The sequence below is a fragment of the Stutzerimonas stutzeri genome (assembly GCF_013522825.1).
Classification (GTDB): domain Bacteria; phylum Pseudomonadota; class Gammaproteobacteria; order Pseudomonadales; family Pseudomonadaceae; genus Stutzerimonas; species Stutzerimonas stutzeri_AK.
Map to the genome: position 1 here is coordinate 1 of NZ_JAAMQZ010000003.1, position 57671 is coordinate 57671.

Genomic DNA, 57671 nt, shown 5'->3' on the forward strand with positions numbered 1-57671 from the left:
GGATCGCATTCAGGACATCCAGGTTCGACAAGCTGACATTGCCGCGCTGGCGCGGGAAGCAATGTTCAATGGCGGAGAATTGTTCGGGTGTGATCATCATGCGCGAAGTATCCCGCATTACTCGCCGTCAAGCCAGTAGCGTTAACAGGCCCTAGCCGCAGACGTAATCCGACGAGTAAAGCATCGGCCTGTCTCGCCGGGCCGATAAAGCGTGACCGCCCTACGGCCAGGTTTCTGCAGGCACAAAAAAGGCGCTGCCGGGCAAACCTGCAGCGCCTTTCTCATTTCGACGATATCAAGCCAGGATCGAACCCTTGAGCTTGTTCATCGCATTCTTTTCCAGCTGGCGAATGCGCTCGGCAGAGACGCTGTACTTGGCCGCCAGGTCATGCAGGGTGGCCTTCTCTTCGCTCAGCCAGCGCTGTTGCAGGATATCGCGGCTGCGCTCGTCCAGCGTTTCCAGCGCCTCGTGCAGACTGGAATTGGAACTGTCGCTCCAGTCGGCATCCTCCAGTTGGCGAGCCGGATCGTAGCGGTGATCCTCGAGATAATGCGCTGGCGACTGGTAGGCGCTGTCGTCGTCGGCATCGGCCGCCGGATCGAACGCCATGTCATGACCGGTGAGCCGGCTTTCCATCTCGCGCACTTCGCGCGCCTCGACACCAAGGCTGTCGGCTACGCGCTCGACTTCCTCGTTATTCAGCCAGGCCAGGCGCTTCTTCTGGCTGCGCAGGTTGAAGAACAGCTTGCGCTGCGCCTTGGTGGTGGCGACCTTGACGATGCGCCAGTTGCGCAGGATGAACTCGTGAATCTCGGCCTTGATCCAGTGCACCGCGAAGGACACCAGGCGCACACCCATTTCCGGGTTGAAGCGCTTGACCGCCTTCATCAGGCCGACGTTGCCTTCCTGGATCAGGTCGGCCTGGGCCAGACCGTAGCCCGAATAGCTGCGAGCGATATGGACGACGAATCGCAGGTGGGCAAGAACCATCTGGCGAGCGGCTTCGAGATCCTGCTGATAGAACAGGCGTCCGGCCAGATCGCGTTCCTGCTCGACCGTCAGCAGCGGAATGCTGTTGACCGTCTGCACATAGGCTTCGAGATTGCCTCCCGGAACCAGCGCCTGAACAGGTTGCAGAGTAGATGTCATGCAGATCCTCCGATAGTGAAGCTGCAGCAGTTTAACATTGCCCGATAAGACTGCAAGCCCGTGTAAAAGTTCACTTACAGGGCAGCAAAGTCTTTATATAACAGTCACTTATCAGCGCGGAGCCAGTTCATTCAGATGCCGTGCCACCGCCAGCCAGGCACCGATATAGCCCAGCAGCAGCGCACCAAGCACCAGTGACAGAGCATCCTCGGTGGGCACGCCGGCCAGCCCGAAATCACTGCCGTAGAGCCCCGCCAGATCCATCACCGCCTCGTTCAGCCAGCCCAGCCCATAGGCCAGCAGCAGCCAGGCGATCAATCCCGCGCCCAGGCCATAGAGTGCCCCCATGTAGAGAAACGGACGACGCACGTAGCCATCGGTGCCACCGACCAGCTTGACCACCTCGATTTCGGTGCGCCGATTCTCGATGTGCAGGCGGATGGTGTTGCCGATCACCAGCAGCAGGGTGGCGATCAGCAGCAGCGTCAGGCCGAAGACGAAGCGGTCGCCCAGCTTGAGAATCGCCGCCAGCCGTTCGACCCAGAGCAGATCGAGCTGGGCCTGCTCGACGCCGGGCAGTTCGGCCAGGCGCTGGCGCAGCGTTTCCAGCTTGGCCTTGTCGACTTCATTGGGCGTGACCACGACGACACCGGGCAGCGGGTTGTCCGGCAGCTCGCGCAACGCCTCGCCCAGGCCCGACAGCTGCTGGAATTCCTCCAGCGCCTGCTCGCGACTGATCCATTCGGCATCGGCGACATCCGGCATTTGCAGAATCTGCTCGCGCAGCGCCTGGCCGGCGGCGGCATCGGTCTCCAGCTGCATGTACAGGGAAATCTGCGCCGCGCGCTGCCAGGAACCGCCCAGGCGCTCGACGTTATCCAACAGCAGCGCCAGACCCATGGGCAGACTCAGCGCGACGGCCATCACCAGGCAGGTGAAGAAGCTGCCGATCGGCTGCTTGACCAGCCGCCCGACGCTGTCTACCAGACTCGCGCGATGGCTTTCCAGCCAGGCATGGAACAGGGTCTTGAAGTCCGGCTCGTCGGGATTGTGCTGCGGCGCTTTCTTTACCGTGCCGCCCACGCGCTCGGCGGTACTCGGGTTGGATTTGCGTTCGGCGCTCATCGGGCGGCCTCCCCGTCGCCGATCAGGCGGCCACGCTGCAGGGTGAGCATGCGATGGCGCATGCGGGCGATCAGCGCCAGGTCGTGACTGGCGATCAGCACCGTGGTGCCGAGGCGGTTGATGTCCTCGAACACGCCCATGATCTCCGCGGCCAGGCGCGGGTCGAGGTTGCCGGTGGGTTCGTCGGCCAGCAGCAGCGCCGGACGATGCACCACGGCGCGGGCGATGCCGACACGCTGTTGCTGTCCGGTGGACAGGTCCGAGGGATATTGCAGCGCCTTGTCCTTGAGGCTGACGCGCTCCAGCGCGGTCATCACCCGCTGGCCGATCTCGCGCTTGTTCAGGCCGAGGATCTGCAGTGGCAAGGCGGCATTGTCGAACACCGTACGGTCGAACAGCAGCTGGTGGTTCTGGAACACCACGCCGATCTGCCGACGCAGGAAGGGAATCTGCGCATTGCTGATGCGCGACAGGTCCTGCCCGGCCAACAGCAGCTTGCCGCTGGTGGGTCGCTCCATCGCCAGCAGCAGACGCAAAAGTGTGCTCTTGCCAGCGCCGGAATGGCCGGTGACGAACAGGAACTCGCCACGCTGCACCTGGAAGGACAGTTCATGCAGTCCGACATGACCGTTGGAGTAGCGCTTGCCGACCTGGTCGAAACGAATCATGACGGGGGATTACCTGCACTCGTCCCTTTCTCGGCGAACAGCGCACTGACGAAGGCGTCAGCCTCGAAGGCGCGCAGGTCATCGATGCCCTCGCCCACGCCGATATAGCGGATCGGCGTGCCGAACTGCTTGGCCAGGGCGAAGATCACCCCACCCTTGGCGGTGCCGTCGAGCTTGGTCAGCACCAGCCCGGAGAGTTCCACCGCCTGGTTGAACTGCCTGGTCTGGTTGATGGCGTTCTGGCCGGTGCCGGCGTCGAGCACCAGCAGCACTTCGTGCGGGGCCGTCTCGTCCAGCTTGCCCATGACCCGGCGGACCTTCTTCAGCTCCTCCATCAGGTTGTCCTTGGTGTGCAGGCGGCCGGCGGTATCGGCGATCAGCACGTCGATGCCACGCGCCTTGGCGGCCTGCACGGCATCGAAGATCACCGAGGCGGAATCGGCGCCGGTGTGCTGGGCGATCACCGCGATGTTGTTGCGCTCGCCCCAGACCTGCAGCTGCTCCACGGCAGCGGCACGGAAGGTGTCGCCAGCGGCGAGCATGACCTTCTTGCCTTCGAGTTGCAGCTTCTTGGCCAGCTTGCCGATGGTGGTGGTCTTGCCGACGCCATTGACGCCGACCACCAGGATCACGAACGGCTGCTTGCCGGAGTCGATCCGCAGCGGCTGCTCGACCGGTTTGAGCAGGCTGGCCAGTTCTTCCTGCAGCGCCTTGTACAGCGCACCGCTGTCAGCCAGTTCCTTGCGGGACACACGGCGAGTCAGGCTCTGCATGATCGCCGTGGTGGCCTCGACGCCAACGTCGGCGGTCAGCAGGCGCGTCTCCAGCTCGTCCAGCAGGTCATCGTCGATGGCTTTCTTGCCCATGAACAGGCTGGCCATGCCCTCGCCGATGCTGGCGCTGGTTTTCGACAGGCCCTGCTTGAGGCGAGCGAAAAAACCCAGCTTGGTCGGTGCTTCTGCTGCGGCGGGAGGGGGCGTCGGTTCGACGACTTCCGCGAGTACCGGGGCTTGCGGCACATCCTCAGGCTCGTCGATTGGTGCTACCGGCTCAGGGTCCGGCTGAGGCACTACTTCCGGTTCAATTTCCGGCTCAGCGGTGGGCTCGGGCTGCTCAAGCTCGGCCTCGGCCAGTTGCTCCCTGGCCTGCTCATCGGGCTCATCTGCAAACGGCTGGCTGTCTTCCAGCGGCTCGGATGGCGGCGGCTCAGCTGCGGGTGCCTGCGGCTTCTTGCGCAGCCAGCCGAACAGGCCTTTCTTCTCGCCAGCCTCGGCTGGCGTCTTCTTATCGTCGTTGGAACCAAACATGGAGAAGATTTTCTCAAGAGGGCGAAACGCCAGCAGCCACGCCGCCAGCCAGACGGGGCTATCCTAGCACCGCGCAACCGACTGCGCTAAGTGCGGCTGTAGGACCGAACCTGTTCGGCCACGGACGTAAAGGCCGAAGAAATTCGGCCCTACGGTCGTCATGGCCACGACGATGCGCGAACACCTGGGGCTTGCGCTCCCGTCACATATCGATTCACGCGCCACTTTGCCCCGATCACGACGCCCCAGTACCATGCCTCGCGTGTTCCCGCCTGCCAACGCCTCTCGGTGGGATTCATTTCAGAACGAGCCTTTCACTATGCCCCCGATGCTACGTCACGCCGCCGCTCTGCTCTTCGCCGCACTCTATCTGCCGCTGGTAACCGCCGCCGACGCCCAGCCAACCCATGAGTTCTTTCTGGACAACGGTCTCAAGGTGATCGTCCGCGAAGATCATCGCGCTCCCGTGGTCGTCTCCCAGCTCTGGTACAAGGTCGGTTCCAGCTACGAAACGCCCGGCCAGACCGGCCTTTCCCATGCGCTCGAACACATGATGTTCAAGGGCAGCCGCACGCTCGGCGCCGGTGAGGCCTCGCGCATCCTGCGTGAACTCGGCGCCGAGGAAAATGCCTTCACCAGCGACGACTACACCGCCTATTACCAGGTGCTGGCGCGTGATCGCCTGGCAGTCGCCTTCGAGCTGGAAGCCGACCGTCTGGCCAGCCTCAAGCTGCCCGCCGACGAATTCGCCCGTGAAATCGAGGTGATCAAGGAAGAGCGCCGCCTGCGTACCGATGACAGGCCCAGCTCGCTGGCCTACGAACGCTTCAAGGCAATGGCCTACCCCGCCAGCGGCTATCACACCCCGACCATTGGCTGGATGGACGATCTCGACCGCATGACCATCGAGGAACTGCGCGCCTGGTACGAAGCCTGGTACGCGCCCAACAACGCCACCCTGGTGGTGGTCGGCGACGTGAAACTTGATGAGGTGCGCACGCTGGCCGAGCGCTATTTCGGCCCGATCGAGAAGCGTCCGATTCCCAGCGCCAAACGCCCGCTGGAGCTGGACGAACCTGGCGAACGCCGTCTGACCCTGCACCTCAACACCCAGGTGCCAAGCCTGATGATGGCCTTCAACACGGCCAGTCTGGCGACCGAGATCGACAATCCGCGACAGATCCATGCACTGCGCCTGATCACCGCACTGCTCGACGGCGGCTACAGCGCGCGCCTGCCGCAGCAACTGGAGCGCGGCGAGGAACTGGTGAGCAGTGCCTCGGTCTGGTACAACGCCCACGCGCGCGGCGACAGCCTGTTCGTCCTCAGCGCCGCGCCCAACACGCAGGAGGGCCGCACCCTCGAAGAAGTCGAGGCGGGCCTCTGGAGGCAACTGGAACAGCTCAAGCAGACGCCGCCTTCGCCCGAGGAACTCGAGCGCGTCCGTGCCCAAGTCATCGCCGGCCTGGTCTACGAGCGCGACTCCATCACCCAGCAGGCCACCACCATCGGCATGCTGGAAACCGTGGGCCTGTCCTGGCGCCTGATGGACGAGGAACTCGCCGCGCTGGAAGCCGTGACGCCGGAAGACATCCAGCAGGCCGCCCGCACCTATTTCACCCGCTCGCGCCTGAGCGTTGCCCATGTTCTGCCCGAGGAGTCCGGTGATGAGTGATCGCACCTTTATGCGCAGCGGCCTGTTCGGCCTGCTCCTGCTCGCACCCCTCGCCCTGACCGCCTGCGACAACAAAGCCGGCGATACGGCTGCCATCATCCCGCCGGCGCAGAACATTGCGACACCGGGCGAATCCGGCCAGGCCATAGCCCGTGTCAAGCAGGATCAGCCGCGCCTGCAATCGCTGGCCGAACTGGACGACCAGCCCCTGCCACGCCGCAAGCTGGATATCCACAGCTGGCAGACCGAAGGCGGCGCCAGGGTGCTGTTCGTCGAAGCCCACGAATTGCCGATGTTCGACCTGCGCCTGACCTTCGCCGCCGGCAGCAGCCAGGACGGCGACAGGCCCGGCCTGGCGATGCTGACCAACGCCATGCTCAACGAAGGCATCGAAGGCCGGGACGTCACCGCCATCGCCGAAGGCTTCGAGGGCCTGGGCGCCGACTTCGGCAATGGCTCCTACCGCGACATGGCCATCGCCAGCCTGCGCAGCCTGAGCGCAGCGGACAAGCGCGAGCCGGCGCTGCAGCTGTTCAGCCAGGTAGTCGGCCAGCCGAGCTTTCCCGAGGACTCGCTGCAACGCATCAAGAACCAGGTGCTCACCGGTTTCGAGTTCCAGAAACAGAACCCCGGCAAGCTGGCCAGCCTGAAGCTGTTCGAGCAGCTGTACCAGGACCACCCCTATGCGCGCCCCAGCGAGGGCACGCCCACCTCCATCCCGGCCATCGATATCGAGCAACTGCGCGACTTCCATTCCAGAGCCTATACCGCCGGCAACGTGGTGATCGCCCTGGTCGGTGATCTCAGCCGTGCCGAGGCCGAGGCGATTGCCGATCAGGTGTCCGCCGCCCTGCCGCAGGGTTCTGCGATGCCTGCACCGGCAGCCCCGACCAAGCCGCCAGCCACTCACGAACACCTCGACTATCCGTCCAACCAGACCCACCTGCTGCTGGCGCAGCTCGGCATCCCCCGAGGCCATCCGGACTACGCCGCACTCTACCTGGGCAACCAGATCCTCGGCGGCGGCGGTTTCGGCACCCGGCTGATGGAAGAGGTACGGGAAAAGCGCGGGCTGACCTACGGCGTCTATTCCGGTTTCAGCCCCATGCAGACCAACGGCCCCTTCATGATCAACCTGCAGACCCGAGCCGACATGAGCGACGCCACCCTGCAACTGGTACAGCAACTGGTGGGGAATTTCCTCGAAGAAGGTCCGACCCAGGCCGAGCTGGAGCGCAGCAAGCGCCAGACCGCCGGCAGCTTCCCGCTGTCCACTGCAAGCAATGCCGACATTGTCGGTCAGCTTGGCAGCATCGGTTTCTACAATTTGCCACTGAGCTATCTGGAAGACTTCATGCAACAGGTCCAGGCGCTGTCGGTCGAAGACGTCAGAGCGGCGATGAGCAGGCACCTGAAGGCGGACGATTTCGTCATCGTCACTGCCGGCCCGCAAGTCGAGCAGAAACCATTGCCGCCACCGAGCGACAAACCCCTCGAACAACCCAGCAGTGTCCCGGAGCATTGATGGCCAACCCACCCATTCGCCCCTCCGCCCACGGCGGCCAGGGTCAATTGCGCATCATCGGTGGCGAGTGGCGCAGCCGGCGCTTCGCCTTTCCCGACGCCGAAGGCCTGCGCCCGACGCCGGATCGCGTGCGCGAAACGCTGTTCAACTGGCTCGCACCCTATATGTCCGGGGCGCGCGTGCTGGACGCCTTCACCGGCAGCGGCGCGCTCTATCTGGAAGCGCTGTCGCGTGGCGCCAGCATGGCGCTGGCGCTGGACCTAAACGCCAATGCCATCGCCAGCCTGCGCAAGCATCTGGACACGCTCAAGTGCGGCCAGGGCCAGTTGCTGCAAAGCGACGCCCTGCGCTACCTGGATACCCAGACACCGACGCCCTTCGACCTGGTGTTTCTCGACCCGCCGTTCAACAAGAACCTGCTGCAACCGGCCTGCGAGCTGCTGGAAAGCAAGGGCTGGCTGGCCGACAACGCCTGGATCTATACCGAAAGCGAAGCCGTGCCATCGAGCCTCGGCCTGCCCGGCAACTGGCGGCTGCACCGGGAAAAGAAGGCCGGCAACGTCCACTATGCGCTGTGGGAGCGCAGCGCCTGACCGCTGCGCGCGCTCTTGCAAGCTAGTTGTAGGTCGGATTAGCCGAAGGCGTAATCCGACGATGCAGTGCGACCATCCATGCCTGAGCGCTCAGCATTTAACGCGCCTGACCGCTCGCTTGTCGGGTCGGTGAAGCGTGACCCGATCTACCCGATGCGACGAACCGCCTGTGGGAGCGGCCTTGGCCGCGAATGGAACCACGCCGATGTACGGGAAGCGCTTCGCGGACAAGTCCGCCCCCACAAAAGCAGGATTGACCCAACAACACGTACCGGGAACATCGGCTAATCACAAGGCTATTCGGTCAGACAATACGCCCGGCACGGCGATGACCTTGGCAGAGGCACCAGTGAGCGCGAACAATGCCGATCACGCCTTCACCGGAATGTCGCCATGCCCGCCCCTGTCGCACAGCTGGACCAGACCAACCCCGAGATCGAACGCCTGCAGTCGCTGCTCGCTCGGCAGCGCCGCGCCTTCCAGATCGCTCCCTATCCGGACGCGGCGGCTCGCCTGCAATGGCTCGACGCCCTGCATCACCTGCTCGCCAGTAATCAACAGGCGATCAGCGACGCCATCAGCACGGATTTCGGCAATCGCTCGGCGGACGAAACCCGGCTGGCGGAACTCATGCCCAGCCTGCACGGCATCCACTACGCCAGGCGCCGCCTGCGCAAATGGATGAAGCCCTCGCGGCGCAGCGTCGGGCTGGCCTTCCAGCCGGCCAGCGCGCGCGTGCTGTACCAGCCGCTGGGCGTGGTCGGGATCATCGTGCCCTGGAACTACCCGCTCTATCTCGCCATCGGCCCGCTGATCGGCGCGCTGGCGGCGGGCAACCGGGTGATGCTGAAGATGAGCGAATCGACGCCTGCCACCGGACAGTTGCTGAAGGATCTGCTGGCACAGGTATTCGCCGAGGACCAGGTGGCCGTGGTGCTGGGCGAGGCGGACGTGGGCATCGCCTTCTCGCGGCTGCCCTTCGATCACCTGTTGTTCACCGGTAGCATCAGCATCGGCCGCCAGGTGATGCGCGCCGCGGCGGACAACCTGACGCCGGTGACCCTGGAGCTGGGCGGCAAGTCGCCGGCCATCGTCTCGGCCAGCGTGCCGCTCGCTGATGCCGCCGAACGCATCGCCTTCGGCAAGACGCTCAACGCCGGGCAGACCTGCGTGGCGCCCGACTACGTGCTGGTGCCGAAGGATCGTCTGGAAAGTTTCGTCGAGGCCTATCGCCAGGTCATCCAGCGTTTTTATCCGCGACTGGCCGACAACCCGGACTACACCTCGATCATCAACCCGCGCCAGCAGGCCCGCCTGCAGGACTATCTGGACGATGCCCAGGCCAGAGGCGCGCGCCTGCTGCCGCTGTTCGAGCAGGGCCAGGGCCGGCGCATGCCGCACCACCTGCTGCTGGATGTGAGCGACGAGATGCGGGTGATGCAGGACGAGATCTTCGGCCCGCTGCTGCCCGTCGTGCCCTATGACGACCTGGAACAGGCGCTGGCCTACGTCAACGCCCGTCCGCGACCGCTGGCGCTCTACTATTTCGGCTACGACAAGGCCGAGCAGCAGGCCGTGCTGGAGCGCACCCATTCCGGTGGCGTCTGCCTCAACGACACCCTGCTGCACGTCGCCCAGGACGACCTGCCCTTCGGCGGCGTCGGCCCCTCCGGCATGGGGCATTACCACGGCCACGAGGGTTTCCTGACCTTCAGCAAGGCCAAGGGCGTGTTCGTCAAGCAGCGTTTCAACGCCTCACGACTGGTCTACCCGCCCTATGGCAAGACGCTGCAGAAGCTGGTCTACAGGCTTTTCGTACGCTGAGGGCAAGCCCTGGCCCTGCTCAGGTTCGACCCGTTCGGCAATGCGGCGTGGCACACCGTCCGGCTTTCCCGTCAACTGGCCGGGCGGATGAACCGAGCAGGCCATGCTTTGATACTTTACGCTGCCAACACCGAGCCGCTACCATCCACCCCCCACGCATGCGTCAGGACGCCGCGATGAACCGAGTGCTGTATCCGGGAACCTTCGATCCGATCACCATGGGTCACACCGACCTGATCGAACGCGCTTCGCGCCTGTTCGACGAAGTGATCATCGCGATTGCTGCCAGCCCGCACAAAAATCCCCTGCTTCCGCTTGAACAGCGTGTCGCACTGGCGGAGGAAGTGACGGCGCATTTGCCCAACGTCAAGGTGCTGGGCTTTTCCACACTGCTGGCGCATTTCGTCGCTGAGCAGAAGGCCAATGTCCTGCTGCGCGGGTTGCGCGCGGTGTCGGACTTCGAGTACGAATTTCAGCTGGCCAACATGAACCGTCAGCTGGCGCCGGACGTGGAAAGCCTTTTCCTCACCCCGTCGGAGAAGTTCTCCTACATTTCCTCGACCCTGGTGCGCGAAATCGCCCGGCTCGATGGTGATGTCTCCAAGTTCGTTCACCCTTCGGTCGTGAAGGCGCTGGCGGAGCGTTACGCCGACAAGTGAACCGTGCCGACATCAACCGCAGCGTGCGCCGAGCGGGCCGATGCGGCAAAATTGGCGCGTCGTTCTTAGAGTGCTGCGGTCCGCGCCGCCGCTGGAGTTAACCGATGTCCCTGATAATCACCGATGACTGCATCAACTGCGACGTGTGCGAGCCCGAGTGCCCGAACAGCGCCATTTCCCAGGGCGAGGAAATCTACGTCATCGACCCCAATCTCTGTACCGAATGCGTCGGTCACTATGACGAGCCCCAGTGCCAGCAGGTCTGCCCGGTGGATTGCATTCCGCTCGATGTGACCAATGTCGAGAGCAAGGATGAGCTGATGCAGAAGTACCTGATCATCACCGGCAAGGCCTGAGTCGCTCCCGCCGTTTCGGCCTGGAGCGCCTGACAGGGCATTCCAGGTCGCGTCAGATCCCCAGAATCAGCGACTCCTCCTGTTCGTCTTCATTTCTCAGCAAACGTGCCAGTTCCGCTCCTTCGCCCAGCAGCAACGCATTGCGCAGGCTCTGGATGATGCGGCTGGCATAACCCAGGTCGTTCATCAGTGAGCTGGTCTGCAGGCCGTCGAGCTGCTTGTTGCGCACCGCCATGAAGAGGCGCTTGCGGAATTCACCATCGAAATCGGCGGCGCAGTCATCCAGCCATTGCAGGCGTTCGCGCCATAGGGTTTCGGGCAGTTCAGCGCGATGCAGGGCGCGCAACTCACGCAAGGTTTCCAGCAGGTGGCGACGCAACTCGACGTAGCTCTTGCGCACCACCGATTCGTCCTGGCGCAGGTAGTGGCCGAGGTTCTTCTGCAGGTGCTTGGCGTCCTTGACCGCATCCACCAACTGCAGCGAAACGACCTGGCAATTCATCCAGAACGTCTGGTGCGCCTCGTCCTGCGGCAGGTGCATGCGCCCCATGAAGCTCAACAGGTCGCTGTACACACCCTTGATGTGATGCTGGTAGAGCACGTCGGCATCCAGCGCATGGGCATCCGGCGGGGCCTGCAGCAAGTGCTCGTCAACAGGCACCTGCCCCAGCTGTTCCACCGGCAGATAGAGTGCATGACAGATCACCTCCATGCTCAGGCGCCCCATGTGCCGCAACTCACGCGTCACCGCACTGGCGGCGGCATCCACCGAGTCCAGCGCCTCTTCTTCGAGGTAACGGGCACGCGTCGTCGACAGCTCCTGCCGCTCCTGGGGGACAACCAGCTCGGCGATCAGGACCTGCGGCTCCTCCGCTTCGGGCAGCCAACGCACCAGGAGATCGGCCAGACGATCCTGCCAGAACCAGAACAGCAACACGCCAAGCACGTTGAACAGAGTATGGAACAGAGCCAGTTGCAGCAGACTGTTGTCGCCCAGCCCCACCAGGCCACTCACCCACAGCACCAGCCAGCTCAGCGGCTGTAGCAGAATGAAGGTCACCAGGGCGGTACCCAGGTTGAACAGCACATGCACCAGCGCCAGGCGCTGACCACTGCGATTGCCGCCCAGCGCACCCACCAGGCCGGTAGTCACGGCGCTGCCGATGTTGGCGCCGATAGCGATGGCCAGGCTCTGCGCCAGATCCACCTGACCACTGGCCAGGGCCGCCAGCGTCAGCATCAGGGTGGCGTGGCTGGACTGCAGCACCATGGTCAGCACAGTGCCCACGGCCAGGAACAGCAATTGTCCGCTCAGCCCATCGGCCCGGTATTCGGTCAGATCCATGCCCGCGCCGAAGGCGTCAAAGCCCTCCTTGATCCCGTCGATACCCAGGAAGATAAAGGCGATGCCCAGCACGATGCGTCCGGCGGCCTTGCTCTTGGGTCCGTTGAAGCCAGCCAGCACGCCGAACACCAGCAGCGGCAGGGCCAATGGACTGAGGCTGATGTTCTGTCCGGCCAGGGCCAGCAGCCAGATACCGAAGCTGGCCCCCAGATTGGCGCCGAACAGAATGGCAATGCCGCCCGCCAGCTGGATCAGCCCGGTACTGATAAAGGCAATGGTCAGCAGCGAAACCAGCGTGGTGGACTGCAGCAACATGGTGCCGCCGATACCGAACAGCAGCGCCTTGCCCGCTGTCGAGGTGCTACGCCCCAGCAGTTCCTCCAGCTTGCCGCCGGCGAGCTCGCGCAAACCCTCTTCCAGGCACTGCATGCCGAACAGGAACAGCGCCAGACCGGCACAGAGCTGCAACCAGCCCTCGCTGGACCAGAATGACCAGGAAAGGACCAGCAGCCCAAGAATGGGTAATGAGAGTTTGAGAAATCGACTGGACACGGCTTTCCGGCTTCGCTCGCAGAATAAGGCGACGAAGCCTACGCCAAGCGCACAAGAGCCGGAAGCCCCTGCGCCTCCGACCTTTGTGGGGCGCTCGGATCAGTCCTGGCGGTTGTAGCCGACGCGGGTGCAGCCCAGGCAGCGGGCGAAGGCAGCGGCGCCAGGCTCGACCACCAGAGCCTGGCCGGTTTCCTTGATGCCGCCGCCCATGGCGGAAAACGGCAGACTGACGACGAACACCCCGGCACCGATGGCGGTTGCAGCAATCAGCAAGGGCCGCGCGATCAGCAGGTCAGCGACGATGGAAAAAGCCTTGGGCGCCTCGACGGTATACATGGGGTCGCCGCTGGCATTCTGTTGCGTCGACTGAGCATGAGCCGGCATCGCCAGCAGGCCAGTGGTCAGGGCCAGGACAACGGCAGTGGAGCGAAACAGTTTCATGGTGTGATCCTTCAGCTGGGCGAAACAGGGCGGTGTTGCTCGCCGGTCACTATAGCAGTGCCTGTCGTACGCTGATCGTGAACGCCGTCAATGCCTGTGGTTGTTGATCCAGGTCGCACTCAGCGCTGACAGCGAAGGCAGTGGACGCTGGCACGCTGACCCAGGCGGATTTCGCGCAGGGTCGAACCACAGGTCTTGCAGAACTCACCGCCGCGCCCGTAGACGAACAGCTCCTGCTGGAAGTAGCCCGGTTTGCCGTCGCCGCCGACGAAATCGCGCAGCGTGGTGCCGCCTCGCTCGATGGCACACGCGAGGATACGTCGGATTTCCTGCGCCAGTTTCAGATAGCGCGCCCGCGACACCGTACCGGCGGCGCGACGCGGGTCGATACCGGCGGCGAACAGCGCCTCGCTGGCGTAGATATTGCCGACCCCGACCACCACGGCGTTGTCCATGATGAACGGCTTGATCGCCATGCTGCGCCCGCGCGACATGCGGAACAGTCGATCGCCATCGAACTCGTCACCGAGCGGCTCCGGCCCGAGGCTGGCGAGCAGCGCATGGCTGAGTGGATCGGCGCTCCACAGCAGCGCGCCGAAACGCCGCGGATCGGTATAGCGCAGCGCCATGCCCGACTCCAGCACGATATCGACATGCTCGTGCTTGAGCGGCGGCAGTTCGGCATCCACCAGACGCAGACTGCCGGACATGCCCAGATGGGCGATCAGCGTACCCGCCTCGGCCCTGATCAGCAGGTACTTGGCACGCCGCTCCACCGCCTCGATACGCTGGCCGGACAGGCGCACGTCGAGATCCTCCGGGATCGGCCAGCGCAGGCGCCGCTCGCGCACGATCACACGGCTAACGCGCTGGCCGACAAGATGCGGTTCGATACCGCGACGAGTGGTTTCGACTTCGGGAAGTTCGGGCATGGCAAAACGGGACAGGGCGAAATTGGCGAATCCTAGCATGGGCGCAAGCATCGAGCTGCCGTGTCCTGTTCTACCCGACGCTCTGCTGCCTGCATGGATGGGCGAACTTTCCCCGCAGCGCGGGTCCCATTTTCAGATGGCCCGCATTCAGTGGGTCCCAACCAACGGAGGCATGCTATGACTCAAGCTCTCACTGGCAAGCGTGTGGCGATCCTGCTGACCGATGGCTTCGAGCAGGTGGAGATGACCGGCCCGCGCGAGGCCCTGGAAAAGGTCGGTGCCAGGATCGAACTCGTCTCGGCCAAACCAGGCAAGGTGCGCGGCTGGAATCACACCACGCCGGCTGATGAATTCCCCATCGACGCTACCTTCGACAGCATCCGCATGGAGGACTATGACGCCCTGCTGCTGCCCGGCGGCGTGGTCAATTCCGACACCATCCGCACCGACGAGATGGCTCAGGAACTGGTGCGCGACGCCGCGCGCGCGAACAAGACCATCGCCGTGATCTGCCACGGAGGCTGGCTGCTGGTCTCGGCCGAGCTGGTCAAGGGCAAGCGCATGACCAGTTGGCCCTCGCTGGCCGACGACCTGAAAAACGCCGGTGCCGAATGGGTCGACGAACAGGTGGTGATCGACGGCCACCTGATCAGCAGCCGCAAGCCCGATGACATTCCTGCGTTCAGCGAGGCGTTGATCAAGGCGCTGTCGGCCTGACGGCTGCAAGCTGCAAGCTGCAAGCTCGGGATGCATGCTTTTCCTTGCACGTTGAGGCTTGCGGCTTGCAGCTCCTATACAATGCCCGCCCCTCATCCGGAGCGCCCCTCATGACCCTGCCCAGCCTGCGCCTAAAAGCCAACGCCGACCGCCGCCTGCGGGCCGGCCATCTGTGGGTCTACAGCAACGAAGTGGACACCGCCGCCACGCCGCTGAGCGGCTTTGCCGCCGGCGATCAGGCCATCCTCGAAGCCGCCGGCGGCAAGCCGCTGGGTATCGTCGGGGTATCGCCAAACAACCTGATCTGCGCGCGCCTGCTGTCGCGCGACCTCAAGCACAGTCTGGACAAATCCTTGCTGGTGCATCGCATCCAGGTCGCGCTGTCGCTGCGCGAGCGCCTGTTCGAGCAGCCCTGCTACCGCCTGATCTACGGCGATTCCGACCTGCTGCCGGGCCTGGTGGTGGACCGCTTCCACGATCATCTGGTGGTGCAGCTGGCTTCGGCGACCATGGAGCGCAACCGGGATGCCGTGCTCGAAGCCTTGGTGCAGGTGCTCAAGCCGCGTGGCGTGCTGTGGAAGAACGACTCCAGCGCGCGCGATGCCGAGGGCCTGGAGCGCTATGTCGACACCGCCTTCGGCGTGGTGCCCGAGTGGGTCGCGCTGGAGGAGAACGGGGTGAAATTCGAAGCGCCGGTACTGCAAGGCCAGAAGACTGGCTGGTTCTACGACCACCGCATGAATCGCGCGCGCCTGGCACCCTACGTCAAGGGCAAGCGCGTACTGGATCTGTTCAGCTATATCGGCGGCTGGGGTGTGCAGGCCGCCGTGTTCGGCGCCAGCGAAGTCTTCTGCGTCGATGCCTCGGCCTTCGCCCTCGATGGCGTCGAGCGCAATGCCGCACTCAATGGCGTGGCCGAGAAGATGACCTGCGTCGAGGGCGATGCCTTCGAGGCCATGAAGGAGCTGAAGAGCGCCGAGGAGCGCTTCGACGTGGTCATCACCGACCCGCCGGCCTTCATCAAGCGCAAGAAGGACCTCAAGAACGGCGAGGCCGCCTATCGCCGCCTCAACGAACAGGCCATGCGCCTGCTCGGCAAGGACGGCATTCTGGTCAGCGCCTCCTGCTCCATGCACCTGCCCGAGGACGATCTGCAGAACATCCTGCTCGGCAGCGCCCGCCATCTGGACCGCAACATCCAGTTGCTCGAACGCGGCGGCCAGGGTCCGGACCATCCGGTGCACCCGGCGATCCCGGAGACGCGCTACATCAAGAGCATCACCTGCCGGATCTTGCCCAACAGCTGACGGCACAAGCCGCCAGCAATGAATGCGAACGACGGCACCCCGTGGGAGCGACTTCAGTCGCGAATGGCTTAGCCAAGGGCTTCTTGGCTGAAGCCCCGGTGCAGCATCACACTTCGCAGGAGCGAGCCATGCTCGCGAAGGCAACCGCGCCGACACCTGAGCCGGTTTCGCGGGCATGGCCCGCTCCCACGAAGATCACGCGCGTGCTCGACAATGACCTGCTCATGCCGACCATCAGCCTTCCCCGACCTCGCCAGCCCGCGTAGAATCGGAGCATTCCTCGCCAGCACCCCGGCGGGCCCGTGAGCCGGGCCGCACGAGCGATACCCGCCTCGTTCAAGCCCCCTGCGCCTGCACAGCCACCTGCCGTTGCACACGGCACAGATGACGCTCACCATAAGCACCATTCGATCAGCCGTTCAGTCGCAGGATTCCGTCATGCCCGATTACCGCTCGAAAACCTCCACCCACGGCCGCAACATGGCCGGCGCCCGCGCCCTGTGGCGCGCCACAGGGATGAAGGACGAAGACTTCAAGAAGCCGATCATCGCCATCGCCAACTCCTTCACCCAGTTCGTGCCTGGCCACGTGCACCTCAAGGACATGGGCCAGCTGGTCGCTCGCGAGATCGAAAAGCATGGCGGCGTAGCCAAGGAGTTCAACACCATCGCCGTCGACGACGGTATCGCCATGGGCCACGACGGCATGCTCTATTCGCTGCCGAGTCGCGAGATCATCGCCGACTCGGTGGAATACATGGTCAACGCCCACTGCGCCGACGCCATCGTCTGTATCAGCAACTGCGACAAGATCACCCCCGGCATGCTGATGGCCGCCCTGCGCCTGAACATCCCGGTGGTGTTCGTCTCCGGCGGCCCGATGGAAGCCGGCAAGACCAAGCTGGCCTCCCACGGTCTGGACCTGGTGGATGCCATGGTGGTCGCCGCCGACGACTCCTGCTCGGACGAGAAGGTCGCCGAGTACGAGCGCAGCGCCTGCCCCACCTGCGGCAGCTGCTCGGGCATGTTCACTGCCAACTCGATGAACTGCCTGACCGAAGCCCTGGGCCTGTCCCTGCCGGGCAACGGCACCATGCTGGCTACCCACGCCGACCGCGAGCAGCTGTTCCTGCGTGCCGGTCGTGTCGCCGTCGAGCTGTGCAAGCGCTACTACGCTGAAGGCGATGAGTCGGTATTGCCGCGCAACATCGCCAGCATCAAGGCGTTCGAGAATGCCATGACCCTGGACATCGCCATGGGCGGCTCGACCAACACCATCCTGCACCTGCTGGCCGCCGCCCAGGAAGGCGAGGTGGACTTCGACCTGCGCGCCATCGATGCGCTGTCGCGCAAGGTGCCGCAGCTATGCAAGGTGGCACCGAACATCCAGAAGTACCACATGGAAGATGTGCACCGCGCCGGCGGCATCTTCTCGATCCTCGGCGAACTGGCCCGTGGCGGACTGCTGCACACCGACGTCTCCACCGTCCACAGCCGGACCATGGCTGAAGGCATCGCCCAGTGGGACATCACCCAGACCGAGGACGAGGCCGTACACACCTTCTTCAAGGCCGGTCCGGCAGGCATTCCGACACAGACCGCATTCAGTCAGGCGACCCGCTGGGACAGCCTCGACGCCGACCGCGAAAACGGCTGCATCCGCTCGGTCGAACACGCCTATTCCCAGGAAGGCGGCCTGGCCGTGCTCTATGGCAACATCGCCCTGGACGGCTGCGTGGTGAAGACCGCCGGCGTCGATGAATCCATCCACGTCTTCGAGGGCACCGCGAAGATCTACGAAAGCCAGGACAGCGCCGTGAAGGGCATCCTCGCCGACGAGGTGAAGCCCGGCGACATCGTCATCATCCGCTACGAAGGCCCGAAAGGCGGTCCGGGCATGCAGGAAATGCTCTATCCGACCAGCTACCTGAAGTCCAAGGGACTGGGGGCCGAATGCGCGCTGCTCACCGACGGTCGCTTCTCCGGCGGCACCTCGGGCCTGTCCATCGGCCACGCCTCGCCGGAAGCCGCCGCCGGCGGCGCCATCGGCCTGGTGCGCGACGGCGACAAGGTGCTGATCGACATCCCCAACCGCAGCATCCAGCTGCAGGTCAGCGATGAAGACCTGTCCCACCGCCGGATCGAGCAGGACAAGCTCGGCTGGAAGCCGGCACAGCCACGCACACGCAAGGTCTCGACCGCACTCAAGGCCTACGCCCTGCTGGCCACCAGCGCCGACAAGGGCGCGGTGCGCAACAAGGCGCTGCTGGACGGTTGAGTTACCCGCGCTAAGACAGAGCCCGGCATCTGCCGGGCTTTTTGTTTCCAGCTCGGTTTCGCTCCCAGAGGCCAGCGAACCGAATCGGCTCTATCGCCTCCTTAGCCTGTTCACAAAATCTGCTTTCGACAAAATTTTTCCTGTCCGCCTTCCTCCCGGAACAGCTGTCAAAATCAGCTTTTTCTTCCTCACCATTCGTCGAACATGAAAAACGGCAGCCAGCGAGCACTTCGTAGATAGACGTAATTACGCTCTATATTTCGATCTTTGACGCTAATGTCAGCTATTTCTCGACAAATAAAAATGTATACAAATGACTGGCAAATGCAGTGACTTTTTGTCTACATTGACCGACACAAGAACAACAGCGAGAACTCACCATGACAGTCTCATCCGTAAGCACCCCTTCGGAGAAGCGTCCAGAGGACGAGAACCTCGGCGTCGGCGCCAACCTGGCCTATGGCCTGCAACACGTCCTGACCATGTACGGAGGCATCGTCGCGGTGCCGCTGATCGTCGGTCAGGCCGCCGGTCTCTCGGCAGCCGAAATCGGCCTGCTGATTGCCGCCTCGCTGTTCGCCGGCGGCGCGGCCACCCTGCTGCAAACGATCGGCCTGCCGTTCTTCGGCTGCCAGCTGCCGCTGGTACAGGGCGTATCCTTCGCCGGCGTGGCGACGATGATCGCCATCATCGGCAACGACGGCTCCGGAGGGCTTCCGGTGGTATTCGGCGCGGTGATCGCCGCCTCGCTGATCGGCCTGCTGATCACACCGGTGTTCTCACGTATCACCAAGTTCTTTCCGCCACTGGTGACCGGCATCGTCATCACCACCATCGGCCTGACCCTGATGCCTGTCGCGGCACGCTGGGCCATGGGCGGCAACAGTCAGGCCGCGGACTTCGGCAGCATGGCCAATATCGGCCTGGCGGGCTTCACCCTGGCGTGCGTGCTGCTGCTGAGCAAACTCGGCAGCGCCACCATTTCCCGGCTGTCGATCCTCCTGGCGATGGTGATCGGCACCGTGGCCGCAGTGTTCTTCGGCATGGCCGACTTCTCCGGTGTACTGGACGGCCCGGTGGTGGCCATGCCCTCGCCGCTGCATTTTGGCGCGCCGGTATTCCAGTTCGCGGCGATCCTGTCGATGCTGATCGTGGTCATCGTCACGCTGGTGGAAACCTCCGCCGATATCCTTGCCGTCGGCGAAATCATCGATACCAAGGTCGACTCCAAGCGACTGGGCGATGGCCTGCGGGCGGACATGATTTCCAGCAGCCTGGCGCCGATCTTCGGCTCCTTCACCCAGAGCGCCTTCGCCCAGAACGTGGGGCTGGTGGCCGTTACCGGCATCAAGAGCCGTTACGTGGTGGCCAGCGCCGGTCTGATTCTGGTGACACTCGGCCTGCTGCCGGTGATGGGTCGCCTGGTTGCCGCGGTGCCCACCGCAGTGCTGGGTGGCGCGGGCATCGTGCTGTTCGGTACCGTGGCCGCCGCGGGTATCCGTACCCTGGCGCAGGTCGAATACCGCAACAACATGAATCTGATCATCGTCGCCACCTCGATCGGCTTCGGCATGATCCCGATCGCCGCGCCGAGCTTCTACCACCACTTCCCGGCCTGGTTCGAGACCATCTTCCACTCGGGCATCAGCTCGGCGGCGATCATGGCCATCCTGCTGAACCTGCTGTTCAACCACCTGACCGCCGGCAACTCCGACCAGCAGTCGGTATTCGTTGCCGCCAGCGAGCGTACCCTGCGCTACCAGGACGTCGCCGCACTGCATGATGGCGACCACTTCCGCAACGGCAAGCTGTATGACGCCGATGGCAACGAGGTTCCAGTAATCAGCCCCGAGGACCACAGCGCGCCCTCACAGGAACCGCACGCCAAGGTGGCGACGGCCGTCCCGAGCAGCGGATAAGGGCGCTACACGAGAGCCCGTTTGAAGACGATGCCCGCCCACCCAGGCGGGCATCGTCTTATGCAGAACACGGTGTTGACGCTGTTGCGCCAAGCGCTAGTCTTCCAACACCTCGCGCAACTCCTCCCTGGCTTCGGCCAGTTTGCGCTCGCGCTTTTCGATCTGCTTCGGATCGCCCTCACGCAACGCCTCCTGCAGCTCGGCTTCACGCTCGCGGATTTCCTCTCGCGCCTCGTCGATCTCTTCCTGCCGTTCGGCCTGCAGCCCTGCGTCGGTACAGTGTGCCCGGACCTTGCCCAACGCGGTTTCCAAACCCTCGATACGTCCGGTGTTGCCCTGCTCGCGGGCATGCTCCAGCTGGCGGAGGATGTCCGCTTCCTTGCTGGCACAGCTTTCCTGGGCGTGGGCCAGGCCGGTGACGAGCGACAGCAAGGTCATTGCGATGACGGTTTTCATTCGGGGCACTCCTCGATTGGGTTTCGCTGATTGTAGATGCCGCGGGTTGCGCAAGGGGTGGCCGGAAGGCACTGACACTGTCCGTCGCACATCCCGGCCAGTAGAATCGCGCTCTTTTCGCCTGAAGGCCGGCCATGAGCTCTCCCGACAATCACACCACCCACGAAACACCCGATGAACTGGTCTACGGGCTCAACGACCGCCCCCGGCCCTGGGTCGCCTTTCTCGCCGCACTGCAGCACCTGCTGGCGATCATCGTGCCGATCGTCACGCCGGGTCTGTTGATCTGCCAGGCCATCGGCGTGTCGCCACGCGACACCAATATCATCGTGTCCATGTCGCTGGTGATTTCCGGCATCGCCACCTTCGTCCAGTGCAAGCGCTTCGGTCCGTTCGGCGCGGGACTGCTGATCGTCCAGGGCACCAGCTTCAATTTCGTCGGACCGCTGATCGCCGGTGGCGTGCTGATGGTCCAGCAGGGCACGCCGGTCGAGGCGGTGATGGCGGCGATCTTCGGCGTGGTGATCGCCGGCTCTTTCATCGAGATGGGCGTGTCGCGCGTCCTGCCGTTCGTCAAACGCCTGATCACCCCGCTGGTGACCGGCATCGTGGTGCTGATGATCGGCCTGACGCTGATCAAGGTCGGCCTGATCAGCATGGGCGGCGGTTACGCGGCCATGGGCGACGGCACCTTCGCCAACGGCGAGAACCTGTTGCTGTCCGGCGTGGTACTGGGCGCCATCGTCCTCCTCAACCGCCTGCCGGTGGTGTGGATGCGCAGCTGCGCCATCATCATCGCCCTGGCCATCGGCTATGCGCTGGCCGCCTATCTGGGCCGCCTGGATTTCACCGGCATGCGCGAGGCCAACCTGTTCGAAGTGCCGATGCCGCTGCACTTCGGCCTGGGCTTCTCCTGGAGCCTGTTCATCCCCATGGTGGTGATCTATCTGGTGACCTCGCTGGAGGCCATCGGCGACGTCACCGCCACCAGCAAGATTTCCCGCGAGCCGGTGGAAGGCCCGCTGTGGATGCAGCGGATCAAGGGCGGCGTGCTGGTCAACGGCGCCAACTCGCTGCTGGCCGGCTTCTTCAACACCTTCCCCAGCTCGGTGTTCGCGCAGAACAACGGCATCATCCAGCTCACCGGCATCGCCAGCCGCTACGTGGGTCTGTGGATCGCCGCCCTGCTGGTCATTCTCGGCCTGTTCCCGGCGGTGGCCGGCGTGCTGCAGGCGGTGCCCGAGCCGGTGCTCGGCGGCGCGGCACTGGTGATGTTCGGCGCGGTGGCCGCAGCGGGCATCAACATCCTCGCCGGCATCCAGCTGGATCGCCGCGCGCTGCTGATCATCTCGGTATCGCTGGCGCTCGGCCTGGGCTTTTCGCAGGTACCGGAATTTCTTGCGCACATGCCAGCCGGCCTGCGCAGCGTGCTGGAATCGGGCGTAGCCACCGGCGGCATCTGCGCGCTGGTGATGAACTGGTTCCTGCCGGAGTCGCCCGCCGCCCACCCGGAACCGTGACCGAAAGCCCGATCAGCGCTGCCGAGACGCCGCACACACGGCGCCCGGCCTGGGGTCGAATGGCCTGTCCAGCCCACTCGACCCAGAGGCGTGAACCCGCATGCGCATCGGCCTGATCTCCGACACCCACGGTCTGCTCCGTCCCGAGGCGCTGGCCGCCCTGCGTGGCTGCTCACGGATCATCCATGCCGGCGACATCGGCAAGGCGGCGGTACTCGACGGCCTGCGCGCACTCGCACCGCTGGATGTCATCCGTGGCAATATCGACACGACCGACTGGGCGCTGGCACTGCCCGAGCGGCTGGACCTGCATATCGGCGGCCTCAGCCTGCATGTATTGCACGACCTCAAGCAGCTGGATTTCGATCCGGTCGCAGCCGGCATCGATGTGATGGTGAGCGGCCATTCGCACCAGCCGAAGATCGAACGCCGCAGCGGCGTGCTCTACGTCAATCCCGGCAGCGCCGGCCCGCGACGCTTCAAGCTGCCGATCAGCCTAGCATTGCTGCGGCTGGAAAACGGCACCGCGCAGGCCGAGCTGGTCAACCTGGGTTGACCGGCTGCTGGCGCGACGGCATTCAGCCCCGTTCCCAGGTCTCGAAACGATAGGCCGGCACTTCGCCTTCGGCCTGATGCGCCAGGCTTTCGCGGCAGCACCACTGCGTCTCGTCGAACGCGGGGAAGAAGGCGTCGCCCTGCGGGCTGGCGGCGATGCGCGTCAGGTACAGGCGCCGGGCGCGCTCCAGCGCCTGGCCATAGAGCTGCGCACCACCGATCAGCATGATCTCGTCCACGCCCTGCTCGCGCGCCCAGCATTCGGCGCGCAGCAAGGCCTCCTCAAGGCTGGAAAAGGTTTCCGCGCCTTCGAGCCGCAGATCGGCCTGGCGGCTGACCACCAGATTCAAGCGGCCCGGCAGCGGTCGTCCGAGCGAATCCCAGGTCTTGCGGCCCATGATGATTGGCTTGCCGAGCGTCATCGCCTTGAAGTGCCTGAGATCCGCCGGCAGATGCCAGGGCATTTTGTTGTCGAGCCCGATGACGTGGTTTTCCGCCAGGGCGGCGATCATCGCGAGGGGAAGGGAGGTCTGATTCATGGCCGCGAGAATAACAGAGGGCCGGACGGGCAGTCAGCGGCGTCTTTTCCGCATTGGCGCGGCAGCAGGTATTCTCAGCACTGCTTTCACCACCGGGATAACGTGTGACCGCCCAATCCTCAGCAACGCTTACCTCCCTCGACCGCCTCTGGCTGACCGAAGCCGTGCGCCTGCGCGAAGAGCATGCCGGACCGCTGGACGACGACGAGGCCAATCGCCGGGCGCGCGCCGAGAGCGGCGAGCTGCACCAGCTGATCGAACGCCGCGCACTCTGGCTCGCGCGCCGCGATGGCTTGATCGAAGCGCTGCAACACTGGCGTCAGGGCGCGCGGCTGGCGGCGCTGGCGCTGCTGCTGTTGGCCCTGTTCAGCGGCGCAGGGCTGGCTTGGGCGGCGCTGGGCGACGGTGTGCGCCCGGTGAATGTGTTCTGGGCGCTGGGCAGCCTGCTCGGGCTGAACCTGCTGATGCTGCTGGGCTTTTTCTTCGCCGGCGACAGCGGCGGCGCGCTGGGGCGGCTCTGGCTGTGGCTCAGCGAAAAGCTCGCCCGCGATGCGCGCGCCGTGCAACTGGCGCCGGCGCTGCTGGCGGTGCTGCAGCAGCGCCGGCTCGGTCGCTGGCTGCTCGGGCTGGGCGTGCACGGCCTGTGGTCGCTGGCAATGCTCAGCGCCCTGCTGACGCTGCTGGCCTTGCTGGCCACCCGACGCTACGGCTTCGTCTGGGAAACCACCATTCTCGGCGAAGGCGCCTTTATCGGACTGACCCAGGCCCTCGGCGCGCTGCCCACCTGGCTCGGCTTCAGCATGCCGGACATCGAACAGATTCGCGCCAGCGGAACCCTCACTCACGACTTCGACAGCGCCCGCCAGAGCTGGGCCGGCTGGCTGGTGGGCGTGGTGCTGATCTACGGGCTGCTGCCGCGCCTGCTGCTGACGCTGTTCTGTCTGTGGCGCTGGCGCAGCGGGCGCGCGGCGCTGTGTCTGGATCTGCAACTGCCCGCCTACCGCCTGCTGCGCGAACGCCTGCAACCGGCCAGCGAACGCCTCGGCATTCAGGATGCGGCACCTGCGCATCTGCACAATCCCGGCAACGGTATTCAGCTGGAGGGTGGCGAAGGCGCGGTGCTGGTCGCCATCGAACTGGAGCCGGACCGCAACTGGCCGCCGCCGCTGCCCGCTGGCATCGCCAATGCCGGCGTGCTGGACGACCGCGAGCAGCGCAAGCGCCTGCTGGAACAGCTCACCCATGGCCCGGCCAGACGCCTGCTGATCGCCTGCGACCCACGCCGTTCGCCGGATCGCGGCACCCTGGCGCTGATCGGCGAGCTGTCCCGCTGCGCCGGCGAAACTCGGGTCTGGCTGCTGCCGGCACCAGCGGGCGAGGCACTGAACGACGACCGCCTGCAGGACTGGCAGCAGGCGCTGGATAGCCTTGGCCTGACTCATTCCAGCAGCGCGCCGCTGACCTGGCTGGAGGCGGGCCATGATTGAACGTGTTCAACGTAGGGTGGATGTCGCTTTTTACATCCACCGTTGGCAGTGGTGGATGGGTGAAGCGTCATCCACCCTACAGAACTCGAGGTCTGCCCGATGAGCGCACCCCTGAAACTCGCCCTGGTCGGTCACACCAACGTCGGCAAGACCTCGCTGCTGCGCACCCTAACCCGCGACATCGGCTTTGGCGAGGTATCGCACCGGCCCAGCACCACCCGCCATGTCGAAGGCGCACGGTTGTCGGTGGACGGCGAGCCATTGCTGGAACTCTACGACACGCCCGGCCTGGAAGACGCCATCGCCCTGCTCGACCATCTGGAGCGAATCGAGCGCCCCGACGAGCGTCTGGACGGCCCGGCGCGCACGGCACGTTTTCTCGACGGCGCCGAGGCGCGCCAGCGTTTCGAGCAGGAAGCCAAGGTACTGCGCCAGTTGCTGGCCAGCGATGCCGGGCTCTACGTGATCGACGCCCGCGAGCCGGTGCTGGCCAAGTACAAGGACGAACTGGCGGTGCTCGCCGGCTGCGGCAAGCCGCTGCTGCCGGTACTCAACTTCGTCGCCCGGCCCGGCCATCGCGAAAGCGAATGGCGCGAGGCCCTGGCCCGGCTCGGCCTGCATGCGCTGGTACGTTTCGACAGCGTGGCGCCACCGGTCGATGGCGAGCGGCGGCTGTACGAAAGCCTGGCGCTGCTGCTGGAGTCGTCAAGGCCGCAATTGCAGCGACTGATCGAGGATCACGAAGCCCAGGCCGCCGCGCGCCTGGCCGCAGGCAACCGGCTGATCGCCGAACTGCTGCTGGACGTGGCCGCCTGCCGCCGCAGCGTCGCGGCGCAAGCGGAACTGGAACGCGGCGCGATACGTGAACTGCACGATGCCGTGCGTGTCCGCGAACAGGCCTGCGTCGAAGCCCTGCTGCGCCTGTATGCCTTTCGCAAGGGAGACGCCGCAGCCGCCGACCTACCGCTGCTCGACGGCCGCTGGGGCGATGACCTGTTCAACCCGGAAACGCTCAAGCAGCTGGGCGTGAAAGTCGGCGGTGGCATGGCCGCAGGTGCAGCCGCCGGGGCCGGGGTCGACCTGATGGTGGGCGGCATCACCCTGGGCGCCGCGGCGCTGCTCGGCGCCCTTGCCGGCGGTGGCGCGCAGACGGCGCGGCATTACGGCAATCGCCTGCTGGGCAAGCTCAAGGGCCAGCGCGAGCTGACCGTCGATGATGCCGTGCTGCGCCTGCTCGCCCTGCGCCAGCGGCAACTGCTGACGACCCTCGCCGCCCGCGGCCACGCCGCGCAACAGGCCATCGCACTGGAAACGCCACAGGCCCAGGGCTGGCGCGACGGCACGCTGCCCGAAGCCCTGCAACGCGCCCGCGCCCATCCCGAATGGTCGTCACTCAATGAGGGAGCGCGGCTGGAGCAGCGCGAGCGTCAGGAGCTGATCGGCGAGTTGCTGGCAACGCTGCAGCAGCCAGGGCATTGATTCGTCTGAACGTCCGCATGTCGGGTCGATGGAGCGTGACCCTACCCACACAGCGCAGCGTCACGTTTTGTAGGTCGAATTAGCCGAAGGCGTAATCCGACAATCCGAGGCGTAATCCGACGGTTTGAAGGCTTAACCCGACGACTCGTCCTCAACGCTCCCTGCCGCTCTCCACCTCTTCGGCCATGCGCTTGAGGCCGATGTGGCGCACGTCGGTGCCGCGCACCAGATAGATCACCAGCTCGGCGATGTTGCGCGCGTGGTCGCCGATGCGCTCCAGCGAGCGCAGCGCCCAGATCACGCTGAGCACGCGGGAGATCGAGCGCGGGTCTTCCATCATGAACGTGACCAGTTCGCGCAGGGCGGTCTTGTATTCGCGGTCGACGGTCTTGTCGTACTGGGCCACCGACAGCGCCAGGTCGGCGTCGAAGCGGGCGAAGGCGTCCAGCGCCTCGCGCACCATCTTGCGCACCTGATCGCCGATATGCCGTACCTCGACGTAGCCGCGCGGCGATTCGCCTTCCTCGCACAACTGGATGGCGCGACGGGCGATCTTGGTCGCTTCGTCGCCGATGCGTTCGAGGTCGATCACCGACTTGGAGATGCTGATGATCAGCCGCAGGTCGGAGGCCGCCGGCTGGCGACGGGCGAGGATGCGCACGCACTCCTCGTCGATGTTGCGCTCCATCTGGTTGATCTGTTCATCGACCTCGCGCACCTGCTGCGCCAGGCCCGAATCGGCCTCGATCAGCGCGGTGACCGCGTCGTTGACCTGCTTCTCCACCAGCCCGCCCATGGCCAGCAGGTGACTGCGAATCTCCTCCAGCTCGGTGTTGAACTGCTGGGAGATGTGTTGAGTGTGGTTGTCTTTCATAAAGGCTCCTGAAAAGCCGCTGGAGGCTGGACGCTGAAGGCTGGACGAGACGGAGCCGCTTGTTCGTCCAGCCTCCAGCCTTAAGCGCTGTTGTCGTCTGTTCGCCGTTAGCCGTAACGCCCCGTAATGTAATCCTCGGTCTGCTTCTTGGCCGGGTTGGTGAACAGCGTATCCGTGTCGCCGTATTCGATCAGCTTGCCCATGTACATGAAGGCGGTGTAGTCGGAGACGCGCGCCGCCTGCTGCATGTTGTGGGTGACGATGACGATGGTGTACTTGGCCTTGAGCTCGTAGATCAGCTCCTCGACCTTCAGCGATGAGATCGGGTCGAGCGCCGAGCTCGGTTCGTCGAGCAGCAGCACTTCGGGCTGCACGGCGATGGTCCGGGCGATCACCAGACGCTGCTGCTGGCCGCCGGAAAGGCCGAGGGCCGACTCGTGCAGGCGGTCCTTCACTTCTTCCCACAGGGCCGCGCCCTTGAGCGCCCATTCGACGGTTTCGTCGAGCACGCGCTTCTGCTTGATGCCCTGGATGCGCAGGCCGTAGACCACGTTCTCGTAGATGCTCTTGGGGAACGGGTTGGGCTTCTGGAACACCATGCCGACGCGGCGGCGCAGGTCGGCCACGTCCTCGCCCTTGCGGTAGATGTTGGTGCCGTCGAGGTTGATCGCACCCTCGATGCGGCAGCCGTCGACCAGGTCGTTCATGCGGTTGAAGCAGCGCAGCAAGGTCGACTTGCCGCAGCCGGACGGGCCGATGAAGGCGGTCACGCGCTGCCTGGGGATGTTCATGCTGACGTTGTACAGCGCCTGCTTCTGACCGTAATAAAGGCTCAGGTCCGGCACCTCGATGGCCACCGGCTCGTCGGCCAGGTTGAGGCTGCGCTTGTCGCGGCCAAGGGCGGAAATGTCGATGGAATGGGTTTGCGTCGCTGACATGAATGTCTCCGTGATCGCTGGAGGCCAGAGGCCGAGGCTGGACGCGGTCGGTGCCGCTCGTTCGTCCAGCCTCGGGCCTCCAGCGCTTTTATCGGCTGTTAGTGGTCAAGCGCCTTGTATTTCTCGCGCAGGTGGTTGCGGATGACGACCGCACTGAGGTTGAGCGTCGCGATCACCAGCACCAGCAGCAGCGCCGTGGCGTAGACCAGTGGCCGCGCGGCCTCGACGTTGGGGCTCTGGAAGCCGACGTCGTAGATGTGGAAGCCCAGGTGCATGATCTTCTGGTCCAGGTGCAGGTAAGGATAGTTGCCGTTGAGCGGCAGGCTCGGGGCCAGCTTGACCACACCCACCAGCATCAGCGGCGCCACTTCGCCCGCGGCGCGGGCCACGGCGAGGATCAGGCCGGTCATCATCGCCGGGCTGGCCATCGGCAGCACCACCTTCCACAGCGTTTCCGACTTGGTCGCACCGAGCGCCAGCGAGCCTTCGCGAATCATTCGCGGGATACGCGCCAGGCCTTCCTCAGTGGCGACGATCACCACCGGCAGGGTCAGGATCGCCAGCGTCAGCGACGCCCACATCAGCCCTGGCGTGCCGAATACCGGCGCCGGCGCGGCTTCGGGGTAGAAGATCCGGTCCAGCGAGCCGCCCAGGACATAGACGAAGAAGCCCAGGCCGAACACGCCGTAGACGATCGACGGCACGCCGGCGAGGTTGTTCACCGCGATGCGGATGATGCGGGTCAGCACGCCCTGCTTGGCGTATTCGCGCAGGTAGACCGCCGCGATCACACCGAACGGGGTGACGATCACCGCCATGATGATGGTCATCAGCACGGTGCCGAAGATGGCCGGGAAGATGCCGCCCTCGGTGTTGGCCTCACGCGGCTCGTCGCTGACGAACTCCCAGATCTTGGCGCCATAGAAGCCGAGCTTCTGCGGCACCGACATGGCGTTCGGCTGGTAGGCGCGCACCACCTTGCCCAGGCTGATCTCCAGCTCGCGCCCATCCAGGGTGCGCACGCTGATGCTGTCGCGGTTGAAATCCTGGTGGAGGGCCATCAAGCGGCCTTCCAGCACCCTGTATTCGGCGTTCCAGCCGTCACGCTCGGCGTCCAGCTCGGCCTGGGCGGCGGCATTCAGCTTGTCGTCCAGCTCCAGCTTGCGGGTCTTCAGGCGCAGCCGCTCCAGACCATGGTTGATCCGCCCGATATCGACCTTTTCCAGCTGGCTGATCTGCCCGTGCAGCTGGTCGATACGCTGGATGCGGCGCTGCAGCTCGCCCCAGGCGGCCTCGCCTTCGGCGACCAGGTTGCCGTTTTCCTTGACGCTGAGCAGCGCGCCATAGAAGTTGCCCCACTCGCGGCGCTCCAGCACGACCAGGTCCCTGGGGGTGCGCTCGTTGCTCAGCCACTCGCCCACGACCCAGGTGAAATCCGCGCCGTAGACTTCACGGTTGCCCACCTTGAGCAGCTCGCGGGTCATGAACTCGCCGCCCTCAGCCGCCACCGGCAAGCCACTGGCGGCCAGGCGTGCGCGCGGCACTTCCTCGGCCTGCACACGCTCGCCGGCCAGCACACGGGGCTCGCCACCGGGCACCTGATAATCGGCGACGATGACATCCGCCGGCCAGAAGTGCGCCATGCCGCGAACCGCGATCACCGACAGCAGGCCCAGGGTCATGATCACCGCGATGGACACCGCACCGGCGTTCATCCAGATCCAAGGGGTGCCGCTCTTGATCCAGTTTGTCAGGGAATCCTTTTTCACGGACCGATACCTTTAACGAAATCTTCTCGCAGCCAACGGCTGCATTCTTGCCATACCAGCAGGCCCGGCCTGTTACAGGCTGGCGTACTTGCGGCGCAGACGCTGGCGAATCAGCTCGGCCAGGGTGTTCATCACGAAGGTGAAGATCAGCAGCACCATCGCGGCGAGGAACAGCACGCGGTAGTGGGTACTGCCCACTTCCGACTCGGGCATTTCCACCGCGACGTTGGCCGCCAGGGTGCGCATGCCTTCGAAGATGTTGGCCTCCATGATCGGCGTGTTGCCGGTGGCCATCAGCACGATCATGGTTTCACCCACCGCGCGGCCCATGCCGATCATCAGCGCCGAGAAAATGCCGGGGCTGGCGGTCAGCAGCACCACGCGGATCAGCGTCTGCCAGGGCGTGGCACCAAGCGCCAGGGAACCCAGGGTGAGGCTCTTGGGCACGCTGAACACCGCATCTTCGGCAATCGAATAGATCGTCGGGATCACCGCGAAGCCCATGGCCAGGCCGATCACCAGGGCGTTGCGCTGGTCGAAGGGAATGCCCATCTCGTTGGTCAGCCACAGGCGCATGTCGCCGCCGAACCACCAGTTTTCCATGTGCCCGCTGACTTCCAGCGAGCCGAAGCCCACCAGCAGGATCACCGGGATCAGCAGCAGCGCCTCCCAGCCTTCAGGCACGCGCAGGCGGATGGACTCCGGCAGGCGGCTCCAGAGGTAGGCCGCCAGCAGGATGCCGAACGGCATCAGCAACAGCAGGGCGAAAATGCCTGGCAGGTGGTTTTCCAGATAGGGCGCCAGGAACAGGCCGGCAAAGAAGCCGAGGATTACCGTTGGCAGCGCCTCCATCAGCTCGATCACCGGCTTGACCTTGCGCCGCAGCGCCGGGGCCATGAAGTAGGCGGTGTAGAAGGCGGCGCAGATGGCCAGCGGCGCCGCCAGCAGCATCGCGTAGAACGCGGCCTTGAGCGTACCGAAGGCCAGCGGGGACAGGCTCAGCTTGGGCTCGAAGTCGGTGTTGGCCGAAGTCGACTGCCAGACATGGTCGGGCTCGGGATAGCTTTCGTACCAGACCTTGCTCCACAGCGCGCTCCAGGAAATTTCCGGGTGCGGGTTGTCGATCACGAAGCGCTGCAGTTGGCCACCGGACTCGACCAGCAGACGCGTGGCGCGTGGCGACAGGGTGGCGATGGCCGCGCCTTCGGCTACCGGCTGCTTGAGCAGGGTGCGGTGCGCGGTGCTGTGGAACACACCCAGGTTGCCGCTGTCATCCAGAGCCAGGAAGCCCTTGCGCCGCTCTTCCGGCAGGATCTGCGTGATGGGGCTGTCGCCCAGCTGGAAATTGCGCACGTTCTTCAGCTCGGCCTGGCCATCGGCGCCGCGCACCATGAACCACTGGCCGATACCGCCGTTGGAGTCGCCCACCAGCAGCGAAATGCCGCCCAGCAGAGTCGTGACGTTGGTGACCTCGCCCGTGCCGTTCAGCAGTTTGTAGCGGCCATTGAGCTGCTTGCGGCGCAGGTCGAAGACATCCGCGTTGGCCTTGCCACTGAAGGCATAGAGCCACTGCTGGCGCGGATCGAGCAGCAGCTTGCGGATCGGCTCGTTCACCTGCGGAAGATTGAGGCGCTCCTGCTCGATGCTGGTTTCACCCGTCAGCAGGTTTTCCGTGGTGGCGATACGCAGCGCATGCAGCGCGCTATCGGTGGCGGCGGCGACCAGCAGGGTCCTGCCGTTGCGGCTGATGGCGACATGATCGATGGCGCCGCCCTGAGTATCGAGCTCCAGCGGCGTTTCGCCGAAGGGGTAGTCGATCTGCGGAGAGATGGTCCTCTGGTTATTCGGGTAGCTGACCTTGTAGTTGTGCTCCAGCACCAGCGCCTGGCCATTGTCCAGCCCCAGCACCAGCAGCCGGCTACCGGGCGTGTCCTGACCGATGGCGGTGATGCGCGCCTCGCTCGGCAGCGGCAGGCTGACGCTGGACAGCGCGGCGCCATCCTTGAGGGAGAAGAAGCGCACCAGGCCATCGGCGCCCAGGCGCATCGCCACTTCGTTCTGCTCCTCGACGGCCAGCAGCAGCGGTTCACCGGCCTCGGCCAGCCAGGTCGGCTGCTGCGCATCCCTGGGCTTGACCTCGGCGCCCTGAAACATCGGCAGCACGACCTGGGCGAGGTAGAAAAAGATCAGGCAGATGGCGCCAAGCACCGCCAGACCGCCGATGGAAACATACCAGCGCGCCAGATGGTCCTTGAGCGCGCGAATGCGCCGCTTGCGCTGCAACGCCGGTGTATTGAAGTCCAGCCGTTGCGCATCGGTGTTCGCAGTCATGGGCTCTATATCGTTCATCAAGAGGGTTCCTGAGCCGCCAGGCTCTGACAGGCCGTTGAAAACTACCTGCGTTGGCAATACTTCGTTAAAAACAGGCTCGAACTGCTCATTTAGACGACTAAACTCGTACGCGAGCCCGGTCCGTTCCTCGCCTGTCTTGACTCGCTGCACTCGCCCTTCGGGCCAGCCTTCGGCTGTTACTCCCGTTGGTCGTTGCGCCTCGTCTTGCCTGCCTCGGCTACGTTTTCCAACAGCCTGTGGAGGCGCCTAATCTAATCAAGTCATGTGACAGAAAAATTACAGCCCCTGAACACAACGAAGCCCGCCAGCGCTTGGGGCGTGACGGGCTTCGTGGCACAGGCCTGACGGCACACGCCGTCAGGTCGGCGGCGTGTTACAGGCCCAGTTCCTTCAGAGCCTTGTCAGCCACGTTCTTCGGCAGCGGGATGTAGCCATCCTTGACCACGACATCCTGGCCTTCCTTGGACATCACCAGCTTGATGAACTCTGCATCCAGCGGGCTCAGCGGCTTGTTCGGCGCCTTGTTGACGTAGACGTAGAAGAAGCGTGCCAGCGGGAACTTGCCAGCCAGAGCGTTTTCCTCGTTGGCCTCGAAGGCTTCGCCACCCTTGGACAGCGGTACGGCGCGAACGCTGGAGGTCTTGTAGCCGATACCGGAGTAGCCAATGGCGTTCAGGGTGCTGGAGATCGACTGCACAACCGAAGCCGAACCCGGCTGCTCGTTGACGTTCGCCTTGAAGTCGCCTTTACAGAGGGCCTCTTCCTTGAAGTAGCCATAGGTGCCGGATACCGAGTTGCGACCGAACAGCTGGATCGGCTTGCTCGCCCACTCACCGGTCAGGCCCAGGTCACCCCAGGTCTTGATGTCCTGCGCGCCACCGCACAGGCGGGTGCTGGAGAAGATGCCGTCGATCTGCTCGATGTCCAGGCTCTTGATCGGGTTGTCCTTGTGCACGAAAACGGCCAGGGCGTCGATGGCGACCGGTACGGCGGTCGGCTTGTAGCCGTACTTCTCTTCGAAGGCCTGGATTTCGTTGTCCTTCATGGGACGGCTCATCGGGCCCATGTTGGCGGTGCCCTCGGTCAACGCTGGCGGTGCGGTGGAAGAACCGGCAGCCTGGATTTGAATGTTCACGTTCGGGTAGCTGCGCTTGAACTCTTCAGCCCACAGGGTCATCAGGTTGGCCAGCGAATCGGAACCGACACTGGAGAGGTTGCCGGAGACGCCGGAAGTCTTCTCGTAGCTCGGCAGGGCCGGGTCAACAGCCGCAACCGCGCTGGCTGCGCCTACACCAGCGGCTACAAAGGTCAGGGCCGCCATCAAACGATTCAGTTTCATTCCATGCTCCTAGCAGGGTTGTGTTCGAGTGTGTTGGAACGGAGGCCATTGTCTGCAGGCCTTGTGACCACTCTATGAATCGAATATGACAATCTGGTGACGCTCAACCCTTGATCCATATCGGTCGCTGCCGTCATATACAGCCGCTATACTCGGCCCCGCCCGCGCTATCGCGGGCCTTTTCGCGCCAGAACGACAAGCGCGCCGCGAGCTTATCCGATGAAAGAATACGAACAGGAAGATCCAATTCCCCAGGGCGACCTGGCCCTGCAACTGACGGCCCTGCCGCGTGAAACCAATGGTTTTGGCGACATCTATGGTGGCTGGCTGGTATCGCAGATGGACCTGGCCGGAACCGCCATGGCCAGCCGCGTGGCCTCGGGCCGGGTGGCGACCGTTTCCATCGACCGCATGGCCTTCATGGTGCCGGTGGCGGTGGGCGCGCAGCTGTCCTTCTATACGCAGACCCTGGATGTGGGCCGCAGCTCGATCCGCATGCTGGTGGAAGTCTGGAGCGATGATCCGGTTTCCAGCGAATGGCGCAAGGTCACCGAAGCGGTATTCGTCTTCGTCGCCATCGACAGCACCGGTCGCACCCGCTCGGTAACGCCGCGCCGCTGAGCATCAGCGGCGCAGAACACTTGCGTGTCGCCTGCCGAGCCGCCAGGATTCGGCAACCTGCATTGATGGATGTATCCGTGACCCCGCTCCTGCTCGCTCTCTGGCCCCTGTTCGCCCTGATCGTCGCCGGCTACTTCATGCGCCGGCACGGTTTTCCCAACGATGACTTCTGGCCCGGCGCCGAACGGATCAACTACTTCATCCTGTTCCCCGCCCTGCTGTTCAGCAGCCTGGCCAGCGCACCGCTGGGCAATCCGGCCTTGCCACGCCTGGCGGCGGCCGTGCTGCTCGCCCTGGGTCTGGCCTGGATCGCCCTGCTGGTCACCCGCCGCCTGCGCGGTTGGCCGGCGGCGCGCTTCGGTGCCATCGCCCAGGGCACCCTGCGCTTCAATACCTATCTGGGGCTGGCCGCGGTCGGCAGCCTGTTCGGCAGCGAGGGCCTGGCACTGGCCGCGCTGATGCTGGCGCTGATGGTGCCGACGGTGAACGTCATGTCGGTCTGGGCGCTGACCGCCGAACGCGGCGTCAGCGTCCGTTCGCTGCTGCTGCCGATCATCAGGAACCCGCTGATTCTCGCCTGCCTGGCTGGCGCGCTGGTCAACCTTTCCGGTCTCGGCCTGCCGGGCGGCACCGACCGCCTGCTCGGCCTGCTGGCCGCCGCCAGCCTGCCTCTGGGCCTGCTCTGCGTCGGCGCCGCGCTGAAACCGCAGGAACTCGGCGGTGAAGTACCCGTGCTGGGCTGGAACAGCGCCCTGCGCCTGCTGGCCGTACCGCTGCTGGCTTATGGCGTAGCGCTGGCGCTCGGATTGCCGTCGATGGAAACGACCATCCTGGTACTGTTCTTCGCCCTGCCCACCGCCCCTACCGCCTACGTCCTGACCCGCCAACTGGGTGGCGACAGCCATCTGATGGCCGGCATCATCACCCTGCAAACCCTGCTGGCGGCGGCAAGCCTGCCGCTGGTGCTGTTACTGCTGGGCGGCTGATCCCGCGCGCTCAGCGCACCACCTGGCTCTTGAGCAACCGCACCAGCCCCACCATCATCGCCACACCGAAGGCCAGCATGACCAGCATCGGCCCCGCATGACCGACCAGCTCCTGCAACCCGATCAGGCCTTGGCGCACCAATGTGATGCTGAAGCGCACACGCCCGTCATCCGCAACCACATAGGCGCCCTGCTCCCAAATCTCATACGCGGCCTGCAATGGCAGCAATGACAATGGCAGGAGGATCAGGCAGAGCCAGTAGCCGCCGCGCCGACGCGGCCCCAACAGCCCCCACGGCTGGTAGCAGGCACGGATCAACTGGAAGAAACAGAGCGCGTAATAGCTGGCCAGCAACACCTGAAACCCGCTGACCAGCCCCGGCCTCGCCCACGCCACAACGAGCGCAAGCCCAACCACCAACAGACTGAGCAGCGCCCAGACCACAAAAAAGAAGGTTTTCATTCCCTGCCCCAGACCGTCGATTCACGGCAAAGGCGCATCGGAACAGAATCAGCCGGGCGATACCTTCAACCGCTTCACGAATCCGTGCTTCTTCGCTCGATGGGCGCGCCAAGTTAAAGGATATGGAGCAGGCTAGATACGGTGAGAACCGGCGCTTTGCTCGTCGGATTACGCCTGCTGATCGTCGGGTTACGCCTTCGGCTAACACGACCTACAAAGGCGGGCTCTGCGCTGTTGTAGGTCGGGTCACGCTTCACCGACCCGACAAGCGAGCGGCCAGGCGCATTAAATGCCGAGCGGTCAAACATGGATGGTCGCATTACACCGTCGGATCGTCGGATTACGCCTTCGGCTAATTCGACCTACAACAGCCTGCACCTTGGATATTCGCGGATAAATCCGCTCCCACGAAAGAGGATTGCTCCACCAACACGTAACGGGGACACAGCCTAAAACAAACCCAACTGCTGCCCCTGCTCGGCACTCTTCTTCACCTCGTACTCCTGCGCTTGCGGCTCATTCAGCGCCAACCTCTGCGCCAGCCCGGCGGCGCGTTCGGCACGGGTGGTGACGGCTTCAGCAATGCGTGCAGGCAAGGCCCAGATTTCAACCTTGTCTCTGGCGCGGGTAATGCCGGTGTAGAACAGCGAGCGGGTCAGCAGCGGACCGGGCTGTTCCGGCAGGGCCAGCAGCACTTCATCGAATTCCGAGCCCTGGCTCTTGTGGACGGTCATGGCGAAGGCGCTGTCGTGACTGGGCAGGCGGGCCGGAGCGAAGCCGCGATAGCCTTCGTCGCCCTCGAAATAGACGCGCAGGCCCTGCGCGCTCATCAGGCACAGACCGATATCGCCATTGAACAGGCCAAGGGCGTAGTCGTTCTGTCGCACCATCACCGCGCGCCCCGGATACCAGCGTTCGCGGGGCGCCACGCCGAGGCGGCGCTTGAGCCGTGTTTCCAGTGCTTCGTTGAGGCCGGTGACGCCGAAAGCGCCTTCGCGCTGGGCGGTAAGGGCGCGAAAACCGTTGAATGCGGCGAAGGCCGACGCCGGATAGGCCTGCCGTGCGGCTTGTAGATAAGGTGCATAGCCCTGTTCGAGACGCTCGACGAGGACCGTGGCGTTGGGCGCCGGATTCCAGGCCAGGTCCGGGCGATTTTCCTGCAGCAACTTGACGGTGCCCTTGGCATCGCCGTCATTGATTCGCCGCGCCAGCTCGCCGATACCGCTGTCGCCGGCGAAGCGGTGGCTGTGAGTCAGCAGCACCACGGCATCGCCCAGCCGTGAACGTGGCGCCTCCAGCGGCACGGACTGTCCGGTGATGCGTTGCAGATCGAGGGCGGCCTGGGCATCGAAGCCGCGCCCTTCGCAGAGTTCGGCGAACACCGCGCCGGCCTCCACCGCCGCCAGTTGGTCCTTGTCGCCGAGCAGGATCAGCCGCGCCTTCGGCGGCAGGGCGGCGACCAGCTTGGCCATCAGCGCCAGATCGACCATCGAGGCTTCGTCCACCACCAGTACGTCCAGCGGCAGCGGATTCGCCGCGTCATGACGCACCCTGGGACTGTCGCCGCGACTGCCGAGCAGCCGGTGCAGGGTGCGCGCCTCGTCGGGCAGCACCGCCTTGATCGCATCGCTGACCGGCAGGCCGGCCTTGGCACTGCGGATCGCCTCGGCCATGCGCGCCGCGGCCTTGCCGGTGGGCGCCGCCAGACCGATGGCCAGGCGCTCGCTGCCCGGTTGTTCCAGCAACGCCGCCAGCAGGCGCACCACGGTGGTGGTCTTGCCGGTGCCGGGACCGCCGGAAATCACCGCCAGCCGGCGGCGCACCGCCTGCGCCGCCGCCAGCCGCTGCCAGTCGGGACTTTGCTGGTTGAAAGCGAACAGCCGCGCCAGGCTGTCGCCCAGTTGCGTTTCATCCACCTCCGGCTTATCGGCGGCACGCGCCAGCAGCTGTTCGGCAAGCTGTTGTTCGTAGGCCTGGTAGCGGGCCAGATACAGGCGCTCGGCGTCGAGAATCAGCGGCGCATAGTCGCCCGGTCCACCGACCAGTGGCGAGCCTTGCAGTTGTTTGCGCCAGATATCCAGCGGCGGCAGGCTCGACTCGCTGTCCGGCCAGGGCCGTCTGCCGGCGAAACGCGCCAGCGGTACGCAGACATCGCCCCGGCCCAGCGCCTCGCAGCACAGCGCGGCGGCAATCAATACCGCTTCGGGTGCTTCGGGATCGAGGCGTTGCAGGCTGGCAACGAAGGCACGTTCCAGCGCGCCGAGGGGCAGTTCGGCCAGGCTCATGGCGCAACCTCCGCGACCGTAGGAGCCAGCTTGCTGGCGATCCGTGGTTCTGTGATGAAAGGCATCGCCAGCAAGCTGGCTCCTACAGGGGCAGTGCGCATCATTTGCCTTCCTCGAACAGCCGGTCCAGTGCATCGAGCAGCGAGTCATCGGGACGGGCGAAGTAGACACCGGCCTCGGGCATGCCGCGCAGGAACAGGTAGAAAGCGCCGCCCAGCTGCTCGTCGCGGAAGTCGGCCAAGCGCTGGCGCAGGAAGCGACGCAGAGCGACCAGATAGATCAGGTATTGCAGGTAGTAATGTTCGCCCGCCAGCGCCTGCAGCAATCGCTCGCCGCCGTAGTAGCTGGCGTCCGGGCCGAGCCAGTTGGACTTGTAATCGGCGATGTACCAGCGCCCGTCGTGCTCGAAGGTCAGGTCGATAAATCCCTTGAGAAAGCCGCGCAGGGTATCGAACTCCAACCGTGACGCCGCCTCGCGCAGGGGCCGGGGCAGACCGCTGGCCGGATCGCTCAGCAGCGCGCGCAGCCGCGTGACATCGAGCTGACGCACCGGGAAGGTGAAGCTCAGTTCCGGCAATCTTCGCGTCGGCTGCAGGCCGGCCAGGGTCAGTCCTGCGCCATCGAGGTCGGTATCCAGCACCTGTTGCAACTGCCGGCAGGCGACCTCGCTCCAGTCGGCTGACAGCCCATAGGCCTGCAGACCGGCTTCGACCAGCCCGGCCAGTTGGCCCTTGCCACGCACCCAGTCTTCAAGGATCGCATGCAGGCAGGTGCCGGCACGGGCGCCACGGGGAAAGGCGAAAAAGCCGCTGCCCGGCTCGGCAGCATCGGGCATGGCCAAGGCATCGCGATCCGGCGCTTCCATGTGCATGCCGGCAGCCAGGCCGGAGAAGCTGCCGATGCGCCAGGCACTGTAGAGGCTGCGGTTCAGTTGCGACAGCTGCTGGGGCGCTAGCGCACGGCCCGGCCCCTGGGCGCTGCTTTCACGGGTTTCCAGCGGCAGACAGGCCAGCGTGCCTTCGCTTTCATCCACCAGACGCTCGATGGCGGTGCGCAGGCTGGCGCCGTTCAGATCGGCCAGGTGCTTGCCCAGCTCGTGCAGCGGCTGCTCGCCGGGCAAGCCGCGACCGTGCAGCAGCCAGGCCAGGGCGCTGCTGTGCAGCCCCTCTTCCGGCAGGCTGCCGTCCTTCTTTTCCTTCGGCAGCGCCACCGGCCCCCAGTGCAGCCAGAGCCGATCACGCGCGCGGGTCAGCGCGACGTAGGCCAGGCGCAACTGTTCGGCGAAGATTTCCCGACGCGCACGCTGCAGGTTTTCCTCCAGTTCATCGCTGCCCAGATCCAGCAGCGGCTGGCCCTGCTCGTCATGACAACGGGCGCTGTCGCGGTGCTTGCCCAGCAGCCTGCCGTCCCAGAGGAAGGGACAGAACACCAGCGGGTACTCCAGCCCCTTGCTGGTGTGGATGGTGACGATCTGCACCCGTTCGGCATCGCTTTCCAGGCGCAGCAGGGCATCCTCGCCCCCCCCTTCGCTGCCGCGCTGGGCGTTGAACCAGCTCAGCAGGGGTTCGAGGCCGGGGCGCAGCAGGCTTTCGGCCTGCAGCAGTTCGCCGAGATGCAGCAGGTTGGTCAGCCGCCGTTCGCCATCGACCCGCGCCAGCAGGCGTTCGGCCACGGCCTGTTCGTCCAGCCAGGCACGGAACACGCGCATAAAGCCCTGCTGCTGCCAGAGCTGGTGATAGCGCTCGGCGGCTTCGCGCTCGGCATCCCACTGTTGCTGATCGTCCTGGCAGCGGGCGAGATCGGCGGCGCTGCGGCCCAGCAACCGCGTGGCCAGAGCGTAGCGCAGCAGGCCTTCGCGACCCGGCTCGGCATAGGCGGCCAGCACGGCAGCCAGCTCGCCAGCTTCCTCGCTGCCCCAGACGCTGTCGCGCCCACGGCGCACGCTGGGCACGCCACGCGCGGCCAGCTCATCGGCGATCATCCCGGCCTGGCGATGATTGGCCACCAGTACGGCGATATCACCGCCCTTGAGCGGAGTGAACTGGCCATCCCTGTCGAAACCGGCACGGCCCTCGGCGGCAGCCGCCAGTTGCAGGGCGATACGCCGCGCGCAATCGCTGGCCGCCCGCTCGGCGGCCTCGGCCTTGTTGAGGGCATCGTCATCGAGCCAGATCAGCGACAGCGGCGCCGCTGTCTCCTCCTCATCCAGGCGCAGGGTCGCGCGCGGTTTGTCGGCAGCGCCCACCGGCGGGTATTGCAGATCCGCCTGGGCAAAGGGCTGTGGATGATCGAACAGCAGATTCAGTGCATCGATCAGTTGCGGCGTCGAACGGTAATTGGTCGGCAGGTTGTAGGGTGCTGCGGCCTGTTCGCGGGCCTGGATATAGGTCGCCAGATCGGCGCCGCGAAAGGCATAAATGGCCTGTTTGGGATCGCCGACGAAGCACAGCGAGGCTTCACTGCCCCTGGCGTAGATGCGGTCGAAGATGGCGTACTGGATCGGGTCGGTGTCCTGGAACTCATCGATCAGCGCCAGCGGATAGGTGCTGCGCAAGGAGACCGCCAGATCATCGCCCACCGGCCCCTGCAGCGCCTGATCGAGACGGTTGAGCAGGTCGTCGAAGGCCAGCAGACGCTGCGCCGCCTTGCGCTCGGGCAGCTCGCGATTGAGCCGTTCGAGCAACGCCACCTGCAACGCGATCAGCCGTTGCCGGCCAGCCGGCAGCGCTTCGGCCAGCGCGTCGCTCAGCGTATCCAGCGCTTCGGCCAGCTCGCACAGCGGCGCTGCGTGGCCCTTCTTGCAGGCCTTGCCCAAGGCACGGGCACCGAACTTGAGCAGGCCGTCCGGGGCATCGTAGATCGCCGCCGGGTCGGCGAACCAGGCATCCAGTTCACTCGCCCAGGGTTCGAATTTGATGCTCTTGTGTGTGCTCTGGCTGAGACCACCGTGGGCGTGCAGCTCGTCGATCCAGGCCCTGCCCGTCGCCTGCCAGAGCGCGGCGGCGCGCTGCCAGGCCGGCTCGATGGCGGACAGGTCAGCCAGCACCGGCGGCTCATGCGGCTCGACCCGCAGATAGGGTTTGCCCAGGTGGCTGCGCAGGCGCTGGCGCAACCATGCCGGAGTGATCTTCTGCTTGACCAGAAAGCGTGCCCAGGCCGGATCGGCCTCTGCCAGCTCGCTGCGCCAGGCATCGGCCAGCAGTGCATCGATGATCTCGCGGTCATCGGCGGTCAGCTCGCTGTCGAAATCACCACCGGCCTCGAAGGCGGCGTCCTGCAGGGCGCGCTGACAGAAACCGTGGATGGTGAAGATTGCCGCCTCGTCGAAGCCATGCACCGCCAGCAGCAAGCGCCGCCGCGAAGCCTCGTCGGGATGGCGGGCATGCAGGCGGTTGAGAAAGGCGTCCTCGCTTGGCGTGCCCTCGTAGACCGCCAGCAGTTCGGCCAGCCGCGCACGGATGCGCTCGCGCAACTCGGCGGTGGCGGCGGTGGTGTAGGTGACGACCAGAATCTGCCCCACCGACAGCTGCCGTTCCAGCAACAGCCGGGCGTAGAGCGCGGTGAGCGTCCAGGTCTTGCCGGTGCCGGCGCTGGCTTCGATCAGCCGGCGACCGTCGAAGGGCGAATCGAGCAGATCGAGTTCAAGATGCATGGGCGTCACAACCAGGTTTCACAACGTTTGGCAGCCTGCTCCAGCACCCGTCGCGCCGTTTCTTGCTATAGCCCAGCGCGCCGAACCATTGCAGTGCTTCTTTTTCAAGCGGGTCTTCGGTCATTGCTCGATCCTTGATCCATGCACACAGCCGCTTGTCAGTCCACAGCTCATTCGATCACCTGCCAGTGCCCGCCCTTCGCCGGGCCGATGCGGTGCAGTTTGCCGCTGGACTTGAGCTTGGCCAATTGCAATTCAACAGCCCGCGCACTCAACTGCAGCTGCTGCGCGAGTTTGCGCGCACTCAGAGTAGGTTCGCCACGTAGCAGAGCAAGGATGCGAGCCGCCGTGTCTTCGGTCGTTTTCTCCGAAGTTTTCTCCGGTATTTCCGGCTCCGCAGTGTCTTGCCATTCCATCCGCAGCGACGTCTGGTCATAGGGCTCGAAACTGTCGTTCAGCTCCAGCTGGCCACCTGCGGCCTGCCAGGCCTCACGGATTTTCGGCAAACCGGAGCCGGCGCGCTCACCCAGATTGATCATCAGAAACATCTGCTGCAGCGTGCGGTTGCGGCAGTCGCTCTCTCCCCCCTGCAGCGCCGCCTTGGCCGGCACCCGCAACAATCCGGGGTTGCGAAACTCGAAGCCGGACGGGCGCTTGATGATGCGCACCGAGGCGCGATCCGAGTAGTCGGCATGCACCAGGGTGTTGACCAGTGCCTCGCGCAGCGCCTGATGCAGCGGCGTATCGTCCTGGGCAGGCGCAGTTGGCCGCAGATCGGGCTGCAGGGCGAGCGCGACCGGGAAAACGGGACGTTCAACGAAAGCGCGGATCATTCCTCATCGGCTCCGCATTGTGCCAGCGCATCCAGAATCGGCCCGATCAGCTGTTCGGCCAGCATCTCGAAGCGCTCATCCAGTGGCTCACGGTCGCGGAAGGCCAGGGCATTCCAGGGGTCCAGGCTCTCGCCTTCGATGGGGCTGAACTCGGCGCCGAGCCAGGCTTCGCGGGCGCGCTTGCGCGCCGTGTCGAGCGGTTCGCTGCCGCGACTGGGATGGCGCCAGCCCTTGGCGAAGGCATGACTACTGCGCGGCAACAGCGGCAGCGGTTCGCAGATGGCCTCGCGATAGGCGATCAGCCAGGGTTCCAATAGCTCGGCGGCGTTCGCCAGCGGCCCCAGCTGCCAGTCGCCTGATGGCGACAGCAGCAGGCTGTTGCGCTCGATGCCCGGCGTGGCGGCAAGGTTGAGCAGCAAATGACGCAGCCAGAACGGCGCCAGGTCCCATTCACCGAGGCGACCGAGTTTCCAGCCGAACAAACCACCCGGCGTGACGCCATCGAGCCAGCCGTGGATGCGTACGCCGGCCAATGTGATATCTACCGGCAGCGGCTGCGGCACCTCGCTCGGGCGCAGCTCGAACAGCCGTGGCGCAAAGGCGCGCACCGGGCCACGCAGCTTGCCCCACAGCGCCCGACCGACTTCACCGGGCGGCAGCCAGCCGGCGGCGCAGGCCATGCGGCGCTCCTCGTCATCGCTCCAGCCGTACTCCAGCGCTTGCAGCGACAAGCGTCGCAGGCCGTTCCAGGCGGGCATTTCCAGCTCGAATGGCTCATCGCTGGCCAGCGCCTCACGGCTATCGGCCAGACGCAGACCGAGACGCTGCTCCAGCAGAAAGCGCGACGGATGGCGGAAGCATTGCAGCAGCTGAGAGGGTTCAATGGTCAGCCAGGCTGCATCCGGCTCGGCCAGGCGGCTGGCGAATGGCGGCGGCAGCTGCGGCGGCTCGGCCAGTCGCTGGGCGGCACGGAACCAGGCCCCCGAAAAACCGCCGCTGGCGAAATTGCCCGGTGCGAAAGGCTGCAGCGGATGGGCGATGCCGATGCGCGCACTGGCCTTGCCGCCATCGGCCAGGATCGCGGTCAGGTCGACGGCTTCCAGCACTTCGCTGAGCAGCACCGAGGGCGGCAACTGAGCGTTGTCACGCGGGTCGCGCCCGACATAGGACAGGTACAGGGCATCGCGCGCCGAGAGCAGGGTTTCCAGCAGCAGGTAGCGATCATCCAGGCGCCGCGCGCGGTCGCCACGGCGCGGATGACGACCGATCAGGTCGAACCCCGACGGCGGCGTGCGCCGTGGAAAGACGCCATCGTCCAGCCCCAGCAGGCAGACCAGGCGGAACGGCAGGCTGCGCATCGGCACCATGGTGCAGAAGGTCACCGCGCCGGTGAGAAAGCCCGAGGCGCCGCCGCCCTGTTGCAGCGCGGCACTAAGTTGCTGATGCACCAGTTCCAGCTCGATGGACCGGGTCAGTTCGGCGGCGAGCGCCTGTTCGCGCAGCGCGGTGCAGGCCTGGGACAGTACCAGCAGGGTATCGCCGGCCTCGCGTTCATCGAACAGGCTGTCGATCAGCCGTTGCAGGTCATCCGCCCACTCGGCCAGAGGCCGTGGCCGCGCCAGCTGGTCGGCGAGCTGACCGAGCCGCTCGACGAACGCCACCAGCCGCCCCAGCAGTTGCCCGCGCGCGCCTTCCAGGGCATCCAGCGGCCAGTGCTCGCCCAGCAGCGGCGCGCCATCGCCGGCCAGTTGCGGCGGTGCGGCGAAGCCCAGCAGCAGGCGATCCAGGCCCTGGCGCCAGGTGAAGGCCGCTTCGTCCGGCAGGCCCAGGCGTGCCCGCTGCCCGCCATCGCGGCCCCAGCGCACGCCGGCCTCGCGCAGCCAGTCGCGCAGCAGCGGCAGGTCTTCGCTTTCGATGCCGGCGCGGCGGGCGATGGCCGGCTGCTCCAGCCAGGCGAGGATTTCCTCGGCGGTGAAACGGCTTTGCGCCAGCATCAGCAGTTCGAGGAAGGCCTCGATCAGCGGCACCTCGGCCCGCAGGCTGCGATCGGCCAGGCTGTAGGGAATGCGCGGCACGCCTTCGCGGGCGGCGAAGACGGCTTCGATAAAGGGTGCGTAACGTTCGATGTCCGGCGTCAGCACCACCACCTGGTCGGGACTCAACGTGGGGTCGGCGGCAAAGCGCGCGAGCAACTGGTCATGAAGGATTTCCACTTCGCGCAGTGGCGAATGGGCGATATGCATTTCCAGCGAGCGGTCATCGTCGACCAGGCACAGGCGCTCATCCGGGTGGCGCGTGCGCAGGCGCAGGATGTCGTGCTGCAGGGCGTGCAGCAGGCTGTCATCGCGCAGCTCTTCGTCCTCGGAATACAGCCCGAACTCCTGGCCGTCGAGGCTGAACAGCGCATCGAAGAAATCGCGGCCCTGCTTGCCAAGACTTGCGAGCAGCGGATGGCCGACGTCGAGATACCAGTCCTCAGCGCCGGACGGCTGGGGAGCTACTGCGCTCCCCAACCGCCCGGAATTGGGTAACTGCCGCGCCAGCTCACGGATATCGCGGATATCGCCCCAGGCCTCGCGGCTCGGGTTGAGTGCGCAGACCACCACGTCGATATGCCGCGCCAGGCCGTCGAGCACACGCAGGTGATGCGGCGGCAGGCTGCTGATGCCGAACACCAGCAGGCGCTCGGGCAGGCCGGGCAGCGGCTCGTCGCGGTACAGCCGCTGCAGCAGTTCGCCCAGCAGGCGCGCGCGGTGCGGGTGGCCATCCTTGGTCAGCTCATGCCAGAGCAGCGCCTGCCAGCCTTCATCGGGGCCAAGGTCGAGGGTTTCGCCGCGCTCCCAGGCGGCCAGCCAGTCATCACGATAGAGCAGGTACTGGTCGAAGGTATCGGCGATCTTCGCCGCCAGCGACAGCCGCCGCCGCTCGTCGCCGCCGTCCAGGTACTGCGCCAGACGCGGCGTCAGCTCAAGGTTGGCCGGCTCGCACAGCCAGTCGTAAAGGCGCCAGGTCAGGGTTTGCGGAGCGAAGGCCGACTGCTCGGGGAGCTGGCCAAGCACCGTTCGGCTCAGGTCCCAGACGAAACGGGCCGGCAGCTGCGTGTCCAGTTGCATGGCGATGCCCTGCTTGCGCGCCAGCTCCAGCGTCAGCCAGCGCCCCATGCCCTGGCTCGGCACCACCACCAGCGCCGGCGCGAAGGGATCGGCCAATGGCTTGGCCAGCAGCGTGGTGGCCAGTTCGCCAAGGGTTTCCAGATCGGGAGCGTGATAGAGGCTGAGCATGGGCGGCGGCTTCGCTGAAATCAGTGCGCAAGGGTAGCAAGAAGCGGCGTGCCAGCGGGTTTGGCGATAAGCGCGACATGCGTTACGCAGGCAGCGCGTTCTACTCCTTTCGCACGTCCTTTCCTGTTCTTGTGATCAATACCAATTCCCCTGCAGAGCAATAGGATATTTGCTCAAGGCAATCCCTATGCACGCTGTCGCCGGCCTGATGGCCAGGAGTAATCGATGAAATTGAATAACAGGAAACTGCTGGTCCTCTCCCTTGGCGCAATGCTGGGCGCGACGCCATTCCTCCAGGCCACAGCCGACACCACCCAGGCCAAGGGCTCCATCGAGCGCAGCCATGCACGACAGGCCGGCGCCCTGCTGGACCGCGCCGTCGCACATTTGCAGAGCCATGGCCCCGAACAGTCACTGGCGGCCTTCAATGACCGCAAGGGCGGCTTCGTCGAGGGCGAGTACTACCTGTTCACCCTCGGCCTCGACGGCACCATGCTTTCCAGCAACGGCGCCTCCCGCGCGCTGGTGGGCCTGAACGTGCTGGATCTTACGGATGCCGCCGGCAAGCCCTTCATGCGCGAAATCCTGGACAAGGCCAGGACAGCCGATAGCGGCAAGGTGGCCTATCACTGGCTCAACCCGGTCGACAACAGAGTGGAAGACAAGGTGAGCCAGTTCCGCAAGGTCGGCGAGCATATTCTCGCCGTCGGCTATTACATCCCGCGCGCCTCGGCCGAACAGGCGCGCAGGATGCTCGACAAGGCTGTTGCGCTGATGAAGCAGTCGGGCAGAGAAGCCGCGTTCAGGACCTTCAACGATCCCCAGGGCGGCTTCGTCATCAATGATGAATATGTCTTCGTCATCGGCCTGGAGGATGGCAAATACCGCGCCAGCGGCGCCTCGCCGAATCTGGTCGGCGTCGACGTGCGGGAAATCAATGACGCCGCCGGTACACCGCTGTTCAAGCAGATGATCGCGCTGGCCAGGGACAAGGGCACCGGCACCGTCGATTACGTCTGGCGCAATCCGGCCACCAATGCCGTGGAACGCAAGCATTCGCTGATCCAGCGGTTCGACGACGTGCTGCTCGGCGTCGGCTACTACTCGGCCAACTGATCCTCCTGAACGCGCCTGCAGCTATCCGGCTGTTGACGATCCATTTGCGCATTTCTGATAAACGCAGATGACAATCATGTGAACAGCCGCCTCCGGGCGATGGTCAATCTCTATATCCCTCAGTTCGCTGCCGCCATGGTCTGGCGGGCTGAGGCCATTGATCATCGAACAGCCGGAGCCGAGTCGATGCTGACGCTGCTGCACCTGCTTTCTTCCATTGCCCTGCTGGTCTGGGGAACGCACATCGTGCGTACCGGGATCATGCGGGTGTATGGCTCGCACCTGCGGCGCCTGCTCGGCCAGAGCACCGGCTACTCGCCGCTGGCCTTTGGCGCCGGCATCGGCGTCACCGCCCTGGTGCAAAGCAGCAATGCCACCGCGCTGCTGGCCATCTCGTTCGTTGCACAGGGCCTGATGTCGCTGCCCACCGCGCTGGCCGTGATGCTCGGCGCGGACGTGGGCACGGCGCTCATGGCCCGGGTGCTGACACTCGATCTTTCCTGGCTGTCGCCACTGTTCACCCTGATTGGCGTCTGCCTGTTCCTCTCGCGCAAGCAGTCCCGCGCGGGCCAGCTCGGTCGTGTACTCATCGGCCTGGGGCTGATCATTCTCGCACTGCAGCTGATCGTCTCCACGGCCACGCCGATCACCGAGGCGCGCGGCATGCGAGTGCTGTTTTCTTCCCTGGCTGGCGACACTCTGCTGGCAGTAGTGGTCGGCGCCGCGTTCGCACTGCTTTCCTATTCCAGCCTGGCCGCCGTACTGCTGACCGCGACCCTGGCCAGTGCCGGCCTGATCGGTCTGCCGGTCGCGCTGGGCGTGGTCATCGGCGCGAATATCGGCAGCGGCGTTCTCGCCTGGCTGAACGCCAGCCTGCAACCTGCGCCGGCCCGTCGCGTAGCGCTGGGTAACCTGCTCTACAAGCTCGCGGGATTGGCGGTGCTGCCCTTTCTCGGGCCGCTGGTGGAATGGATGGGCACTCTCGGCTACAGCGCGCAGACCCAGGTCATCGGCTTCCATCTGGCTTACAACACCCTGCGCTGCCTGGCGTTGCTGCCCACCGTGGGGCTTATGGCCCGGCTCTGCGAGTACCTGCTACCGGAACGTGAAACGGTTACCGGCATCGCGCAGCCGCGGTATCTGGACTCCGCCGCTCTCGACACCCCGAGCCTGGCGCTGGCGAATGCCGCGCGTGAAACGTTGCGCATCGGTGACCTGGTTGAGCACATGCTGGCGCGCCTGCAGGATGTTCTGCGCGATGACCGGCCCGAATCCGGCGAGGAAATCCGCCGCATGGATGACGACGTCGATGCGCTATACAGCGGCGTGAAGCTCTACCTGGCCCGTATGTCGCGCGAAGACCTGGCCGAACAGGAAGGACGGCGCTGGGCAGAAATCATCGAGCTGACGATCAATCTCGAACAGGCCGGCGACATCATCGAGCATATGCTGGGCAAGATTCAGCGCATCAAGACCGCCAAACGACGCTCCTTCTCCCATGATGGGCTGGAAGAACTGAATCGGTTGCATGCCCTGCTGAGTGCGAATCTGCACCTGGGTTTGTCCGTGTTCCTCTCCAGCGACCCTCAGAGCGCCAGGCAACTGCTGGAACAGAAACGCCAGTTTCGCAAGCATGAACGGGAGCTGGCCCACGCCCACGTCCATCGCCTGCACCACCGGGTCATGGAAAGCATCGACACCAGCGCCACTCACCTGGAGCTGATTGCCGACATGAAACGGCTCAACTCGCTGTTCTGCAGCCCGGCCTATGCCGCCATCGAAGCAGGCTCGGTACAGCAGGCCGGCAAACGTGACGAAAGAACCGAAAACCCGATGGCGCCAGGTGCATCAGCGGATGGTGCAGCCTTGTAGGCCTCGCATCGGCAGCGGGCGACCTGCGCGAACCTTCGCAGGTCGCCCGTCCACTCAGCTCGGCTGGGGAGGCTGGCCCGTGCCGCCGGCGTTCGGCGTCCGGGTGGCAGCACGCCGCCGCTGCATCCACACAACCAGACCGAACAGCATAAGGCCTGGAAGCCACATCCACTCCTTGGCCCAGCGGTCGGTCGGCGCGCGCACTACCAGGATTTCCTGATCGAACTCCAGTCCCAGATCGGCCGCGACACTGCCAAAAGCCACGCTGTCGATCAGTACCTTGCCGTCTTCTTCATAGGTCGTCAGGCCGATCTTTTCGAGCTTTTCCTCCCCCGTCTCGCCATCAGGAATGGCCAGTAGCAGGCTGAACTCGCGGGGATCGCCCACCGCATCCTCGCCGCGAATACGCATACGCAGCTGGCTATCCGGGTCCACTGCATCGAGTGCCTGCACCAGCTCCGCCGGCGGAATATCCTGGTAGGGATCGTGCACGATGTCCATCCAGAAACCGGGACGGAACAGAGTGAAGGCCACCAGCAACAGCAGCACGCTTTCGTACCAGCGGCTGCGCACCAGGAAAAAGCCCTGGGTGCCGGCAGCGAAAACCAGCATCGCCCCGGTGGCGACGAAGAAGATCAACACCCCATGCCAGAAACTCACATCGATCAGCAGCAGGTCGGTATTGAAGATGAACAGGAAGGGTAGCGCCGCCGTACGCAGGCTGTAGTAGAACGCCTGGATCCCGGTCCTGATCGGGTCGCCCTTGGATACCGCGGCGGCTGCGAACGAGGCCAGCCCCACCGGCGGCGTCACGTCGGCCATGATGCCGAAATAGAAGACGAACAGATGCACCGCAATCAGCGGCACGATCAGCCCGTTCTGCTGGCCGAGCGCGACTACCACTGGCGCCAGCAGGCTGGATACCACGATGTAGTTGGCGGTAGTCGGCAAGCCCATACCGAGGATCAGGCTGAAAATGGCGACCAGCACCAGCATCAGCAGCAGATTACCCATCGACAGCAACTCGACCAGATCCGCCAGCACCAGGCCGACACCGGTCTGTGACACCGCACCGACGATGACACCCGCCGCCGCCGTGGCGATGCCAATGCCGATCATGTTGCGCGCACCGGCGATCATCCCTTCACGCAGATCGATCAATCCGTCCAGCGCAGTGCCGTGAGTCACGCCGCCGTCACCGCGCAACCAGGACAGCAGTGGACGCTGGGTCAGCAGGATGATCACCAGCATCACCGAACCCCAGAACGCCGAAAGGCCAGGCGACAGACGCTCGATCATCAGGCACCAGACCAGCACCACTACCGGCAACAGGAAATGCAGGCCCGACAGCAGTACGGCGCGCGTCTGCGGCAACTCCGTCAATGGCTTGTCCGGGTCTTCAGACGGCAGGGGCGGATTACTTGCAGCAACCTTGAGCAGCGCCAGATAGACAATCGCCAGCAGCACCGAGATGCCCGGTAGCGCGTAGTCGCCAAGCGCCGGCTTGAGCCAACCGAGGCCGTAGTACACCGCCAGCGAAAGGCCGGAGATCAACGCGGCACCGAAAGCGAAGCCGGTCAAACGACGCAGCCAAGGCTTGGGCTGGTGATTGCCGATACGCTGCATGTTCTGCTTGAGCGCTTCGAGATGCACGATGTAGAGCAGCGCAATATAGGAAATCGCCGCGGGCAGGAAGGCATGTTTGATGATCTCGACATAGGGCATGCCCACGTACTCGACCATCAGGAATGCCGCCGCTCCCATCACCGGCGGCATGATCTGGCCATTGACCGAAGAAGCCACCTCCACCGCACCGGCTCTCTCCTTGCTGAAGCCGACCTTCTTCATCATCGGAATGGTGAAGGTACCGGTGGTCACCACGTTGGCGATGGACGAGCCGGAGATCAGTCCGGTCATGCCCGAGGCGACTACCGCCGCCTTCGCCGGCCCGCCGCGCATGTGGCCGAGCAGGCTGAACGCCAGCTGGATGAAATAATGACCCGCGCCTGCGCGTTCGAGCAGCGCACCGAACAGCACGAAAAGAAAGACGAAGCTGGTGGATACCCCCAGGGCGATGCCGAACACGCCTTCGGTGGTGATCCACTGGTGGTTGGCCAGCGCGGTGAAACTCACTCCGCGATGGGCCAGGAAGCCGGGCATATAAGGTCCGGCCAGGCTGTAGATCAGGAATACCAGGGCAATGATTGCCAATGGCGGGCCGAGCGCACGACGCGTCGCCTCCAGCAGCAGCGGGATACCAATGCAGGCAGTCACCAGGTCAGCGGTGGTCAGACTGCCTGGCCGCAACGCCAGCTGCTGGTAGAAGATGAACAGATAGGCGGCACTCGCAGCTGCGACCAGGCCCAGGGCGATATCCACCAATGGCACACGATTACGTGGCGAGCGCTTGAAGGCGGGATAGGCGAGAAATGCCAGCAACAACGCGAATGCCAGATGGATGGCCCGCGTTTCGGTATCGTTGAGTACGCCAATGCGAAAGATGTACGGCAGCGGCGAGGCAATCCACAACTGGAATAGCGACCAGAGCAGCGCCAGCCCGGCGATGACATGGGCCATCAGCCCGTCGGGCAATCTTGCGCCGACATCCTGAGCGATCAGCTCTTCGGTGGAGAGTTCTTTGTCTTGCATGGGGCAGGCCTGTTGGGGAACGGAAACGGCAAAACCCGTGGCCGTCTGGCCACGGGTTTCACGATGCACTGAGCTGCAGGCCTGGCGGCATGCGCCGTCAGGCTCTGGCTGTTACAGCCAGCCACGCTCCTTGTAGTAACGCTCGGCACCTTCATGCAGCGGCGCGGTCAGGCCGACCTTGATCATGTCCTCGGGCTTGAGATCCTTGAACGCCGGGTGCAGGCGCTGGAAGCGATCGATGTTCTCGAACACCGACTTGACCAGCTGATAGACCACGTCGGCATCGACCTTGGCGCTGGTCGACAGCACTGCCTTGCCGCCGATGGATTGGGTAGCCGAGTCATTGCCCTTGTACAGCCCGCCGGGGATCTCGGCCTTGGTGTAGTAGGTTTTCTCGGCCAGCAGTTTGTCGATCGCCTCGCCGGTAATCGGCACCAGCACGGCATCGACGGTAGTGGTCGCTTCCTGGATGGCGCCGTTGGGATGCCCGACGAAGTAGGTCATGGCGTCGATGTTGTTGTCGCTCAGGGCGCTGGCCTGCTCGGCCGGCTTGAGTTCGGAGGCAAGGCTGTAGACCGACTTGTCCCAACCCTTGACCTGCATGATCTCTTCGAGCGTATCGCGCTGGCCCGAACCCGGATTGCCGATGTTGACGCGCTTGCCCTTCAGGTCGTCCAGCCCCTTGATGTTGGCATCGCGGCGAGCGAGAACGGTAAACACTTCGCTCTGCAGGGAGAAGACTGCACGCAGATCACCCATCGCACCTTCTTTCTCGAACGGTGCAATGCCTTCCATCGCCTTGTATTGATGGTCCGACTGCATGATGCCGAAGTTGAACTCGCCGCTACGCAGGCCGTTGACGTTGGCAACACCGCCACCGCTGGCCGGCGCGTTGCACTTGAGGTTTTCGGCATTGCGATTGACGAAGCGGCAGATCGACTGGCCGGCCACGTAATAAACGCCGGTCTGGCCGCCAGTGCCGATGGTGACGAATCGCTCTTGCGCCTGAGCCATGCCGCTCAGACCAGTCCCCGCCAACGCGGCGGAAAATATCCATGCCAAGGATTTGCCTTTCATGGATTCACTCCTTATTGGTTGTTTTGGATTTGTCCCACCCGGCCTCGTGAGCCTTCGCGAGAAGTTCGGAGTCTAGCAGGCCATCGACATTTTACGACCAGCACAATCAAGTCCTGATCGTACCGATCGAGGGGCTCCAGCCGCACATCAGTCTCATCCCGCCTGAGCGGTATGACCCGCCAGCCGTACTGCCGTTCCCCTCATAAACGCGGCCCCGTGAACCATCACAGCTCGCGGACAGCGCAGCTGTCGCCAGAATACTGGCGCATCGACCCTGCACCCACGCTGATATCCATAAAATTGTCACGAGCCCCCTTTAACCTGAAGCGGCAAAAGACGATGATGTGCATGCGAACCTGTTCCGGATGAAGACCATCGAAGTCCCCAATACCCGAAACCAGAGCGCACACGCTTCAACGCAACATCGAAAGATAAAAAGATAAAAAGATAAAAGAACACGCAGCCCATGGCGGGCCTGCGCGTCGCGTAAGAATCGCCTTGCATTCGTCCTCCTCCAACCATGGAAGGTAGCGCCAATATGCGAGTAAACCTGCCGCTCAGCGGACGCGAAATCACCGTCGGTGATAATGCCAATATTCTTTCGACCACCAACCTCAACGGTCAAATCACCTACGCCAACCCGGACTTCATCGATATATGCGGCTTCAATGAGGCAGAGCTGCTCGGCCAGCCGCACAATCTGGTACGGCATCCGGACATGCCGGCAGAGGCCTTCAAGGATCTGTGGCAGAGCGTCCGCGCGGGGCATTCCTGGATGGGCGTGGTCAAGAATCGCTGCAAGAACGGCGATCATTATTGGGTCAGCGCTTTCGTCACACCCATCAGCCGCGACGGCCAGGTGGTCGAATACCAGTCCGTGCGGGTCAAGCCGCAACCCGAGCAGATCCGCGCCGCCGAAGCGCTCTACGGCGATCTGCAAAACAAGCGTCGACCACGCGCCTTGCGCCGCCGCTGGATGCCTGATTTCTGTGCCAAGGCCAGCCTGCTTGCAAGCCTGGGTGCGGCGGGCGGCATTGGTATTGGCGCGCTGCTTGGTGATCTCGCGGCTCTGCCCGCTATCCTCAGCGCCGCCGCCGGTGCGCTGCTGGCCGCCGCCCTGGTGGCGTATGCCCTGACGCCGCTGCGGCGGCTGGCGGCTCAGGCCCGACAGATCGCCAGCAACCCGTACAGCCAATGGGTGTACACCGGGCGCAAGGACGAGATTGGCGAAATCGCCTTCGCCATGAAACTGATGGAAACCGAATCCGGCGCCATGGTCGGGCGCATCACCGATGCCAGCCATCAACTGAGTGACAATGCCCGCACCTTGCTGACCGCCATGCAGAGCAGCAGCCAGAGCGCCACACGCCAGCAACAGGATACCGATCAGGTGGCTACCGCCATCGCGCAAATGGTCGCCAGTATGCAGGAAGTCGCCAACAGCACGCAGCTCACCGCCGAAGTCACGGCGCGGGCACACGACGAGTCGGATGCCGGTCGCCAGGTGGTAAGCCGCACCGGCAGCAGCATCACCCGTCTGGCCAATGATATCCAGCATGCTGCCGAGGCCATTCAGGAAGTGGAAACCCGCAGTCTGGATATCAGCCGCATGCTTGACGTGATTCGCGGCATCGCCGAACAGACCAACCTGCTTGCACTCAACGCGGCCATCGAGGCGGCACGCGCCGGCGAACAAGGCCGGGGCTTCGCGGTGGTCGCCGACGAAGTACGTGGACTGGCCTCACGCACCACGTCGGCAACCGCCGAGATCCAGACCATGATCGCCACCCTGCAGGCGGGCTCGCGACATGCGGTGGACGTCATGCAGCACAGCCGCGAGCAGGCCGAACACAGCGTCGCCCATGCCGGCGAAGCGGATCAGGCGCTGCAGGGCATCAATGCCAGGGTGGGTGAGATCAGCGCCATGGGCGCACGCATCGTCGCTGCCGTACAGCAGCAAAGCACGGCCAGCGAAGCGATCAATCAGCGCGTTGCCAGCATTCGCCAGGGCACGGACACTCAGGTCATGACGGGTTTGCAGAGCCAGGAATGCGCCGCCGACGTGGCCAGGCTGGCCGAACGCATGCAAGGGCTCGCCCTACAGTTCTGGGGGCGTCGGCGCGCCTGAGCGGGGCTGCGAGGCCCGAAGTGCTCGAAGCACACCCCTACGAAGCACTCGGCGCAAAGCGTACCCGCACCAGTAGACCGCCCAGCGGCCCTGCTTCCAGTCCGATGGAGGCCCGGTGGGCACGACTGATCTCGCCGACGATCGCCAATCCGAGCCCCGCGCCCTGGCCGCGGCTGTCGCGGCGATAAAAGCGCGCGAAGACCTTGTCGCACTCGTCCGGCGGGATTCCCGGCCCGTCGTCCTCGACTTCAAGTATTCCCGGCGCACGCACCCGCAACACCACGTTGCCGCCCACCGGCGTATGCGCCAGCGCGTTGTCGACCAGGTTGCTCAACAGCTCGCTGAGCAGCGTCGGCTCACCCCTGATCCACACCGGCTGCTCCGCCTCCAGCGCCAGCGCCACCCCGCGCTCGTGCGCCAGCGCGGCCATTGCCAGGCCAAGTTCGCGGGCCAGCTGCGACAGGTCGAGGCGCTGCGCGCCGCCCTCGGCCACCGCCTGCGCGCCACTCTCGATGCGAGCCAGCGAGAGCAGCTGATTGGCCAGATGGATGACCCGGTCGGTGGTCTGCCCGGCTTCCTCCAGGGTCCTGCGCCAGGTCGCCGGATCGGGTTCGCGCAGCCCCAGCTCGATGCGCGCCTTGAGCGCCGCCAGCGGCGTGCGCAGTTCATGGGAGGCATCGGCGATAAAACGCGCTTGCCGTTCGAACTGCCCGCGCAGGCGCTCGGTGAAATGGTTGAGCGAAGCCACCAGCGGCATCAGTTCCCGCTGTACACCGAGCGGTGGCAAAGGGCGCAAATCGTCGGGCTGGCGCTGTTCGACTTGCTCCCCGAGCTTACCCAGCGGGCGCAACGCCACGCTGATCGCCAGCCACACCAGCAGCAACGCCGCCAGGGCGAGCGAACCGATGCGCCAGAGGGTGCCGATGAGCAGGTCGCGCGCCATGCGCTCGCGCGCACCCTGCGTCTCGGCGACACGGATCTCGGCCATGCCATTGTGGCCCGGCTCGGTAACCGGCTGCAGCAGGCTGACCAGGCGCACGCCCTGTCCTTCGTACTTGCCATCATAGAAGCGCGCCAGCGCCGGATAGTCGTCGGTACGCGGCGTATTCGGTGGCGGCGCCGGCAATTTCTCGTAGCCCGAGACCAGTCGCCCCTGGATATCCAGCACCTGGTAATAGATACGTCCGGCACTGTCGTAGGCGAAGGAATCCAGTGCAACGTAAGGCACATTGGCCCGTAGCTGGCCGTCACTGGCCACCAGCCCGGCGGCGATGGCGCGAGCCGAGGCCAGCAGCGTCCGGTCATAAGCGGTGTCGGCGGCGGCGCGCCCGTTCCAGTAGGCGCTGATGCCCGCGACCAGCATCAACAGCGCCAGGACGACCGTCAGGCGGCGCAGCAGCCCGGCGCGCAAGCTGCCCAGCTTCGGCGGGGTCGCTTCCACCTCACTCATCCGTGGTTTCAAGCAGATAGCCCAGGCCGCGGAAGGTGACGATGCGCACCGCGCCGCCCTCAAGCTTCTTGCGCAGCCGATGGATGTAGATCTCGATCGCATCGGCGCTGGCGTCCTGGTCCAGGCCGAACACCTGCGCCGCCAGCTGATCCTTGCTCATGACCCGCCCGGGCCGTGCGATCAGCGCCTCGAGCACGCCCTGTTCCCGCGAGGTCAGGCTCAGCGGCTGCTGGTCCAGGCTGAAGCGCCGCGCATCCAGATCGTGAACCAGTGCCCCACAACGCTGCTGGCGCTCGCCACCGGCGACGCTGCGGCGCAACAGCGCCTTGACCCGCGCTTCCAGTTCGGCCAGCTCGAAGGGCTTGGCCAGATAATCATCCGCGCCCAGATTCAGCCCGTGAACCCGATCGCTCACCTCGCTGCGTGCCGTGAGCATCAGCACCGGCAGGGTCTTGCCGCGCCCGCGCAGACGCGCCAACACCTGAAAGCCATCCAACCGGGGCAGGCCGACGTCAAGGATCGCCAGGGCGTAGTCCTCGCTGGCGAGGGCGAGATCGGCGGCGACACCATCGTGCAGCACATCGACCGTCCAGCCCGCCGCACGCAACGCTTGGGCCACGCTTTCAGCGAGCTGTAGGTGATCTTCCACCAGGAGAATTCGCATTGGCGCTCTCTGCCTTTCACCGAATCGACGGCCAGTGTAACGGCAAGTCAGCCAGTACTTGCAACGCTGAAAGCCTGGCGAAAGCTTGAGCGCCTAGGATCGCTCACAGGTGGCTCGAACCACCGGATGCGGCGCAGCGCCGCACACTAACAAGAACAATGACGGAGACACCCGATGCTGAAGATCAGCGGATCCACGCAAGCTCGTCTTGCCCTGGCCATTACGACCGCCACCCTGGCGTCACTGGCCCAGGCCGGTTTCATCGAAGACAGCAGCGCAACCCTGCACACCCACAATATCTATCTCAACCGTGACTTCCGTGAAGGCGATGGCCAGGCCAAACGCGAGGAATGGGCGCAAGGCTTGCTGCTCGACATCAGGTCCGGCTATACCGAAGGCGATGTCGGCTTCGGCCTCGACGCGCTGGGCATGCTCGGTATCAAGCTCGACTCAGGGCGCGGGCGCAGCGGTACCGACCTGCTGCCGGTGAGCGAGGATGGCAGTACTCCGGACACGTTCAGCCGCCTGGGGCTGACCGCCAAGGTCCGGTTCTCCGAGACCGAACTTCGCTACGGCTCGCATATTCCCGAGTTGCCGGTGGTCAAGGCCAGCACCAGCCGCACCCTGCCGCAGATCTACGAAGGCGGCCTGCTGACTTCCGACGAACTGCAGAACCTGACCTTCACCGGCGGGCGGCTGGACAAGGTCATCGACCGTTCCTCGACCAATTCCGAAGACCTCGCGCTGAACAACAAGAACAGCCGCTTCGCTCGTAGCGCCCAGGCCGATCATTTGGTCCTGGCCGGTATCGACTACAGGTTCAGCGACAAGATCACCGGCCGCTATTACTTCGCCGACCTCGACGACATCTACCGCCAGCACTTCTTCGGCCTGCTCGCCGAACAGCCCGTAGG

At 64.8% G+C, this 57671-nt stretch carries 45 protein-coding genes (1 of these 45 running past the window's edge); 20 read left to right on the forward strand and 25 right to left on the reverse strand.

Annotated elements, in window-relative coordinates; translation table 11 throughout:
- Positions 1 to 295: 295 nt before the first annotated feature.
- The 4 genes from rpoH to ftsY form a co-directional block, all read right to left on the reverse strand.
- A complete protein-coding gene (gene rpoH / locus G7020_RS02920; RefSeq protein WP_181082447.1) occupies positions 296 to 1150 on the reverse strand; it encodes an RNA polymerase sigma factor RpoH in 855 nt (284 codons plus the stop codon).
- A 111-nt stretch (positions 1151 to 1261) separates the two neighbouring features.
- Positions 1262 to 2275, reverse strand: a complete 1014-nt coding sequence (ftsX, locus tag G7020_RS02925; RefSeq protein WP_181082448.1) for a permease-like cell division protein FtsX — start codon at positions 2273 to 2275, stop codon at positions 1262 to 1264.
- Complete coding sequence (gene ftsE, locus G7020_RS02930) at positions 2272 to 2943, reverse strand: cell division ATP-binding protein FtsE (RefSeq protein ID WP_181082449.1); 672 nt, start codon at positions 2941 to 2943, stop codon at positions 2272 to 2274. Before ftsE ends, ftsX begins: the two co-directional genes overlap by 4 nt.
- On the reverse strand, positions 2940 to 4250 hold the full coding sequence (gene ftsY, locus G7020_RS02935) for a signal recognition particle-docking protein FtsY (protein WP_181082450.1): 1311 nt from the start codon (positions 4248 to 4250) through the stop codon (positions 2940 to 2942). Before ftsY ends, ftsE begins: the two co-directional genes overlap by 4 nt.
- A 319-nt stretch (positions 4251 to 4569) precedes the next feature.
- On the opposite strand from ftsY, the gene G7020_RS02940 reads away from it, so the two are divergent.
- The 6 genes from G7020_RS02940 to G7020_RS02965 all read left to right on the forward strand — a co-directional run bounded on the left by G7020_RS02940 (position 4570) and on the right by G7020_RS02965 (position 10882).
- Positions 4570 to 5925: a M16 family metallopeptidase gene (locus tag G7020_RS02940; RefSeq protein ID WP_181082451.1), complete on the forward strand. Its 1356-nt coding sequence runs from the start codon at positions 4570 to 4572 to the stop codon at positions 5923 to 5925.
- Positions 5918 to 7450 (forward strand): M16 family metallopeptidase, encoded by a 1533-nt coding sequence (locus G7020_RS02945; RefSeq protein ID WP_181082452.1) that lies wholly within the window; start codon positions 5918 to 5920, stop codon positions 7448 to 7450. Before G7020_RS02940 ends, G7020_RS02945 begins: the two co-directional genes overlap by 8 nt.
- A complete protein-coding gene (gene rsmD, locus G7020_RS02950; RefSeq protein WP_181082453.1) occupies positions 7450 to 8043 on the forward strand; it encodes a 16S rRNA (guanine(966)-N(2))-methyltransferase RsmD in 594 nt (197 codons plus the stop codon). The genes G7020_RS02945 and rsmD overlap by 1 nt, the downstream gene beginning before the upstream one ends.
- 393 nt (positions 8044 to 8436) lie before the next feature.
- On the forward strand, positions 8437 to 9867 hold the full coding sequence (locus G7020_RS02955) for a coniferyl aldehyde dehydrogenase (RefSeq protein ID WP_181082454.1): 1431 nt from the start codon (positions 8437 to 8439) through the stop codon (positions 9865 to 9867).
- 176 nt (positions 9868 to 10043) lie between these two features.
- The gene (coaD, locus tag G7020_RS02960) at positions 10044 to 10526 is read left to right on the forward strand and encodes a pantetheine-phosphate adenylyltransferase (protein ID WP_181082455.1); all 483 of its coding nucleotides are present in this window, start codon (positions 10044 to 10046) and stop codon (positions 10524 to 10526) included.
- A gap of 104 nt (positions 10527 to 10630) precedes the next feature.
- Positions 10631 to 10882 (forward strand): YfhL family 4Fe-4S dicluster ferredoxin, encoded by a 252-nt coding sequence (locus G7020_RS02965; protein ID WP_181082456.1) that lies wholly within the window; start codon positions 10631 to 10633, stop codon positions 10880 to 10882.
- Positions 10883 to 10934: 52 nt separating this feature from the next.
- Here G7020_RS02965 and G7020_RS02970 read toward each other — a convergent pair whose 3' ends face one another.
- The 3 genes from G7020_RS02970 to mutM form a co-directional block, all read right to left on the reverse strand.
- Entirely contained in the window at positions 10935 to 12779 is a 1845-nt protein-coding gene (locus G7020_RS02970; protein ID WP_181082457.1) for a Na/Pi symporter, read from the reverse strand.
- 99 nt (positions 12780 to 12878) lie between these two features.
- Complete coding sequence (locus tag G7020_RS02975) at positions 12879 to 13220, reverse strand: multidrug transporter (protein ID WP_181082458.1); 342 nt, start codon at positions 13218 to 13220, stop codon at positions 12879 to 12881.
- 119 nt (positions 13221 to 13339) lie between these two features.
- Positions 13340 to 14152, reverse strand: a complete 813-nt coding sequence (gene mutM / locus G7020_RS02980) for a bifunctional DNA-formamidopyrimidine glycosylase/DNA-(apurinic or apyrimidinic site) lyase (protein ID WP_181082594.1) — start codon at positions 14150 to 14152, stop codon at positions 13340 to 13342.
- 177 nt (positions 14153 to 14329) lie between these two features.
- Between mutM and G7020_RS02985 the strand changes: the two genes are divergently transcribed.
- The 4 genes from G7020_RS02985 (at position 14330) to G7020_RS03000 (ending at position 20372) form a co-directional block, all read left to right on the forward strand.
- On the forward strand, positions 14330 to 14869 hold the full coding sequence (locus G7020_RS02985) for a type 1 glutamine amidotransferase domain-containing protein (RefSeq protein WP_181082459.1): 540 nt from the start codon (positions 14330 to 14332) through the stop codon (positions 14867 to 14869).
- Positions 14870 to 14979: 110 nt separating this feature from the next.
- Complete coding sequence (locus G7020_RS02990; RefSeq protein ID WP_181082460.1) at positions 14980 to 16176, forward strand: class I SAM-dependent rRNA methyltransferase; 1197 nt, start codon at positions 14980 to 14982, stop codon at positions 16174 to 16176.
- Positions 16177 to 16614: 438 nt separating this feature from the next.
- Positions 16615 to 18453 carry a dihydroxy-acid dehydratase gene (ilvD, locus tag G7020_RS02995; protein WP_181082461.1) on the forward strand — a complete coding sequence of 613 codons (1839 nt, stop codon included), beginning with the start codon at positions 16615 to 16617 and terminating at the stop codon, positions 18451 to 18453.
- 380 nt (positions 18454 to 18833) lie between these two features.
- Entirely contained in the window at positions 18834 to 20372 is a 1539-nt protein-coding gene (locus G7020_RS03000; protein WP_181082462.1) for a nucleobase:cation symporter-2 family protein, read from the forward strand.
- Positions 20373 to 20468: 96 nt separating this feature from the next.
- Here the strand turns inward: G7020_RS03000 and G7020_RS03005 are convergent, their stop codons facing one another.
- Positions 20469 to 20828 (reverse strand): DUF1090 domain-containing protein, encoded by a 360-nt coding sequence (locus tag G7020_RS03005; RefSeq protein ID WP_181082463.1) that lies wholly within the window; start codon positions 20826 to 20828, stop codon positions 20469 to 20471.
- Positions 20829 to 20962: 134 nt separating this feature from the next.
- Between G7020_RS03005 and G7020_RS03010 the strand changes: the two genes are divergently transcribed.
- Positions 20963 to 22348: a uracil-xanthine permease family protein gene (locus G7020_RS03010; RefSeq protein ID WP_181082464.1), complete on the forward strand. Its 1386-nt coding sequence runs from the start codon at positions 20963 to 20965 to the stop codon at positions 22346 to 22348.
- A 100-nt stretch (positions 22349 to 22448) separates the two neighbouring features.
- On the forward strand, positions 22449 to 22904 hold the full coding sequence (locus G7020_RS03015; RefSeq protein ID WP_181082465.1) for a metallophosphoesterase family protein: 456 nt from the start codon (positions 22449 to 22451) through the stop codon (positions 22902 to 22904).
- A gap of 22 nt (positions 22905 to 22926) precedes the next feature.
- Here the strand turns inward: G7020_RS03015 and G7020_RS03020 are convergent, their stop codons facing one another.
- Complete coding sequence (locus G7020_RS03020) at positions 22927 to 23442, reverse strand: dihydrofolate reductase (RefSeq protein WP_181082466.1); 516 nt, start codon at positions 23440 to 23442, stop codon at positions 22927 to 22929.
- Positions 23443 to 23546: 104 nt separating this feature from the next.
- Here G7020_RS03020 and G7020_RS03025 point away from each other — a divergent pair, with 104 nt between their 5' ends.
- Both G7020_RS03025 and G7020_RS03030 read left to right on the forward strand, forming a co-directional pair.
- Positions 23547 to 24929, forward strand: coding sequence for a DUF2868 domain-containing protein (locus G7020_RS03025; RefSeq protein WP_181082467.1), 1383 nt, complete (start codon positions 23547 to 23549; stop codon positions 24927 to 24929).
- A gap of 99 nt (positions 24930 to 25028) precedes the next feature.
- The gene (locus tag G7020_RS03030; RefSeq protein WP_181082468.1) at positions 25029 to 26408 is read left to right on the forward strand and encodes a GTPase/DUF3482 domain-containing protein; all 1380 of its coding nucleotides are present in this window, start codon (positions 25029 to 25031) and stop codon (positions 26406 to 26408) included.
- A gap of 151 nt (positions 26409 to 26559) precedes the next feature.
- Here G7020_RS03030 and phoU read toward each other — a convergent pair whose 3' ends face one another.
- The 5 genes from phoU to G7020_RS03055 all read right to left on the reverse strand — a co-directional run bounded on the left by phoU (position 26560) and on the right by G7020_RS03055 (position 33680).
- Positions 26560 to 27282, reverse strand: a complete 723-nt coding sequence (gene phoU / locus G7020_RS03035; RefSeq protein ID WP_181082469.1) for a phosphate signaling complex protein PhoU — start codon at positions 27280 to 27282, stop codon at positions 26560 to 26562.
- A 107-nt stretch (positions 27283 to 27389) separates the two neighbouring features.
- Positions 27390 to 28220: a phosphate ABC transporter ATP-binding protein PstB gene (gene pstB, locus G7020_RS03040; RefSeq protein WP_065984558.1), complete on the reverse strand. Its 831-nt coding sequence runs from the start codon at positions 28218 to 28220 to the stop codon at positions 27390 to 27392.
- A gap of 98 nt (positions 28221 to 28318) precedes the next feature.
- Complete coding sequence (gene pstA, locus G7020_RS03045; protein ID WP_336509695.1) at positions 28319 to 29989, reverse strand: phosphate ABC transporter permease PstA; 1671 nt, start codon at positions 29987 to 29989, stop codon at positions 28319 to 28321.
- Positions 29990 to 30061: 72 nt separating this feature from the next.
- Positions 30062 to 32338: an ABC transporter permease subunit gene (locus G7020_RS03050; protein WP_181082470.1), complete on the reverse strand. Its 2277-nt coding sequence runs from the start codon at positions 32336 to 32338 to the stop codon at positions 30062 to 30064.
- A gap of 376 nt (positions 32339 to 32714) precedes the next feature.
- Positions 32715 to 33680, reverse strand: a complete 966-nt coding sequence (locus G7020_RS03055; protein ID WP_181082471.1) for a PstS family phosphate ABC transporter substrate-binding protein — start codon at positions 33678 to 33680, stop codon at positions 32715 to 32717.
- A gap of 219 nt (positions 33681 to 33899) precedes the next feature.
- On the opposite strand from G7020_RS03055, the gene G7020_RS03060 reads away from it, so the two are divergent.
- Together G7020_RS03060 and G7020_RS03065 are read left to right on the forward strand one after the other, a co-directional pair.
- Entirely contained in the window at positions 33900 to 34301 is a 402-nt protein-coding gene (locus G7020_RS03060) for an acyl-CoA thioesterase (RefSeq protein WP_125837469.1), read from the forward strand.
- 77 nt (positions 34302 to 34378) lie between these two features.
- Entirely contained in the window at positions 34379 to 35287 is a 909-nt protein-coding gene (locus tag G7020_RS03065; protein ID WP_336509696.1) for an AEC family transporter, read from the forward strand.
- 10 nt (positions 35288 to 35297) lie between these two features.
- On the opposite strand, the gene G7020_RS03070 is transcribed toward G7020_RS03065, so the two are convergent.
- From G7020_RS03070 to recC, 6 genes are all read right to left on the reverse strand, one after another.
- Positions 35298 to 35750 carry a hypothetical protein gene (locus tag G7020_RS03070; protein WP_181082473.1) on the reverse strand — a complete coding sequence of 151 codons (453 nt, stop codon included), beginning with the start codon at positions 35748 to 35750 and terminating at the stop codon, positions 35298 to 35300.
- A gap of 449 nt (positions 35751 to 36199) precedes the next feature.
- The gene (gene recD / locus G7020_RS03075; protein WP_181082474.1) at positions 36200 to 38035 is read right to left on the reverse strand and encodes an exodeoxyribonuclease V subunit alpha; all 1836 of its coding nucleotides are present in this window, start codon (positions 38033 to 38035) and stop codon (positions 36200 to 36202) included.
- Between the two features lie 100 nt (positions 38036 to 38135).
- On the reverse strand, positions 38136 to 41687 hold the full coding sequence (recB, locus tag G7020_RS03080; RefSeq protein ID WP_181082475.1) for an exodeoxyribonuclease V subunit beta: 3552 nt from the start codon (positions 41685 to 41687) through the stop codon (positions 38136 to 38138).
- Positions 41677 to 41811 (reverse strand): hypothetical protein, encoded by a 135-nt coding sequence (locus G7020_RS23970; RefSeq protein WP_258189233.1) that lies wholly within the window; start codon positions 41809 to 41811, stop codon positions 41677 to 41679. The genes recB and G7020_RS23970 overlap by 11 nt, the downstream gene beginning before the upstream one ends.
- Before the next feature lie 46 nt (positions 41812 to 41857).
- Positions 41858 to 42520 (reverse strand): ATP-binding protein, encoded by a 663-nt coding sequence (locus G7020_RS03085; protein ID WP_181082476.1) that lies wholly within the window; start codon positions 42518 to 42520, stop codon positions 41858 to 41860.
- Positions 42517 to 45801, reverse strand: coding sequence for an exodeoxyribonuclease V subunit gamma (recC, locus tag G7020_RS03090; RefSeq protein ID WP_181082477.1), 3285 nt, complete (start codon positions 45799 to 45801; stop codon positions 42517 to 42519). Before recC ends, G7020_RS03085 begins: the two co-directional genes overlap by 4 nt.
- 225 nt (positions 45802 to 46026) lie before the next feature.
- On the opposite strand from recC, the gene G7020_RS03095 reads away from it, so the two are divergent.
- Entirely contained in the window at positions 46027 to 46917 is an 891-nt protein-coding gene (locus G7020_RS03095) for a cache domain-containing protein (protein WP_181082478.1), read from the forward strand.
- A gap of 186 nt (positions 46918 to 47103) precedes the next feature.
- A complete protein-coding gene (locus G7020_RS03100; protein WP_181082596.1) occupies positions 47104 to 48789 on the forward strand; it encodes a Na/Pi cotransporter family protein in 1686 nt (561 codons plus the stop codon).
- A 54-nt stretch (positions 48790 to 48843) separates the two neighbouring features.
- On the opposite strand, the gene G7020_RS03105 is transcribed toward G7020_RS03100, so the two are convergent.
- From G7020_RS03105 to G7020_RS03115, 3 genes are all read right to left on the reverse strand, one after another.
- Positions 48844 to 51438 carry a TRAP transporter permease gene (locus tag G7020_RS03105; protein WP_181082479.1) on the reverse strand — a complete coding sequence of 865 codons (2595 nt, stop codon included), beginning with the start codon at positions 51436 to 51438 and terminating at the stop codon, positions 48844 to 48846.
- A gap of 111 nt (positions 51439 to 51549) precedes the next feature.
- Positions 51550 to 52515, reverse strand: a complete 966-nt coding sequence (locus G7020_RS03110; protein ID WP_181082480.1) for a TAXI family TRAP transporter solute-binding subunit — start codon at positions 52513 to 52515, stop codon at positions 51550 to 51552.
- 303 nt (positions 52516 to 52818) lie between these two features.
- The gene (locus tag G7020_RS03115; protein ID WP_181082481.1) at positions 52819 to 53019 is read right to left on the reverse strand and encodes a hypothetical protein; all 201 of its coding nucleotides are present in this window, start codon (positions 53017 to 53019) and stop codon (positions 52819 to 52821) included.
- 34 nt (positions 53020 to 53053) lie between these two features.
- Here G7020_RS03115 and G7020_RS03120 point away from each other — a divergent pair, with 34 nt between their 5' ends.
- Positions 53054 to 54643, forward strand: a complete 1590-nt coding sequence (locus tag G7020_RS03120; protein ID WP_181082482.1) for a methyl-accepting chemotaxis protein — start codon at positions 53054 to 53056, stop codon at positions 54641 to 54643.
- A 37-nt stretch (positions 54644 to 54680) separates the two neighbouring features.
- On the opposite strand, the gene G7020_RS03125 is transcribed toward G7020_RS03120, so the two are convergent.
- A complete protein-coding gene (locus G7020_RS03125; protein WP_181082483.1) occupies positions 54681 to 56093 on the reverse strand; it encodes a sensor histidine kinase in 1413 nt (470 codons plus the stop codon).
- Complete coding sequence (locus G7020_RS03130) at positions 56086 to 56757, reverse strand: response regulator (protein WP_181082484.1); 672 nt, start codon at positions 56755 to 56757, stop codon at positions 56086 to 56088. Before G7020_RS03130 ends, G7020_RS03125 begins: the two co-directional genes overlap by 8 nt.
- A gap of 174 nt (positions 56758 to 56931) precedes the next feature.
- Here G7020_RS03130 and G7020_RS03135 point away from each other — a divergent pair, with 174 nt between their 5' ends.
- Positions 56932 to 57671: the 5' portion of an OprD family porin gene (locus tag G7020_RS03135; protein ID WP_181082485.1), read on the forward strand. The gene runs 517 nt beyond the window's last position; only the first 740 of its 1257 coding nucleotides appear in the window; its start codon is at positions 56932 to 56934; its stop codon lies beyond the right edge, outside the window.

Bases quoted from the DNA above. Each gene is read 5' to 3' on its own strand.
- rpoH (WP_181082447.1), bottom strand. From the start codon at position 1,150: ATGACATCTACTCTGCAACCTGTTCAGGCGCTGGTTCCGGGAGGCAAT.
- ftsX (WP_181082448.1), bottom strand. From the start codon at position 2,275: ATGAGCGCCGAACGCAAATCCAACCCGAGTACCGCCGAGCGCGTGGGC.
- ftsE (WP_181082449.1), bottom strand. From the start codon at position 2,943: ATGATTCGTTTCGACCAGGTCGGCAAGCGCTACTCCAACGGTCATGTC.
- ftsY (WP_181082450.1), bottom strand. From the start codon at position 4,250: ATGTTTGGTTCCAACGACGATAAGAAGACGCCAGCCGAGGCTGGCGAG.
- G7020_RS02940 (WP_181082451.1), top strand. From the start codon at position 4,570: ATGCCCCCGATGCTACGTCACGCCGCCGCTCTGCTCTTCGCCGCACTC.
- G7020_RS02945 (WP_181082452.1), top strand. From the start codon at position 5,918: ATGAGTGATCGCACCTTTATGCGCAGCGGCCTGTTCGGCCTGCTCCTG.
- rsmD (WP_181082453.1), top strand. From the start codon at position 7,450: ATGGCCAACCCACCCATTCGCCCCTCCGCCCACGGCGGCCAGGGTCAA.
- G7020_RS02955 (WP_181082454.1), top strand. From the start codon at position 8,437: ATGCCCGCCCCTGTCGCACAGCTGGACCAGACCAACCCCGAGATCGAA.
- coaD (WP_181082455.1), top strand. From the start codon at position 10,044: ATGAACCGAGTGCTGTATCCGGGAACCTTCGATCCGATCACCATGGGT.
- G7020_RS02965 (WP_181082456.1), top strand. From the start codon at position 10,631: ATGTCCCTGATAATCACCGATGACTGCATCAACTGCGACGTGTGCGAG.
- G7020_RS02975 (WP_181082458.1), bottom strand. From the start codon at position 13,220: ATGAAACTGTTTCGCTCCACTGCCGTTGTCCTGGCCCTGACCACTGGC.
- mutM (WP_181082594.1), bottom strand. From the start codon at position 14,152: ATGCCCGAACTTCCCGAAGTCGAAACCACTCGTCGCGGTATCGAACCG.
- G7020_RS02985 (WP_181082459.1), top strand. From the start codon at position 14,330: ATGACTCAAGCTCTCACTGGCAAGCGTGTGGCGATCCTGCTGACCGAT.
- G7020_RS02990 (WP_181082460.1), top strand. From the start codon at position 14,980: ATGACCCTGCCCAGCCTGCGCCTAAAAGCCAACGCCGACCGCCGCCTG.
- ilvD (WP_181082461.1), top strand. From the start codon at position 16,615: ATGCCCGATTACCGCTCGAAAACCTCCACCCACGGCCGCAACATGGCC.
- G7020_RS03000 (WP_181082462.1), top strand. From the start codon at position 18,834: ATGACAGTCTCATCCGTAAGCACCCCTTCGGAGAAGCGTCCAGAGGAC.
- G7020_RS03005 (WP_181082463.1), bottom strand. From the start codon at position 20,828: ATGAAAACCGTCATCGCAATGACCTTGCTGTCGCTCGTCACCGGCCTG.
- G7020_RS03010 (WP_181082464.1), top strand. From the start codon at position 20,963: ATGAGCTCTCCCGACAATCACACCACCCACGAAACACCCGATGAACTG.
- G7020_RS03015 (WP_181082465.1), top strand. From the start codon at position 22,449: ATGCGCATCGGCCTGATCTCCGACACCCACGGTCTGCTCCGTCCCGAG.
- G7020_RS03020 (WP_181082466.1), bottom strand. From the start codon at position 23,442: ATGAATCAGACCTCCCTTCCCCTCGCGATGATCGCCGCCCTGGCGGAA.
- G7020_RS03030 (WP_181082468.1), top strand. From the start codon at position 25,029: ATGAGCGCACCCCTGAAACTCGCCCTGGTCGGTCACACCAACGTCGGC.
- phoU (WP_181082469.1), bottom strand. From the start codon at position 27,282: ATGAAAGACAACCACACTCAACACATCTCCCAGCAGTTCAACACCGAG.
- pstB (WP_065984558.1), bottom strand. From the start codon at position 28,220: ATGTCAGCGACGCAAACCCATTCCATCGACATTTCCGCCCTTGGCCGC.
- G7020_RS03050 (WP_181082470.1), bottom strand. From the start codon at position 32,338: ATGAACGATATAGAGCCCATGACTGCGAACACCGATGCGCAACGGCTG.
- G7020_RS03055 (WP_181082471.1), bottom strand. From the start codon at position 33,680: ATGAAACTGAATCGTTTGATGGCGGCCCTGACCTTTGTAGCCGCTGGT.
- G7020_RS03060 (WP_125837469.1), top strand. From the start codon at position 33,900: ATGAAAGAATACGAACAGGAAGATCCAATTCCCCAGGGCGACCTGGCC.
- G7020_RS03070 (WP_181082473.1), bottom strand. From the start codon at position 35,750: ATGAAAACCTTCTTTTTTGTGGTCTGGGCGCTGCTCAGTCTGTTGGTG.
- recD (WP_181082474.1), bottom strand. From the start codon at position 38,035: ATGAGCCTGGCCGAACTGCCCCTCGGCGCGCTGGAACGTGCCTTCGTT.
- recB (WP_181082475.1), bottom strand. From the start codon at position 41,687: ATGCATCTTGAACTCGATCTGCTCGATTCGCCCTTCGACGGTCGCCGG.
- G7020_RS23970 (WP_258189233.1), bottom strand. From the start codon at position 41,811: ATGACCGAAGACCCGCTTGAAAAAGAAGCACTGCAATGGTTCGGCGCG.
- G7020_RS03085 (WP_181082476.1), bottom strand. From the start codon at position 42,520: ATGATCCGCGCTTTCGTTGAACGTCCCGTTTTCCCGGTCGCGCTCGCC.
- recC (WP_181082477.1), bottom strand. From the start codon at position 45,801: ATGCTCAGCCTCTATCACGCTCCCGATCTGGAAACCCTTGGCGAACTG.
- G7020_RS03095 (WP_181082478.1), top strand. From the start codon at position 46,027: ATGAAATTGAATAACAGGAAACTGCTGGTCCTCTCCCTTGGCGCAATG.
- G7020_RS03100 (WP_181082596.1), top strand. From the start codon at position 47,104: ATGCTGACGCTGCTGCACCTGCTTTCTTCCATTGCCCTGCTGGTCTGG.
- G7020_RS03105 (WP_181082479.1), bottom strand. From the start codon at position 51,438: ATGCAAGACAAAGAACTCTCCACCGAAGAGCTGATCGCTCAGGATGTC.
- G7020_RS03110 (WP_181082480.1), bottom strand. From the start codon at position 52,515: ATGAAAGGCAAATCCTTGGCATGGATATTTTCCGCCGCGTTGGCGGGG.
- G7020_RS03115 (WP_181082481.1), bottom strand. From the start codon at position 53,019: ATGCAAGGCGATTCTTACGCGACGCGCAGGCCCGCCATGGGCTGCGTG.
- G7020_RS03120 (WP_181082482.1), top strand. From the start codon at position 53,054: ATGCGAGTAAACCTGCCGCTCAGCGGACGCGAAATCACCGTCGGTGAT.
- G7020_RS03125 (WP_181082483.1), bottom strand. From the start codon at position 56,093: ATGAGTGAGGTGGAAGCGACCCCGCCGAAGCTGGGCAGCTTGCGCGCC.
- G7020_RS03130 (WP_181082484.1), bottom strand. From the start codon at position 56,757: ATGCGAATTCTCCTGGTGGAAGATCACCTACAGCTCGCTGAAAGCGTG.